General features: G+C 54.0%; 51 protein-coding genes, 1 tRNA gene, 1 pseudogene and 1 riboswitch (1 of these 54 running past the window's edge). Of the genes and pseudogenes, 13 read left to right on the forward strand and 40 right to left on the reverse strand.

Going from position 1 to position 41,359, the window contains the following annotated elements; all coding sequences use genetic code 11:
- The 19 genes from rpsE to rpsJ form a co-directional block, all read right to left on the reverse strand.
- A protein-coding gene (gene rpsE / locus ABWQ15_RS02540) for a 30S ribosomal protein S5 (protein WP_353907253.1) crosses the window boundary here: on the reverse strand, window positions 1-445 show its 5' portion. The gene continues 56 nt to the left of window position 1, outside the view; 445 of the gene's 501 nt are visible here — the first part of the coding sequence; the start codon lies at window positions 443-445; its stop codon lies beyond the left edge, outside the window.
- A gap of 18 nt (window positions 446-463) precedes the next feature.
- On the reverse strand, window positions 464-823 hold the full coding sequence (gene rplR, locus ABWQ15_RS02545) for a 50S ribosomal protein L18 (RefSeq protein ID WP_353907254.1): 360 nt from the start codon (window positions 821-823) through the stop codon (window positions 464-466).
- A 14-nt stretch (window positions 824-837) separates the two neighbouring features.
- Entirely contained in the window at window positions 838-1,383 is a 546-nt protein-coding gene (gene rplF / locus ABWQ15_RS02550) for a 50S ribosomal protein L6 (RefSeq protein WP_353907255.1), read from the reverse strand.
- A gap of 15 nt (window positions 1,384-1,398) precedes the next feature.
- Window positions 1,399-1,797, reverse strand: a complete 399-nt coding sequence (gene rpsH / locus ABWQ15_RS02555) for a 30S ribosomal protein S8 (RefSeq protein WP_353907256.1) — start codon at window positions 1,795-1,797, stop codon at window positions 1,399-1,401.
- A gap of 168 nt (window positions 1,798-1,965) precedes the next feature.
- Window positions 1,966-2,151, reverse strand: coding sequence for a type Z 30S ribosomal protein S14 (locus tag ABWQ15_RS02560; RefSeq protein WP_014116870.1), 186 nt, complete (start codon window positions 2,149-2,151; stop codon window positions 1,966-1,968).
- 15 nt (window positions 2,152-2,166) lie between these two features.
- Window positions 2,167-2,706 carry a 50S ribosomal protein L5 gene (rplE, locus tag ABWQ15_RS02565; protein ID WP_353907257.1) on the reverse strand — a complete coding sequence of 180 codons (540 nt, stop codon included), beginning with the start codon at window positions 2,704-2,706 and terminating at the stop codon, window positions 2,167-2,169.
- A gap of 19 nt (window positions 2,707-2,725) precedes the next feature.
- Window positions 2,726-3,037 carry a 50S ribosomal protein L24 gene (gene rplX / locus ABWQ15_RS02570; protein WP_353907258.1) on the reverse strand — a complete coding sequence of 104 codons (312 nt, stop codon included), beginning with the start codon at window positions 3,035-3,037 and terminating at the stop codon, window positions 2,726-2,728.
- Between the two features lie 14 nt (window positions 3,038-3,051).
- On the reverse strand, window positions 3,052-3,420 hold the full coding sequence (gene rplN / locus ABWQ15_RS02575) for a 50S ribosomal protein L14 (protein ID WP_040663505.1): 369 nt from the start codon (window positions 3,418-3,420) through the stop codon (window positions 3,052-3,054).
- 14 nt (window positions 3,421-3,434) lie between these two features.
- Window positions 3,435-3,692, reverse strand: coding sequence for a 30S ribosomal protein S17 (gene rpsQ / locus ABWQ15_RS02580; RefSeq protein ID WP_041615533.1), 258 nt, complete (start codon window positions 3,690-3,692; stop codon window positions 3,435-3,437).
- Window positions 3,693-3,715: 23 nt separating this feature from the next.
- Complete coding sequence (gene rpmC, locus ABWQ15_RS02585; RefSeq protein ID WP_353907259.1) at window positions 3,716-3,916, reverse strand: 50S ribosomal protein L29; 201 nt, start codon at window positions 3,914-3,916, stop codon at window positions 3,716-3,718.
- Between the two features lies 1 nt (window position 3,917).
- A complete protein-coding gene (gene rplP, locus ABWQ15_RS02590; RefSeq protein ID WP_353907260.1) occupies window positions 3,918-4,355 on the reverse strand; it encodes a 50S ribosomal protein L16 in 438 nt (145 codons plus the stop codon).
- Complete coding sequence (gene rpsC, locus ABWQ15_RS02595) at window positions 4,355-5,410, reverse strand: 30S ribosomal protein S3 (protein WP_353907261.1); 1,056 nt, start codon at window positions 5,408-5,410, stop codon at window positions 4,355-4,357. The genes rplP and rpsC overlap by 1 nt, the downstream gene beginning before the upstream one ends.
- Before the next feature lie 18 nt (window positions 5,411-5,428).
- Window positions 5,429-5,773 carry a 50S ribosomal protein L22 gene (rplV, locus tag ABWQ15_RS02600; RefSeq protein WP_353907262.1) on the reverse strand — a complete coding sequence of 115 codons (345 nt, stop codon included), beginning with the start codon at window positions 5,771-5,773 and terminating at the stop codon, window positions 5,429-5,431.
- An 18-nt stretch (window positions 5,774-5,791) separates the two neighbouring features.
- Window positions 5,792-6,055: a 30S ribosomal protein S19 gene (rpsS, locus tag ABWQ15_RS02605; RefSeq protein WP_353907263.1), complete on the reverse strand. Its 264-nt coding sequence runs from the start codon at window positions 6,053-6,055 to the stop codon at window positions 5,792-5,794.
- 15 nt (window positions 6,056-6,070) lie between these two features.
- On the reverse strand, window positions 6,071-6,904 hold the full coding sequence (gene rplB, locus ABWQ15_RS02610) for a 50S ribosomal protein L2 (RefSeq protein WP_353907264.1): 834 nt from the start codon (window positions 6,902-6,904) through the stop codon (window positions 6,071-6,073).
- A gap of 35 nt (window positions 6,905-6,939) precedes the next feature.
- Window positions 6,940-7,236 carry a 50S ribosomal protein L23 gene (gene rplW, locus ABWQ15_RS02615; RefSeq protein ID WP_353907265.1) on the reverse strand — a complete coding sequence of 99 codons (297 nt, stop codon included), beginning with the start codon at window positions 7,234-7,236 and terminating at the stop codon, window positions 6,940-6,942.
- Window positions 7,236-7,859, reverse strand: a complete 624-nt coding sequence (gene rplD, locus ABWQ15_RS02620; protein ID WP_353907266.1) for a 50S ribosomal protein L4 — start codon at window positions 7,857-7,859, stop codon at window positions 7,236-7,238. The genes rplW and rplD overlap by 1 nt, the downstream gene beginning before the upstream one ends.
- 18 nt (window positions 7,860-7,877) lie before the next feature.
- Complete coding sequence (gene rplC / locus ABWQ15_RS02625; RefSeq protein ID WP_353907267.1) at window positions 7,878-8,597, reverse strand: 50S ribosomal protein L3; 720 nt, start codon at window positions 8,595-8,597, stop codon at window positions 7,878-7,880.
- A gap of 133 nt (window positions 8,598-8,730) precedes the next feature.
- Window positions 8,731-9,042, reverse strand: coding sequence for a 30S ribosomal protein S10 (rpsJ, locus tag ABWQ15_RS02630; protein ID WP_353907268.1), 312 nt, complete (start codon window positions 9,040-9,042; stop codon window positions 8,731-8,733).
- A 607-nt stretch (window positions 9,043-9,649) separates the two neighbouring features.
- Here rpsJ and ABWQ15_RS02635 point away from each other — a divergent pair.
- Complete coding sequence (locus ABWQ15_RS02635) at window positions 9,650-11,266, forward strand: putative manganese-dependent inorganic diphosphatase (protein ID WP_353907269.1); 1,617 nt, start codon at window positions 9,650-9,652, stop codon at window positions 11,264-11,266.
- A gap of 137 nt (window positions 11,267-11,403) precedes the next feature.
- Here ABWQ15_RS02635 and pgsA read toward each other — a convergent pair whose 3' ends face one another.
- From pgsA to ABWQ15_RS02680, 9 genes are all read right to left on the reverse strand, one after another.
- Window positions 11,404-11,925, reverse strand: a complete 522-nt coding sequence (gene pgsA, locus ABWQ15_RS02640) for a CDP-diacylglycerol--glycerol-3-phosphate 3-phosphatidyltransferase (protein ID WP_353907270.1) — start codon at window positions 11,923-11,925, stop codon at window positions 11,404-11,406.
- Window positions 11,926-11,931: 6 nt separating this feature from the next.
- Entirely contained in the window at window positions 11,932-13,248 is a 1,317-nt protein-coding gene (rimO, locus tag ABWQ15_RS02645) for a 30S ribosomal protein S12 methylthiotransferase RimO (protein WP_353907271.1), read from the reverse strand.
- 49 nt (window positions 13,249-13,297) lie between these two features.
- Window positions 13,298-13,930 (reverse strand): regulatory protein RecX, encoded by a 633-nt coding sequence (locus ABWQ15_RS02650; protein WP_353907272.1) that lies wholly within the window; start codon window positions 13,928-13,930, stop codon window positions 13,298-13,300.
- Window positions 13,920-15,041, reverse strand: coding sequence for a recombinase RecA (gene recA / locus ABWQ15_RS02655; protein WP_353907273.1), 1,122 nt, complete (start codon window positions 15,039-15,041; stop codon window positions 13,920-13,922). The genes ABWQ15_RS02650 and recA overlap by 11 nt, the downstream gene beginning before the upstream one ends.
- Window positions 15,042-15,159: 118 nt before the next feature.
- On the reverse strand, window positions 15,160-16,026 hold the full coding sequence (gene prmC, locus ABWQ15_RS02660; protein WP_353907274.1) for a peptide chain release factor N(5)-glutamine methyltransferase: 867 nt from the start codon (window positions 16,024-16,026) through the stop codon (window positions 15,160-15,162).
- A gap of 28 nt (window positions 16,027-16,054) precedes the next feature.
- Window positions 16,055-17,020, reverse strand: a complete 966-nt coding sequence (locus ABWQ15_RS02665) for a DUF1385 domain-containing protein (protein WP_353907275.1) — start codon at window positions 17,018-17,020, stop codon at window positions 16,055-16,057.
- 150 nt (window positions 17,021-17,170) lie between these two features.
- Complete coding sequence (locus ABWQ15_RS02670; RefSeq protein WP_353907276.1) at window positions 17,171-18,616, reverse strand: sensor histidine kinase; 1,446 nt, start codon at window positions 18,614-18,616, stop codon at window positions 17,171-17,173.
- A gap of 42 nt (window positions 18,617-18,658) precedes the next feature.
- Window positions 18,659-19,345, reverse strand: a complete 687-nt coding sequence (locus ABWQ15_RS02675; protein WP_353907277.1) for a response regulator transcription factor — start codon at window positions 19,343-19,345, stop codon at window positions 18,659-18,661.
- A gap of 26 nt (window positions 19,346-19,371) precedes the next feature.
- A complete protein-coding gene (locus ABWQ15_RS02680) occupies window positions 19,372-20,721 on the reverse strand; it encodes an FG-GAP repeat domain-containing protein (RefSeq protein WP_353907278.1) in 1,350 nt (449 codons plus the stop codon).
- Between the two features lie 321 nt (window positions 20,722-21,042).
- On the opposite strand from ABWQ15_RS02680, the gene ABWQ15_RS02685 reads away from it, so the two are divergent.
- Both ABWQ15_RS02685 and ABWQ15_RS02690 read left to right on the forward strand, forming a co-directional pair.
- Window positions 21,043-21,118: transfer RNA gene (locus ABWQ15_RS02685), tRNA-Ala, on the forward strand.
- 576 nt (window positions 21,119-21,694) lie between these two features.
- The gene (locus tag ABWQ15_RS02690; protein WP_353907279.1) at window positions 21,695-22,198 is read left to right on the forward strand and encodes a methyltransferase family protein; all 504 of its coding nucleotides are present in this window, start codon (window positions 21,695-21,697) and stop codon (window positions 22,196-22,198) included.
- A gap of 60 nt (window positions 22,199-22,258) precedes the next feature.
- Here ABWQ15_RS02690 and ABWQ15_RS02695 read toward each other — a convergent pair whose 3' ends face one another.
- Complete coding sequence (locus ABWQ15_RS02695) at window positions 22,259-22,630, reverse strand: metal-dependent transcriptional regulator (RefSeq protein WP_353907280.1); 372 nt, start codon at window positions 22,628-22,630, stop codon at window positions 22,259-22,261.
- Between the two features lie 199 nt (window positions 22,631-22,829).
- Between ABWQ15_RS02695 and ABWQ15_RS02700 the strand changes: the two genes are divergently transcribed.
- The 7 genes and pseudogenes from ABWQ15_RS02700 to ABWQ15_RS02730 form a co-directional block, all read left to right on the forward strand.
- A complete protein-coding gene (locus ABWQ15_RS02700; RefSeq protein WP_353907281.1) occupies window positions 22,830-23,042 on the forward strand; it encodes a FeoA family protein in 213 nt (70 codons plus the stop codon).
- Between the two features lie 48 nt (window positions 23,043-23,090).
- A complete protein-coding gene (locus ABWQ15_RS02705; protein ID WP_353907282.1) occupies window positions 23,091-23,312 on the forward strand; it encodes a FeoA family protein in 222 nt (73 codons plus the stop codon).
- 64 nt (window positions 23,313-23,376) lie between these two features.
- Window positions 23,377-25,542: a ferrous iron transport protein B gene (gene feoB, locus ABWQ15_RS02710; RefSeq protein ID WP_353907283.1), complete on the forward strand. Its 2,166-nt coding sequence runs from the start codon at window positions 23,377-23,379 to the stop codon at window positions 25,540-25,542.
- Between the two features lie 148 nt (window positions 25,543-25,690).
- Window positions 25,691-25,864, forward strand: coding sequence for a FeoB-associated Cys-rich membrane protein (locus ABWQ15_RS02715; protein ID WP_353907284.1), 174 nt, complete (start codon window positions 25,691-25,693; stop codon window positions 25,862-25,864).
- Between the two features lie 60 nt (window positions 25,865-25,924).
- Window positions 25,925-26,314 (forward strand): hypothetical protein, encoded by a 390-nt coding sequence (locus ABWQ15_RS02720; RefSeq protein WP_353907285.1) that lies wholly within the window; start codon window positions 25,925-25,927, stop codon window positions 26,312-26,314.
- 46 nt (window positions 26,315-26,360) lie between these two features.
- The gene (locus tag ABWQ15_RS02725; protein ID WP_353907286.1) at window positions 26,361-26,975 is read left to right on the forward strand and encodes an HD-GYP domain-containing protein; all 615 of its coding nucleotides are present in this window, start codon (window positions 26,361-26,363) and stop codon (window positions 26,973-26,975) included.
- A gap of 28 nt (window positions 26,976-27,003) precedes the next feature.
- Window positions 27,004-27,652: pseudogene (locus tag ABWQ15_RS02730) on the forward strand (putative type IV secretion/conjugal transfer ATPase); the annotation flags it as partial.
- Window positions 27,653-27,747: 95 nt separating this feature from the next.
- On the opposite strand, the gene ABWQ15_RS02735 reads toward ABWQ15_RS02730, so the two are convergent.
- The 4 genes from ABWQ15_RS02735 to crcB (ABWQ15_RS02750) all read right to left on the reverse strand — a co-directional run bounded on the left by ABWQ15_RS02735 (window position 27,748) and on the right by crcB (ABWQ15_RS02750) (window position 30,532).
- Complete coding sequence (locus ABWQ15_RS02735) at window positions 27,748-28,338, reverse strand: hypothetical protein (RefSeq protein ID WP_353907287.1); 591 nt, start codon at window positions 28,336-28,338, stop codon at window positions 27,748-27,750.
- Window positions 28,328-28,810 (reverse strand): RNA polymerase sigma factor, encoded by a 483-nt coding sequence (locus ABWQ15_RS02740; RefSeq protein WP_353907288.1) that lies wholly within the window; start codon window positions 28,808-28,810, stop codon window positions 28,328-28,330. Before ABWQ15_RS02740 ends, ABWQ15_RS02735 begins: the two co-directional genes overlap by 11 nt.
- Window positions 28,811-29,725: 915 nt before the next feature.
- Window positions 29,726-30,091 carry a fluoride efflux transporter CrcB gene (crcB, locus tag ABWQ15_RS02745; protein ID WP_353907289.1) on the reverse strand — a complete coding sequence of 122 codons (366 nt, stop codon included), beginning with the start codon at window positions 30,089-30,091 and terminating at the stop codon, window positions 29,726-29,728.
- The gene (crcB, locus tag ABWQ15_RS02750) at window positions 30,092-30,532 is read right to left on the reverse strand and encodes a fluoride efflux transporter CrcB (protein ID WP_353907290.1); all 441 of its coding nucleotides are present in this window, start codon (window positions 30,530-30,532) and stop codon (window positions 30,092-30,094) included.
- Window positions 30,533-30,595: 63 nt separating this feature from the next.
- Window positions 30,596-30,667: riboswitch (Fluoride riboswitch) on the reverse strand.
- A gap of 252 nt (window positions 30,668-30,919) precedes the next feature.
- On the opposite strand from crcB (ABWQ15_RS02750), the gene ABWQ15_RS02755 reads away from it, so the two are divergent.
- Entirely contained in the window at window positions 30,920-32,131 is a 1,212-nt protein-coding gene (locus ABWQ15_RS02755; RefSeq protein ID WP_353907291.1) for a murein hydrolase activator EnvC family protein, read from the forward strand.
- A 158-nt stretch (window positions 32,132-32,289) separates the two neighbouring features.
- Here the strand turns inward: ABWQ15_RS02755 and ABWQ15_RS02760 are convergent, their stop codons facing one another.
- From ABWQ15_RS02760 to ABWQ15_RS02790, 7 genes are all read right to left on the reverse strand, one after another.
- Window positions 32,290-32,988 carry a gamma-glutamyl-gamma-aminobutyrate hydrolase family protein gene (locus ABWQ15_RS02760; RefSeq protein ID WP_353907292.1) on the reverse strand — a complete coding sequence of 233 codons (699 nt, stop codon included), beginning with the start codon at window positions 32,986-32,988 and terminating at the stop codon, window positions 32,290-32,292.
- 43 nt (window positions 32,989-33,031) lie between these two features.
- Window positions 33,032-33,658: a cytidylate kinase-like family protein gene (locus ABWQ15_RS02765; protein ID WP_353907293.1), complete on the reverse strand. Its 627-nt coding sequence runs from the start codon at window positions 33,656-33,658 to the stop codon at window positions 33,032-33,034.
- 12 nt (window positions 33,659-33,670) lie between these two features.
- Window positions 33,671-34,375, reverse strand: coding sequence for an ABC transporter ATP-binding protein (locus ABWQ15_RS02770; protein ID WP_353907294.1), 705 nt, complete (start codon window positions 34,373-34,375; stop codon window positions 33,671-33,673).
- A gap of 12 nt (window positions 34,376-34,387) precedes the next feature.
- Window positions 34,388-35,161 (reverse strand): ABC transporter ATP-binding protein, encoded by a 774-nt coding sequence (locus ABWQ15_RS02775; protein WP_353907295.1) that lies wholly within the window; start codon window positions 35,159-35,161, stop codon window positions 34,388-34,390.
- The gene (locus ABWQ15_RS02780; protein ID WP_353907296.1) at window positions 35,154-36,305 is read right to left on the reverse strand and encodes a branched-chain amino acid ABC transporter permease; all 1,152 of its coding nucleotides are present in this window, start codon (window positions 36,303-36,305) and stop codon (window positions 35,154-35,156) included. The genes ABWQ15_RS02775 and ABWQ15_RS02780 overlap by 8 nt, the downstream gene beginning before the upstream one ends.
- Window positions 36,302-37,198: a branched-chain amino acid ABC transporter permease gene (locus ABWQ15_RS02785; protein ID WP_353907297.1), complete on the reverse strand. Its 897-nt coding sequence runs from the start codon at window positions 37,196-37,198 to the stop codon at window positions 36,302-36,304. Before ABWQ15_RS02785 ends, ABWQ15_RS02780 begins: the two co-directional genes overlap by 4 nt.
- Window positions 37,199-37,306: 108 nt before the next feature.
- Window positions 37,307-38,539 (reverse strand): ABC transporter substrate-binding protein, encoded by a 1,233-nt coding sequence (locus ABWQ15_RS02790; RefSeq protein ID WP_353907298.1) that lies wholly within the window; start codon window positions 38,537-38,539, stop codon window positions 37,307-37,309.
- A 546-nt stretch (window positions 38,540-39,085) separates the two neighbouring features.
- Between ABWQ15_RS02790 and ABWQ15_RS02795 the strand changes: the two genes are divergently transcribed.
- Together ABWQ15_RS02795 and ABWQ15_RS02800 are read left to right on the forward strand one after the other, a co-directional pair.
- The gene (locus ABWQ15_RS02795; RefSeq protein ID WP_353907299.1) at window positions 39,086-40,564 is read left to right on the forward strand and encodes an Lsa family ABC-F type ribosomal protection protein; all 1,479 of its coding nucleotides are present in this window, start codon (window positions 39,086-39,088) and stop codon (window positions 40,562-40,564) included.
- Window positions 40,565-40,694: 130 nt separating this feature from the next.
- Window positions 40,695-41,156 carry a GNAT family N-acetyltransferase gene (locus ABWQ15_RS02800; protein ID WP_353907300.1) on the forward strand — a complete coding sequence of 154 codons (462 nt, stop codon included), beginning with the start codon at window positions 40,695-40,697 and terminating at the stop codon, window positions 41,154-41,156.
- The last annotated feature ends 203 nt before the right edge of the window (window positions 41,157-41,359 follow it).

Below are 41,359 nucleotides of genomic sequence, written 5' to 3' on the forward strand. Positions count from 1 at the left end.
CGCGCATGGACTTCAGACCCTCGAAAGTGGCGGCAACCACATTATTGGCATTGTTAGAGCGCAGGCACTTGGTACGGATGTCCTTGATTCCGGCCGCCTCGACGACGGCACGGACAGCGCCGCCGGCAATCACGCCGGTACCGGGAGCAGCGGGCTTCATCAGCACGCGGCCCGCGCCGGCTTCGCCGATCACCTCGTGAGGGATCGTGGAACCGGACAGAGTCACAGTAATCATGTTTTTCTTCGCGGACTCCAGGCCCTTACGAATGGCCTCGGGAACTTCGGCGGCCTTACCCAGGCCATAGCCGACTTTGCCCTTCTGATCGCCCACGACGACCAAAGCAGAGAACTTCATCACACGGCCGCCCTTAACGGTTTTGGAAACTCGGTTGAGGGCAACAACCTTCTCGGCATACTCGCTGGGCTCTCTTTCAAATCTAGGCATGTTGTTTACCTCCTCCGATCAAAACTTCAGGCCGCCCTCGCGGGCGCCGTCGGCCAGTGCCTGAACACGGCCGTGGTACAGATAACCGCCGCGGTCAAAGACCACGTTTTCAATTTCCTTCGCCTTGGCGCGCTCAGCAAGGAGCTTACCCACGGCGGAGGCGGCAGCGATATTGCCGCCGTAACCGGCGATCTCTTTATCCAGGGAAGAAGCGGCGACCAAGGTCTCGCCCTTCACATCGTCGATAATCTGGGCATAGATATTGGCCTCGCTACGGAACACGTTCAGACGGGGAGCAGCGGCAGTGCCGGAGATCTTGGAACGCACTCTCTTGTGGCGCTTCATGCGCTGGGCATTGGTATTCGGCTTTTTAATCATTTCGGCACACCTCCTTACTTCTTGGCACCGGTCTTACCGACCTTGCGGCGGATGACCTCGTCAGCATACTTGATACCCTTGCCCTTATAGGGCTCGGGAGGACGCTTCTCGCGGACCTCTGCAGCAAACTGACCCACAGCCTGCTTGTCGCAGCCACGAATAATGATTTTATTGGGAGCGGGAACATCAATTGTGATGCCCTCGATCTCGGAAACGATCACCTGATGGGAAAAACCAAGGTTCATGACCAGGTTTTTGCCCTCCTTGACGACACGGTAACCCACGCCGTTGACCTCAAGCTCCTTGGCGAACTCATGGGTCACGCCCTCCACCATATTGTGGAGCAGGGTGCGGGTCAGACCATGCAGAGACTTGTGCAGCTTATCCTCGGAGGGACGGTCCACGGTGATCGTGTTGCCGTCCTGCTTAATGATCATTTCGGGACGCAGAGCCCGGGTAAGCATACCCTTGGGACCCTTGACGGTGACCACATTACCTTCGGCCACGTTGACGTTAACGTCGGCGGGAACGGTAATGGGCATTCTGCCGATTCTAGACATGATTCAATACCCTCCTTACCATACGAACGCCAGGACTTCGCCGCCGACATGGGCTTCGCGGGCCTTCTTGTCGGTCATGACGCCCCTAGACGTGGAAATGATCGCGATACCCAAGCCGCGGAGCACGCGGGGCAGCTCTTCGGCGCCCACATAGACGCGCAGTCCGGGCTTGCTGACACGGCGAAGACCAGTTATGACCTTCTCCTTGCCGGCGTTGTACTTCAGGGTGATGTGAAGCACACCCTGAAGGCCGTCTTCCACCATCTGGAAGTTCTTAATGTAACCCTCATCCAGCAGAATCTGAGCAATGCTCTTTTTCATGTTGGAGGCGGGGACATCAACGGTGTCGTGCTTTGCACTGTTGGCGTTGCGGATGCGGGTCAGCATATCCGCAACCGGATCTGTGATATGCATGGATAAATCCTCCTATTTTAGAGTTACGGTCCTTGACCGTTCAAGCAGCGAGGTATCACTATGAATGGAGCATTCCGCTATGGCGTGGTGCCCAATTCACAGTGACCTTTCGCCATCCTTTAACTAGGGCGCTTCCGCCCGAAGTTACAAAGTCTTGCCGGGGCAGTCTTAGAAAGACGCCTTCCGAACGCCGGGAATCTCGCCCTTATAAGCCAGCTCACGGAAGCAGATACGGCAGACGCCGTAGTCCCGGAGATATGCATGGGGGCGACCGCAGATCTTGCAGCGGTTGTACTTCCGGGAAGAGAACTTCGCGGGAGCCTGCTGCTTCAAAATCATGGACTTCTTAGCCATTCTTCTCTTCCTTTCTTACTTGGCGAAGGGAGCGCCGACCTGCTCCAGCAGGGCGCGGGCTTCCTCGTCGGTCCGTGCGGTAGTGCAGATGACCACATCCATACCGCGGATCTTGTCGATCTTGTCATACTCGATCTCAGGGAAGATCAGCTGTTCCTTGACACCCAAGGCATAGTTGCCGCGCCCGTCAAAGGAGTTGGGGTTGATGCCCTGAAAATCACGGACACGGGGTAAAGCCACGTTAAACAGGCGGTCCAGGAACTCCCACATCTTTGCGCCGCGGAGGGTTACCTTTGCACCGATGGGCATTTCCTCACGGAGCTTGAAGTTTGCGATGGACTTGCGGGCCTTGGTGATAATGGGCTTCTGGCCGGTAATCTTGGCCATGTCGCCCACCACGTTTTCCAGAACCTTGGAATTCTCACGAGCCTCGCCGCAACCCACATTCACAACAACCTTGTCGATTTTGGGGATCTGCATGACGCTCTTGTAGCTAAACTGCTTCATGAGCGCGGGAGCGACTTCGGCGGTGTACTTTTCCTTCAGTCTTGCCATACTCGTCTACTCCCCTTTCTCACAGCGCGGCGCCGCAGTGCTTGCACACGCGGACGCTCTTGCCGTTTTCGATCTTGTGGGCAACGCGAGTGCCCTTGTTGCACTTGGGGCACACCACCTGCACCTTGCTGGAGGCGATTGCCGCCTCACGCTTGACGATGCCGCCGGTCTCGCCCTGCTTGCGAGGCTTGACGTGGCAGGTCACCATGTTAATGCCTTCCACAACGACCTTGCTGGTCTTGGGCACACTGCCCATGACCTTACCCTGCTTGCCCCGGTCCTTGCCGGAGAGAACGACCACGGTGTCGCCCTTTTTGACATTCATAGACATATCAGGCGTCCTCCTCAAATCACTTCGGGAGCCAGGGACAGGATCTTCATATAATCCTTGTCGCGCAGCTCGCGTGCAACCGGCCCAAAGATACGGGTTCCTCTGGGATTCTGGTCGTCCTTGATGAGGACGGCGGCGTTGTCGTCGAAGCGGACATAGGTACCGTCGTTACGGCGGACGCCCTTGGCGCTGCGGACGATGACGGCCTTGACCACTTCACCCTTCTTCACGGTACCACCGGGCTGGGCCTTGCGGACAGACGCCACAATGACGTCGCCGATATTGCCGAACTTACGGGTGGAGCCGCCTAGAACACGGATGCACTTGATCTCCTTGGCGCCGGTATTATCGGCAACCTTCAAATAACTTTCCTGTTGGATCATAACTCGGCACCTCCTTACTTCGCTTTTTCAATAATTTCGACCACGCGCCAACGCTTGTCCTTGCTGAGGGGGCGGGTCTCCATTACCTTCACTTTATCGCCAATGCCGCAGGCGTTTTCCTCGTCGTGGGCCTTCAGCTTGTAGGTGCGGCCGACAATCTTCTTATACAGAGGATGGGCCACGCGGTCCTCAATCGCCACAACCACGGTCTTGTCCATCTTATCGGACACGACCTTGCCGATTCTGGTCTTCCGGGAGGAAGTTCTCACCATTTCACTCATGTTCACTTACCTCCTTACTGTTTCTCGGAAGCCTGAAGCTCCCGCAACACGGTCTTGACTCGGGCAATGTCATGCTTGGTCTCCTGGATCTTCAGGGGATTGTCAAGCTGATTGGTGGCGTGCTGCATACGCAGGAAAAATAGATCCTTTTTCAATCCGGTCAGCTTCTCGTTGAGCTGCGCGGCATTCATCTTGCGAACTTCACTTGCCTTCATCTTACTCACCTGCTTCCTGAGCCTCCGAAGCAGCCTCGCGGACGGCCAGCTTCGTCTTGATGGGCAGCTTGTGGCTGGCCAGACGCAGGGCCTCACGGGCGGTCTCTTCGGGAACACCGGCGATCTCAAACATGATACGGCCGGGCTTCACAACTGCAACCCAAAACTCGGGGGAACCTTTACCGGAACCCATACGGGTATCGGCGGGCTTCTTGGTTACGGGCTTGTCGGGGAAGATCTTGATCCAGACTTGACCGCCGCGCTTGGTATAGCGAGTCATGGCGATACGGGCTGCTTCGATCTGGTTGCTGGTGATCCAGCCGGGCTCCAGAGCCTCGAGGCCGAACTCACCGTATGTGACCGTGTTTCCGCGGCTGGCCTTACCGGTCATGCGGCCACGATGCACACGGCGATACTTAACTCTCTTGGGCAGAAGCATTATTCAGCTCCTCCTTCCTTCTTGGGTTCAGCGGGAGCCGCGGGGGCAGCCGCCGGACGAGGGGTGGTATTGGTACGGTTGAAGCCGCCCTGCGGCGCACGGTTGAAGCCGCCCTGGCCTGCGGGGCCGCGATTGAAGCCGCCGCTCTGGCCTGCGGGACCGCGGTTGAATCCGCCGCTCTGGCCCGCGGGGCCGCGATTGAAGCCGCCGCTCTGGCCTGCGGGGCCGCGGTTGAATCCACCGCCGCTCTGGCCTGCGGGGCCGCGATTGAAGCCGCCGCTCTGGCCGCCGCCCTGACCGCCGCGGTTAAAACCGCCGGGACGACGGTCGCCGCCATGGAAGTCGCCATCCCGACGGGGACGACGCTCACGACGCTCCTGATAGGGCTTCGTGGTATCCATCGTGCGGGGAGTGGTACGCAGGGTCTGCGCAAGGACCTCTCCCTTATACACCCAAACCTTCACGCCGATGCGGCCAAAGGTGGTGGCAGCCTCCGCAAAACCATAGTCAATGTCGGCGCGGATGGTCTGCAGGGGGATGGTACCCTCGTGATAATGCTCAACGCCGGCAATTTCGCGGCCGCCCAGACGCCCGGAGCAGCAGCACTTGATGCCCTTGGCGCCGGCGCGCATAGCGCGGGCCATGGCATTCTTCATGGCACGGCGGTGGGAGATACGCTTCTCCAACTGCTGGGCAATGTTCTCGGCCACCAGCTGTGCGTCCATGTCGGGAGTACGGACCTCGACGATGTTCAGCTTTACTTTCTTGCCGATCATCTTCTCAACGGTCAGACGATACTGCTCGATCTGCTCGCCGCCTTTGCCGATGACCACACCCGGACGGGCGCAGTGCAGGAAAATGGTGACCACATCACTGCTGCGCTCGATCTCGATCTTGGGAATCCCTGCGCCGTACAGGATCTTCTTCAAATACTTGCGGATCTTCTGATCCTCGACGATCAGATCGCCGACCTTCTCATCACTGGCATACCAACGGGAATCCCAGTCTTTGATGACGCCCACGCGCATGCCGTGGGGATTAACCTTCTGTCCCATAAAACTGCTTCCTCCCTCTTATGCCTTTTCCGCCACGGCCAGCGTGACGTGTGAGCTTCTTTTATTGATGCGGAACGAGCGGCCCTGCGCCCGGGGCATCATCCGCTTCAGGATGGGGCCGGGTGTTGCAAAAACCTCGCTGACGTACAGCTTGCTGGGGTCCATGGCGAAGTTATTCTCCGCATTGGCGGCAGCGCTCTTGAGAAGCTTCACAAGAGGCTCAGAGGCCGCCTTGGGGGTCTGCATCAGAATTGCCATGGCGGTGCCCACGTCCTTGCCGCGGATCAGATCGCAGACGATCTGAATCTTACGGGGAGCGATGCGGACATAGCGCAGATATGCTTTGGCTTCTTTGTTTTCCATATTTCGCATCCTCCTTTATCAGTCTTTCTTGGCGTGGCCGCGGAAGGTCCGGGTGGGAGCGAACTCACCCAGCTTGTGGCCGACCATATCCTCCTGGACATAGACGGGTACATGCTTCCGGCCGTCATGGACGGCAATGGTGTGGCCAACGAACGCAGGGAAGATGGTGGAGCTGCGGCTCCAGGTCTTCAGTACCTGCTTTTCGTTCTTCTTGTTCATTTCCTCGACCCGCTTGAGAAGCTCCGGGGCAACATACGGGCCTTTTTTGACAGATCTGCTCATATTCTACTTGCCTCCTTACTTCTCATTCCGACGCTTGACGATAAACTTGCTGGTCGGATTCTTGCCCTTGCGGGTCTTGTAACCCATGGCGGGCTTGCCCCAAGGCGTCACCGGGCCGGGACGGCCGACAGGCGCGCGGCCCTCGCCGCCACCGTGGGGGTGGTCGTTGGGGTTCATGACAGAGCCGCGGACCGTGGGACGCCAACCCATGTGGCGCTTGCGGCCGGCCTTGCCGATGTTGATGTTCTCGTGCTCGATGTTGCCCACCTGACCGATCGTGACAAGGCAGTTGGTCCGTACGATCCGGACTTCTCCGGAGGGCATACGGATCTGAGCGTCGCCGCCCTCCTTGGCCATCAGCTGAGCGGCAGTTCCGGCGGAGCGCACCAACTGGGCGCCGTTGCCGGGATGGAGCTCGATGTTGTGGATGATGGTGCCCACGGGCACCTTTTCAATGGGCAGCGCATTGCCCGGCAGAATATCGGCGTCAGGGCCGGTCATGATCTTATGGCCGGCCTTCATGCCCACCGGAGCCAGAATGTAGCGCTTCTCGCCGTCCTCATACTGGATCAGGGCGATGTTGGCGCTGCGGTTGGGGTCGTACTCCAGACGCAGAACGGTGGCAGTTCCCTGCTTGTCGCGCTTGAAGTCGATGATGCGGTACTTGCGCTTATTTCCGCCGCCGCGGTGGCGGACAGTAATGTGGCCGTAGCTGTTGCGGCCGGAGGACTTCTTCAGAGACTCGATGAGGCTGGGCTCAGGCTTGGCTTTCTTATCAATGCCGTCGAAACCGGAGACCGTCATCTGTCTTCTGGAAGGCGTCGTCGGCTTATAAGATTTAATAGACATCGCTTAACACTCCTTCAGTTTAATCAGTTCCGGTCTTAGACCATACCCTCGAAGAATTCGATGGCCTTGGATTCGTCACTCAGCTGGACATAGGCTTTTTTCCAGGTCTTAGTCATGCCGGGGCGGCCTGCACCCTGACGCTTCTCCTTGCCGGGAACGGTCAGCGTGTTGACGCTCTTGACCTTGACGCCGAAGATCTGCTCAACAGCCTTCTTGATCTCGACCTTGCCCGCGTCTTTGGCGACTTCGAAAACATACTTCTTGTCGGAGGCACTGGACATGGCGCGCTCGGTGATAATCGGGCGAATGATGATGTCGTAACTGGTAGCCATTATGCGAACACCTCCTCGATTTTGGTGAGCGCGGTCTGGTCAATGACCAGCTTTTTGGCATTTAAAATGTCATAGACGCTCAAGATAGTGGCGGTGGTAGTGGAGACACCGGGAATATTCCGGGCACTCTTGACAACGACGTCATCCTTCTCAGGGATGACTACCATGGCCTTGCCGTCAGCCTTGACGGCGTCCAGGAACTTGCGGAAGTCGGCGGTCTTGATGGCATCCATCTTAATAGAGTCCACCACGATAATCTCGCCGTCCGCAGCCTTGGCAGACAAAACAGACTTGAGCGCCAGGCGCTTGATCTTCTTGTTCATGACGTAGCTGTAATCCCGGGGCTTCGGGGCAAACACAATGCCGCCGTGCGTCCACTGGGGAGAACGAGTGGAACCCTGACGGGCGTGGCCGGTGCCCTTCTGACGCCAGGGCTTTCTGCCGCCGCCGGAAACTTCGGCGCGGGTCAGGGCGCTCTGGGTACCCTGCCGGCAGTTGGCGAGGTGGTTCTTCACGGCCTCGTGTACAACGGCCTCATTCGGCTCGACGCCGAAGACGGCATCGCTCAGAGTAACTTCGCCGACTTTCGCGCCGGACATATTCAAAACTTCAACATTAGGCATATTCTAAGCACCCCTTTCTTACTTTTTTCTTGCGGAAGCCTTCTGCGGGTTGCGGCCGGAAGCCTTCTGCGGGTTGTTGCTGATGCCGGTCTCCAAGTTCTTGGCGCGGTGAGTCTTCACAGTGGTCTTCACAGTGACAAGGCTGCCCTTGGGGCCGGGAACGGCACCGCAGACCACCAACATATTCAGTTCGGGGTCCACCTTCACGACGCTCAGGTTCTGCACGGTCACCTGATCCACGCCCATGTGACCGGCGCCGATCTTGCCCTTGAAGATTCTGGAGGGATCGGAAGAAGAGCCCATGGAGCCCGCGTGACGGTGAACAGGGCCGCCGCCGTGGGTGGTGGGGGTACGCTGGGCGCCCCAGCGCTTGATAACGCCGGCGTAGCCGTGGCCCTTGCTGGTGCCAGTCACGTCTACAAAGTCGCCGGTCTTAAAGGTGTCGGCCTTGACAAGGTCGCCCACGTTCAACTCGGCGGCGTTCTCCAGCTTGAACTCCCGCAGGTGCTTCTTAGGAGTGACGCCCGCTTTGGTCAAATGGCCCATCTCGGGCTTGTTGAGCTTCCGCTCGGGCACGTCTTCAAAGCCCATCTGGACAGACTCGTAACCGTCCTTCTCAGCGGTCTTCTTCATCGTGACGACGCAGGGGCCGGCTTCGATCACAGTAACGGGAATCACGTGACCGTTTTCATCAAAGATCTGGCTCATGCCGACCTTTTTGCCGATGATTGCTTTCATGTATGTTCCTCCTTAAAGGTTATTGGTCGACTTAGATACGGCTCAGGCCGCATTGCTCTGCCGACGTGACCCGTCCGCCCCGCAAGTTGGCAGACATTGGGTGAGCAACGAAATTAAATACGGAAGAGACGCCTTACAGTTTGATCTCAATCTCAACGCCCGCGGGCAGCTCCAGCGCCATCAGTGCTTCCACCGTCTTGGGAGTGGAGTGGGTGATGTCGATGAGGCGCTTGTGGGTGCGGCGCTCAAACTGCTCGCGGCTGTCCTTGTACTTGTGGACGGCGCGCAGAATGGTGATGATCTCTTTCCGGGTAGGCAGAGGAATGGGGCCGGAAACCTCGGCGCCAGTGCGCTTGGCGGTCTCGACGATCTTCTCTGCGCTCTGGTCGATGACCTGGTGGTCATAGGCCTTCAGACGAATGCGAATCATTTGCTTTTGTGCCATAACTGTTTCCTCCTGAATTTCGTACATAGTTTTTTGTGTGACATTCCGAAAACTGTGTACGGCGGGAAGTTTTTCTGTACGCTTATCCGTGCGTATCATTCTGACTCATGAAAAATACCGGCGCAATACGGCCGGTATCCAAACATGGCGCAGTGATCTACGCAACGTGCAGATTCCTTCTCAGCCGCCCGATCATCGGACATACTCCCCGGAAGTTACCGAAGTTACCCTCGCAATCTCCCGGTTCATCGCAGTTGCGCGTTTTCAGACATAGTTCGCCTTATGCGCGCTTATCTATATTACAAAATATTCGGCCCAATGTCAAGGGGAATTTTATATTTTTGCTTTTTTATTTCCGCTTTCTTGCGGATTGATCTGCCCAAGGTTTCAGCGCATAGGCATTATAATAAATGTATACCCCTTTTCTCTTTCAGCATACCCACAGCAAGGTCCGTTCAGTTTTTCAGTTTTTTACGTCGCTTGCAAAAATTTTTTATTAAATATTACGTGTTGTTTTCCTTGTAACGTTCAGGGGGATATAGTACAATAATTCTATTATGAATTGAGGTGGGCCAACCCGCCCGCAAAGTGAAAGGAACATATTTGCATGGACACCATTTATGTTACTGGGCACCGCAATCCCGACACGGATTCCATTGTCTCCGCCATGGCCTATGCCGCCCTGCGGAATTCTTTGGGGAACCGGGAGTACACGGCGGCGTGTCTGGGTCGGGTAAACGACGAAACGCAGGCCGTTTTGGACCGTTTCCACTTTACCGCCCCCATGCTGCTCAAGAACGTGCGGACCCAGGTATGCGACTTGAAATATGACACCCCTCCCCTGTTGAACTCCGGCGTCACCATCAGCCGGGCGTGGCACGTCATTCATCAGGACACCAATATCTCCGCCATCCCCGTCACCAACGAGGATGGGACTCTGTTCGGAATGCTCTCCGCAGGAGACATCGCGGCCTATGACATGTCCTCCGTCCGCAATCCCCAGATCAGCAACATTCCGCTGTACAACCTACTCTCCGTCATTGAGGGAAAGGTCCTCAATAAAGCCGGAGAGCAGGTTGACAGTGTCTCCGGTGAGGTGACCATCGCTCTGCCCGCCTCTTGCAAAAATCTGTTGTTTGATAACAAAAACAGCATTGTGATCTGCGGCGATCAGCCGGATATGATCCGCTACGCGCTGGAGCTGGGCGTCCAGTGCCTGATTGTCTGCCAGTCGGAGGTCAGCGAGGAGCTGCGGGCACTGAAGACAGAAACCTGCCTGATCACCACGCCCTTTGATGCTTATCGCACGGTTCGCTTGATCTGCCACTCGCTGCCGGTCAGCCGCATCTGCAAAACGGCCGATCTGGTTTCCTTCCACCTGGAGGATTATATCGACGACGTACGGGAAACCGTTTTGAAGAGCCGTTTCCGCTGCTATCCCATTTTAGACGAAAACGAGCAGGTAGTGGGCACTCTGTCCCGCTTTCACCTGCTGCGTCCAACGCGCAAACGGCTGGTTCTGGTGGATCACAACGAGATGTCCCAGGCCGTCCGGGGGCTGGAGCAGGCGGACATTCTGGAGATCATCGACCACCACCGTCTGGCCGACATCCAGACCGGCAATCCTATCTACGTCCGCAACGAGCCTGTGGGCAGCACCACCACGATCGTGGCCGGCATGTATCAGGACCGAGGCCTGATGCCCTCGGAAAAGATGGCGGGGATGATGGCCGCGGCAATTTTGTCCGACACCGTCATGTTCAAGTCCCCCACCTGCACCCAACGGGACATTGACATGGCAAACCGCATGGCCCGCATTGCCAAAATTTCTCTCGATGAACTGGGACACATGATCTTCTCCGTCTCCAACGGTGAAAACCACTCGGCGGAGGAGCTGCTGATGACGGATTTCAAGGAATTCCATATCGCCGGACACGATCTGGGTATCTCCCAAATCACCTGTACGGACTCCGTGCACATGCTTGCCCGGAAAGACGAACTGGTTCAAGCCCTGCACCAGCTGCGTACCGACAAGCACTACGATCTGGTGGCCCTGATGCTGACCGATGTGCTGCAGGAGGGCAGCCGCCTGTTTTTCGCGGGCGACGAGCAGACTATCCAGCAGGCGTTTAACTGCAAAACGGAGAATGGCAGCGTTTTTCTCCCCCATGTCATGTCGCGGAAAAAGCAGGTCATTCCGGCGCTGTCTGCCCTATGGGGTTAATTTCTCCGGTGCCACAGTTTTTAAATTTTATTTTCCCGGGAAATAGAACGTCGGTTCTTTAAAGCGGGACTGGCATAGAGCCGAAACAAAAGGCCCCGGACTCTTTCGACGGCGTCGAAAGAGTCCGGGGCCTTTTCTCACATGGACTGAAACACGTCCTTGTTTTTCATGAAATACTCCACGCCGGAGTATAAAGTGGTCAGTACGATCACCCACACGCAAACGGCGTTCACCACCGCCGGGATGGGCAAGAACATCAGCACCACACAGACCATGGTGGAAGCGGTCTTTACCTTACCGGACCACCCGGCAGCGATGACCCGCCCCGCGTCGGACGCCAGCATCCTCAACCCGCTGACGGCAAACTCCCGGCATATGACGATCAGCAGTGCCCATGCGGGCATCAGCCCGATTTCCACAAACCAGAGCATAGCTGCGGTGACCAGCATCTTGTCCGCCAGAGGGTCCGCAAACTTTCCGAAGTCCGTAACCAGATTTCTGGCCCGGGCAATCTTTCCGTCCAGCAGATCGGTCAGGCTGGCAAGAATGAAAATGACCAGCGCCACGTAATTCGCACCGGGAAAGTCCCAGTACAGCACAACCATAAACACGGAAATCAGCAAAATACGCAGGACCGTCAGCTTATTGGGCAAATTCACGGGGTCTCACTCCTTTTCTCCGGTCAGCTCGCCGTCCATGGTTCCCGTGAGACGGATGTTGATAAATGTCCCCGGCTGGACCTGATCCGCCTGAAACCAGATGCGCCCGTCGATGTCGGGGGACTCTGAAAAGCTGCGTCCGTAGTAAAGCTGGGTCTGAGAATCAAAGCCCTCGCACAGCACTTCCCGAACCGTACCCAGAACAGATTCGTTATACCCGTCGATCACATCGGACTGCACATCCACCAAAAGTTCCGCCCTACGCCGGGTCTCCTCCGCGTCCACGTGATCCATTTTTGCGGCCAGAGTCCCATCCTCCGGAGAAAACGGAAACACGCCCGCCCGCTCAATTTTCGTCTCCCGCAGGAACTCGCACAGCTCCTCAAAAGCCGCGCTGTCCTCCAGCGGCAGGCCCGCAATGATGCTGGTGCGCAGCACCAGGCTGGGAATCCTCTCTCGCAGCTTTCCCAGCAGTTCCGTAAGCTCCGCCTTGGTATCCCGGCGATTCATGGCCTTTAGGATCTCGTCGTTGCAGTGCTGGATGGGAAGATCAATATACTTTAAAATCTTCGGCTCCGCCGCGATGGTGTCAATCAGCTCCTCGGTGATTTCGTCGGGATAGAGATAGTGAAGTCGGATCCAGTGGAAGTCCAGCTTGCACAGCTCCCGTAGGAGGTGGGCCAGCTCGTGCTTCCCCGTCAGGTCTGTTCCATATCGGGTGATATCCTGCGCAATGACGATCAGTTCCTTTACGCCCCGGTCCGCAAGACTCCGGGCTTCTTCCAACAGATGTTCCAGGGGGCGGCTGCGGTACTTGCCCCGCAGGGAGGGAATCACGCAGTAGGCGCAGTGATTATCGCAGCCCTCCGCAATGCGCAGGTACGCATACCAAGGCGGCGTGGACAAAATCCGGTTCCCCTCCTGCTCTGCCGTGTGGATACTGCCGAAGCGGCAGGGCCGCTCTCCTGCCATCACCGCGTCCACGGCAGTGGCAACATCGGTATAGCTGCCGGTTCCCAGAATGCCGTCCACTTCGGGCAGTTCGTCCAGCACATCCTCCTGATACCGCTGGGCCATGCAGCCGGTCACGAGGATTTTTTTTAGTCTTCCCTCTTTTTTCAGCTCAGACATCTGCAAAATATGGTCAATTGCCTCTTCGCAGGCGGAGGCCAAAAAGCCGCAGGTGTTCACAACCGCCACATCCGCTCCGTCCGGATCGGCGGCAACGGTGTGTCCCGCCGCCGTCACGGTGGACATCATCTGTTCGCAGTTCACCTGATTTTTCGCGCAGCCAAGAGAGATAAACGCAACACTGTAACTCAAAATACTTCCTCCAATGCTCGGATTTTGATTCTTTGGGGCCGTGCTGTTTTCAAAGGCGGCCTCCATCCTCTTCTGAAAAATCCGCCCACTTTGCAAGCCCCGCCTTTACGTCGCTCCAGCCAAAGCCCCGGCGAGCCAAAGCGTCGGCGGCGCGCCTGCGCTCCCGTTCGTCCGGCGGGCCCTTGCGGAAACGGTCCCGAAGATATGCTCCGATCAGCTCCGCCGGGTTCGGGGCGGCGTCCATAGCCTCCTCCCACAGGTCCCGGTGGATGCCATGCCTGTAGAGTTCGTCCCGATAGCGGCCGGGGCCATACCCCAGATTTGCGCAGTGCCGTACCAGCAGCGCGGCATACTCCGCGTCGTTCAGTGCGCCGATGGCCTCCAGCCACTCGGCGGCGTACCGCGCCTCCGTCTGAGAGGCTCCCTTTTCCGTCAATTTCTGCTCCAAATCCCGGCGGGACATGGCCCGCCGCCCGATCAGCGCCGCGGCCTTGGCCTTTGTGTCAGAGCCGGAGGCCGCGCTTTTCAGGCACTCCAGAGTCTGGCTGTTCAATTCGTCCCCGGCCCGGAGGCCAAAGTCCAGCAGCTCCTGCTCCGTGACTTTCAGAAAAGACCCATCCTCCAAAAACACCAGGATGCGGCCGCAAACATGCTTTGACCGCTCCAGACGGTCAATTTTCATCGTTGAAATCGTCGGCGTCCACATCTACCGCCCGACCCGCGGCCTTGGCGGCAACGCGGGACTGGCCGGTCAGCAGCTTGTCGAAATTCTTGCGGATATCCCCGTCCAGCTGCTCCGCCACTTCCGGATTGTCCCGCAAATAGTTTTTTGCGGCGTCCCGGCCCTGGCCGATCCGGGTCTCACCCATGGAAAACCAGGACCCGGACTTCTGCACCAGGTCCAGTTTCACGCCCAGATCGACCAGTTCGCCGTAGCGCGAGATACCCTCGCCGTACATGATGTCGAATTCGGCCTCCCGGAACGGGGGAGCCATTTTATTTTTCACCACTTTGGCGCGGGTGCGGTTTCCGATGATCTCCGTGCCGTTTTTAAGACCCTCGATCCGGCGTACGTCGATACGGATAGAAGCATAAAACTTCAGGGCGCGGCCGCCGGTGGTGACCTCGGGGTTTCCGTATACGACGCCCACCTTTTCCCGCAGCTGGTTGATGAAAATGACGATGCAGTTGGTCTTTCCGATGGCGCCGGTGAGCTTTCGCAGGGCCTGGCTCATCAGCCGCGCCTGAAGGCCCACATAGCTGTCGCCCATGTCGCCCTCGATCTCCGCCCGGGGCACCAGGGCGGCCACGCTGTCCACCACCACCACGTCGATGGCGCCGGATCGCACCAGCGCCTCGGTGATTTCCAAAGCCTGCTCACCGGTGTCCGGCTGAGAAATCAGCATATTGTCAATGTCCACGCCCAGCGCCCTGGCATAAGAGGGGTCCAGCGCGTGCTCCGCGTCCACAAAGGCCGCCTCACCGCCTTTTTTCTGGGCCTGAGCCACTATATGGAGGGCCAGAGTTGTCTTGCCTGAGGACTCCGGTCCGTAGATTTCAATGACGCGGCCCTTGGGAATGCCCCCGATCCCCAACGCCAGATCCAGCGACAGCGACCCGGTGGGGATGGTGTCGATCTCCAGATTGGCCCGGTCCCCCAAACGCATGATGGACCCCTTTCCATAGGCTTTTTCAATCTGGGAAATGGCGGTCTTGATGGCCTGCTCCTTATCCGACGCCGGCTCCGCTTTCTTGTCCGGCAGCGAGGACGCTGCCGCTTTATCTTTTGCCATGCTTTCTTCCTCCTTGTTTTTCAGGCAGTTCCCTTATATCTTCTTGGGTTCGGATAAAACTCCAAAAATCAGGTGTGGGCCAGTCTTTTCCAATCTCCGCCGCTTGTCCGAGCACGGCTCAAACCGCCGAACACAGCGTTCCAAACACGACGCGTGGAATGCCCCGGGTATCCTTCACCACCTGAATATCCCCGAAACCTGCGGCGCGCATAATCCGCAAAACGCTGTCCGCCTGACCGATGCCCACCTCAAAATACAGCCGTCCACCGAGTGACAGCGCCTGGCGCCATTTCTCCACAATATCGCGGTAGAAATCCAGCCCGTCCTCCCCGCCGTCCAACGCCAGATGGGGCTCATAGTCCCGCACCGCCGGGTCCAGCGTACCGATGTCTCCTGCGGGTATGTAGGGGGGGTTAGACACGATGCACCCAAACTCCCCCAGCGCAGGCGAGGGCTTTTGGCGCGCGTCGATCTGCATGGAGACCACCCGGCCGGAAAGGCCGGTACGCCGTACATTCTGGCGGCATATCTTCAGTGCCGCCTCACTCACCTCACCCAGTATCACTCGGGCCTGCTGTACCCGGCTGGCAAGCGCCAGCCCCACGCAGCCGCTCCCGGCGCACAGGTCCAGCACCCGGCACTCTCCCAGTGTCCGACAAAAATCAATGGCCTCAGACGCCAGTACCTCCGTGTCTGTGCGGGGAATCAGAACGTCGGCGGAGATGTCCAGCGGCAGTCCGAAAAATTCCCACTCGCCGATCAGGTATGCCACCGGTTCTCCCGCAAGCCGCCGCTTCAGCAGATCGCGAGCTCGCTGCTCCAGTTCCGGCGAGGCGTACAGCGCCCCGTCCCGGACCAGTTCCTCCCGACTCTTTCCGGTGGCAAAGCACGTAAGCTCCCGGGCCTCCAACGTCGCCATCTCCACCCCCGCGGCCTTTAATCCCGCCCGGATGTCCAAATATAAATTGTTATAGGTCGTGGTCACGCCTCTTCACCCTTTTCAAAAGCTGCTATTACCATGCGTCCTGTCCCTTTTTGTCGGGCAGGACCAGCTCCAATGAGCGAATGGCGCACTCGATCATGGAGTCGTCCGGCTCGTTGGTGGTGAAATTCTGCATCCACATGCCCGGGGCGGTCAACATATGGGCAAGGCCGGAGTTACTGCGTCCCACCCACCGGTTGAACTCATAGGTGATGCCCACCACCAGGGGCAGCAGCAGCAGATGCACCAGCGTCCGCAGCCACACGTTGGTGATCGGCCAGATGCCAAACACCGCGGAGGACACCAGAATGGACACGAAAATCACCACGAACAGAAAGCTCGTGCCGCAGCGGGGATGATGCCGGGGCTGGATCCGTACGTTCTCCACCGTCAGCGGAAGGCCTGCTTCATAGCAGAAGATGGTCTTATGCTCCGCGCCGTGATACTGAAACACCCGGTAGATGTCCTTCATTTTGGAGCAGGCGATCAGGTAGATCATAAAGATGGCGATCTTCAAAACGCCCTCCACCACGTTGCGCCCCCACAAGGGGAACCCGGGTAAAAAGTGCAGGATACCTCCGGTGATAAACGTGGGCAACACCAAGAAGAGCAGCACCGACATGCCCACGCCCAGCGTGGTGGCCACCGCCACCAGAGCCCCCTCCAACTTTTTGCTGGAAAGATGCTTTTCCAGCCACAGGTCGAATTTGGACGGCTTGGCCGTCTCGTCCTCCGGGTAAAAATCCGCGGAGTACATCAGGGCCTTTACGCCCTTTATCATGGAGTCCAGGAAATTCACAGTGCCCCGCACAAGCGGCCAGCCCAGAGCCGGGTGCCGCTCCTTGACGAGGTGGAGTTCCTCCGTCTTTTCCACCAGATTCCCGTCCTTGTCCCGTACGACGATGGCCTGCTTTTCCGGTCCGCGCATCAAGATCCCCTCAATCAGCGCCTGTCCGCCGATGCTGGTACGGAAGGCGCGGGAGTTGTTTTCTGCCATGTGTGTTCCTTTCTATTGCTCAGTTTAGCACAGAATATACTGATATGCAACATTTGTTCTACTTTAATTTGGCTGCCCACGTTTTTCCCGCACAGCACAAACGCCCGCGCGCCGGCCGCCCAGGGACGGCGCGGCGCGAAGGCGGTTTTTTCAATTTCCCATGGGCAGACGGATGGTGACCACCGTTCCGCCGCCATCGGCGTTGGCAATTGCAAATTTGCCGTTGTGCAGCGTGACGATTTCATCGCACACAGCAAGACCGATACCGCTTCCCCGGGCCTTGGAGGAGCCCTTGTAAAATTTCTGTTTTATGAAGGGCAGCTCCGCTTCCGGAATACCGGGGCCAAAGTCCCGCACCCGGACCACCTCATATTCGTTCTCCACGGTAACAGAAGCAGCAATCCGCTTGCCGGAGCCGCCGTGCTTAGCCGCGTTGTCCAGCACATTACAAAACACCTGCTTCAGCCTCTCCGGGTCCGCAGAGATGGGAGGCATTTCCTCGTCGGCGGTTTCGTATTCCAGTTCGATTCCCTCCTGACGGAACAGTTCCCGATAGGTGAAGATGGCGTCCTCAAACTCGCTTTGAAGATCTACGTCCGATTCCACCCGCAGGGTAAAGCGCCCGTCCTCCATCTTGGAAAACTCCAGCAGCTCCTCCACCATGGTGCTCAGCCGCCGGGCCTCCCGCAGGATAATGCGGATGCCCTTTCTCATCTGCTCCGGGTCGCCGGAGGGGTCCGCCAAAATTGTTTCGCCCCAGCCGTTGATGGCGGTGAGGGGCGTGCGAAGTTCGTGAGAGACAGAGGAGATGAATTCGGTCTTCATCTTTTCGTTCTGGCCGATTTTCAAAGACATATCGTTGATATTATCCACCAAGCCCGCCAGCTCGTCGGTATACCGGTTCTCGATCTGGATTCCGTAGCCTCCGGCGGAAATCCGTTTCACCGCGTTGGACACAACCGCCACCGGCTCCACAACCCGGTTGATAAACAGCAGATTGGATATCATCACCATGGCCATGCAGGCCACCGCAATCAAGAACACCGCCAACACCGCCAGCATCACTTGCCGGTTCACGGCCCGCAGCGCCGTCACCAGCCGCATAACGCCCACCACCCGGTCATTAAACATCAGTGGGTAGGCAACAGAGAGGATACTCTCCCCTGTGGCGGGGTCCTTTCCCTGAAACACGGCCTTTTTTCCCGAGGAGACCGCGTCCTCGATATCGGAAGTCCGGGGAGAGGTTCCCACGGTAAGTCCATAGCTGGACGCCTGAATGCGGCCGCTGGGGCTGATAAACTGCAGCTCAATGCGGTCCTTGTCATCAAAGGAATCCGTGTAGTACACCGCCATCTGATAATACTCGGTGTAGCTGTTCATAAAGTAGCTGTTGAAGGAGTCCGCGGCGTCCTGGACCCGAATCTCCATCCCCCGCTGCATTCCGCTGTAGTAATAGCTGGCAACGCCGGCGGAAAACAGCGTCACGACCAGCACCAGCAGGACAAATACCGGCATAATGGTATTGATGATCCATCTCTGGCGCAGTCCGCTGATGTGCAGATATTTTTTTTGCTTGTCACTGCCCGTCTTCGGCATTGCTCTCCGTCCTCTTTTTCGTGTTTTACCGGTGTCTCGCTTTTAAAGACCCCACTTGTACCCGTATCCCCAAACCGTCGTGATAAACGCCGGATTTGTCACATCGTCTTCAATTTTCAAGCGAAGACGCCGGATATTCACATCCACGATCTTCAGCTCCGCGAAATAATCCCGGCCCCAGACCGTATCCAGGATTTCCTCCCGGCTCAAAGCCTTCCCGGGGTTCTCCATGAACATCTTCACAATGGAATACTCCACCTGAGTCAGCTTTATCCGCTGCCCGTTTTTCTCCAGTGTCCGATTGCGGGTATTCAGCAGAAAAGGCGGCTGGTTCAGTTCCCCCGCAGGGGTTGGCTCCTCGCCTCCCGCCCGGCGGAACAGCGCGTCCACCCGGGCGGTCAGCTCCGCCGGAGAGAACGGCTTTGTCACATAGTCGTCCGCCCCGGTCATCAGGCCCGTCACCTTATCCATCTCCTGAGTCCGGGCAGTCAGCATGATAATGCCGATCTTCGTATTGGTGGCCCGAATCCGGCGGCAGACCTCAAAACCATCAATACCCGGCAGCATGATGTCCAGCAGCGCCACCGTGGTATCCGGGTTTTCCCGCAGCCGCTCCAGCGCTTCCTCGCCAGTCTCCGCTTCAATGGCGTCGTATCCCGCCCGGCGCAGATTGATGACAATAAAACTGCGGATACTGGACTCGTCCTCCAGCACCAGAACTTTTTTCATGAATGCCTCCGTCCCTTCTCAGTGGTTTAGTTGTCGCCTGCCAACCACTCCGCCGTGATCAGGCCGAAAGCGGCGCGCAGTTGGTCCTCCGTCATGCCGGACAGCCATGAGTTGTTGGAATCCAGCAGTTCCGCAGAGTAAATTGTCTCAGCCCGGCGGCTGAGAATGAACCGTCCGCCCCGGACAGCCTTGATCTCTCGGCTGTCGCCAGTGATGGCACTGATTTTCAGAAACTCCCGAAGCTCGGTTCCGTCGCGGTAAGAAAAGGTCACCGTGGACTCCTCTGCGTCGGGCTCCCGCTGCACCAGCACCTGATCCCGCCAGCTCTCCGGAAGCACCAGATACCAGCCATCTTCCACATCGTGGTAGGTGGACTCCACCCGTGTGGGCTTACCCGTGGCATCATAGCCCCGCCACTCGATGCGGTAATAATTCTGGGTTTCGTTTGACCCCGCCAGCAGAACCGGCACCGGCACCTCTGTGGACTTGTCGCCGTTAATGTCCGTGGGATACAGCGACAAAAACCGGGCCACCTCCGTGGATGTGCCGGTTATGCTGGACAGTACGATATTACTCAGTCCCCCATCCCGCGCCACCAAAATGTCTGTAACCTCCGTGGAGGAATCCACCACGCCCACTACGAATAGCGCCGGTGTTCCGTCCTGAATGGCACCGGTCACAACCCGTCCAAGATTGCTCAGTTCCGCCATGGTAACGGATATCTTGGACGAGGATTCCAGCGCAATGGTCCCATCCTGCCAGGTGTACATCTCCGCAATACCCATTCCCTCGGTGTCGGCGTGGAAGGTCACCAGTTCGTTGTGGCCGTCGCCGTCCAGATCGGTCAAAGCGTATTTGACGTAGGTAGTGCGTAGCAGCTCTTCCGGCTGGCCGTTTCGCAGGGTATAAATGGACAGCGCCTGCATCTCGGAGGCAGTCTTCCACCCCACCACCAGCTCTATGTGTCCATCGCCGTCCAAATCGCTGTATACAATACTGAAAATTGCGCTGCCGCTTCCTTCAATCACCGCAGACTGCTGATACCTGCCGCTTTTTGCACTGAAAATATAGATTTTCAGTGGCTTTTCCTCAGAGGGCTTGCGCATAAACGCCAGAGCTTCCTCCTGTCCGTCTCCGTCCAGATCCACCAGCTGCACCGGCTGGATATTGGAGCCAGATGACGGCGCGGCATATTCGGCTCCATCTTCGATCAGAGCGTTGATGCTGGTCTCAAGATCCTGATATTCACCGGGAAGGCTCGGCAGACAGTAAAGATCCTCCACCGTCCCCAGTCTTAATCCGGCACAGCCGCTCAAAAAGAGGCAGAGTGCTGACAAGAGGGTCAGCGCGGCTGTCCGCCCAATCTTCTTTTTCAACGCGTCCTCTTTCCTTTCGCTGTCCCGGACGGACGCCGGGACTTCTTATTCCAATCTTTGAAGTATACCATAACTTTTTTGGGTTTGGTAGTATTTTTGTGTTTTCTTACACAATTTACCTGCTGTTCATGTTCTGCCAAGTCGTCGGTGGCGTTTTGGAAGAGTTTTCTCAAAATTGCACTTTACATTTTTAAAAATCATGTTATAATATCATTTGTCTCTAAAGCCCAGTATATTTCTTGCTATGCTGAACTTTTTAGTCGGAGGCTGCGGTTTGGCCGCACTTGCAAAGCAAATTTTATTGATCCAGTTCTACAATATGGGGGCGTAGCTCAGCTGGGAGAGCGTACGGTTCGCATCCGTAAGGTCGAGAGTTCGATCCTCTTCGTCTCCACCACGAAAGCCGCAAAATCATAAGATTTTGCGGCTTTTTTATAACTTTTTTGAGGATTTTGAGGGCCTGCGAACCTTCCTTTTCCACGCTTTTTCGTAAAATTGACCCCGCCCGGTTCGCATCCTATTTTCCCATGTGAAAAAGAGGGCAAGAATTGACTTAAGAGCCACCCGTAAAATGCTGAGGCAAAATAGCCCCAAAGCCTTAGAAGTTGCGAACCATACCCTGCGCTCGGTTCGCATCTAAATTTGCGGAAAGTATTACAACATCAAGAAAAATCGAGCTTCTTCCCAGAAGTATAATAGGATGCTCAGGGCCAACATTCTACAAAGAATGTTGGCCCTTTTATTTTATCAAAATGCAATTAAGGAGTGAACGGAATAAAACAGAATGATTCAAAAAATAGGACTGACTTTTTTACGGAGATCGGCATCGCCCTGCGACGAAACGGCTTTGATGCGCCGCCGCCCACAGATGGCCTTATGCCCGTTTTTCTGGACGGACTTCCCCTCTGCCGAATCACAGACAATGGCGCCGTCAGATACCGTGAATCAGACCTTGGCAAGAAATGGATTAAACATGCGTCAGACACCAGCTGGAAGAGAACATCTGCCTTTTATGGGCGTAGGCCCGCTCTATGTCGGTCTCATCCTCGCGCTGACCGCAGCCGCGATCATTCTCGCAAAGACGGGCTCGCTGCCCACTGCAAATGCCGGAGCCTTTCGCCTGCCGCTGGCTATAGTCGGGGTACTTATCATCCTTGCGGGCACAGGACTGTGGGCCGCGGCCTTTTTCGGGGCAAAGATCGACCGGGGCATCGCGGAAAATTGCCTCGTCACCGGGGGAGTTTATGCCCATGCTCGCAATCCGATCTACTCGGCGTTTCTATTTCTCTGCTCCGGCGCGCTGCTTATTGCGGGAAATCTGTGGCTGCTTGTGCTCCCCGTTGCCTACTGGCTGTTCCTGACGCTCCTGATGAAGGCCACCGAGGAAAAATGGCTGCTCCGGCAGTATGGGCAGGTCTACCGTGACTATTGCCGAAGGGTGCCGCGCTGTATTCCGAGGCTGAAAAAACACCGCTGACGAAAAAACAGTCCATGACAAAAGCCATGGCCTGTTTGAAGCGCTATCTTGCGCGCTAGATTATTCAAAGCCGCGTTTCGCGTGGCGGCAGATGGCGTCGAAGGTCTTTTCACTCAGGTCGTGCTCCACCTTGCAGGCGTCCTCTCTGGCAGTCTTTTCATCGACGCCGAGAGCTATGAAGAATTCGGTCAGCAGCTTATGACGCTCATACATACGACTCGCAATTTCCATACCGGAATCAGTCAGCGTGATGAGTCCTTCTTTGTCCATCGTGATATATCCGTTTTCCCGCAGGCGCTTCGTTGTATAGGAGACGCTGGGCTTGGTCACGCCCAGTTGCTCCGCCACATCGATGGAACGGATAAAACCGTGTTTTTCCTTCATCATGAGCATCGCTTCCAAATAATCCTCGGCTGCTTTCTGTATCTTCATGGCAAGCTGCACCAACTTTCCTGGCAAATTAAGTACAGGTTAACACACTCTAACCAAAAACGCAAGGTTTTCCGCTGAGGGGTTGACAAGTTCGGTTAGAGGCGTTAAACTATTAATGGTTAGAGAGATTTAACCATTTTGTTTTGGGTTTTAGTTATCATAGACTAACTAGCAGTGAACGTATATGGAGGGAGGAATCATGATGCCGCTTACACTGGCAAACGCAGGCGAAGAGAACATGATCCGCAAGGTCGGAGGAAATCCAGAGACGAAAAAGCATCTGGAGGATATGGGGTTCGTCGCCGGGGGAAATGTGACGGTGGTTTCCACCATCGGAGGAAATCTGATCGTCAACGTCAAGGAGTCCCGCGTGGCCATCAGCCGCGAAATGGCCGGTAAAATCATGATCTGATTTCCGTCCGGGAAACAGATGATCGAAATAATGAAGGAGGAGCAGTGAATGAAAACGCTGAAGCAGGCAAAGATTGGCGAGACCGTCCGGGTCGTGAAGCTTCACGGCGAAGGCGCGCTCAAGCGCCGCATTATGGATATGGGCATCACGAAGGGCGTGGACGTCTATATCCGTAAGGTGGCGCCCCTGGGCGATCCGGTGGAGGTGACCGTACGGAGCTACGAACTCTCGATTCGTAAAACCGAGGCGGAAAGCATTGAAGTCGAGTGATGGAGGCAGCTCCATTTTTTAAGCGCATCCAATTAGATAACTCTAACTAAAAAGGAGAGGAATCATGGGTAAGGAAATTAAAATTGCCCTTGCGGGAAACCCCAACAGCGGCAAGACGACACTATTCAACGCGCTGACCGGTTCCAACCAGTATGTGGGCAACTGGCCGGGCGTCACGGTAGAGAAAAAGGAAGGCAAACTCAAAAAGCATGACGATGTGATTATTGAGGACCTTCCCGGTATTTATTCGCTATCGCCTTACACGCTGGAGGAAGTCGTTTCAAGAAACTATCTCGTCACGGAGCGGCCCCACGCGGTGCTGAACATCGTGGACGGAACAAACCTGGAGCGGAATCTGTACCTGACCACTCAGCTCACCGAGCTGGGCATTCCGGTGGTGATCGCCATAAATATGATGGACATCGTCCGCAAAAACGGCGATCAGATCAATATTCAGGAGCTCAGCCGAGAGCTTGGCTGCAAAATTATTGAGATCTCCGCCTTAAAAGGCGACGGCATCCAGGAGGCAGCGGAAGCGGCAGTCGCGGCGGCAAAGTCCGCCAAGACCATCCCGATGCACACCTTCTCCGGCCCGGTGGAACACACTATTGCCCACATTGAGGAGGCCGAACTGCACGGCGTTTCCGCCGAGCAGCAGCGTTGGTACGCAATCAAAATTTTCGAGCGTGATGAAAAAGTTCTGGCACAGCTGAACATTCCGAAAGAAACGCTGGATCATATTGAGCAGGACATCAAAGCGGCTGAGCAGGAGCTGGATGACGACGCGGAAAGCATCATCACGAACGAGCGGTATGTCTACATAGCCACCCTTCTGAAGGGCTGCTACAAAAAGAAAAACGCCGGCAGGATGTCCCCCTCCGATAAAATTGACCGGGTGGTGACAAACCGCTGGCTGGCGCTGCCTATCTTTGCATTGATCATGTTTCTTGTCTACTATATTTCGGTAACGACGCTGGGCACCGTCGTTACCGACTGGACCAACGACACCCTGTTCGGCGCCTGGATTCAGCCCGCTGTCGGTACCTGGCTCACCAACATCGGTGCCGCCGACTGGATCAACTCCCTGGTGGTGGACGGCATCCTCGGCGGCCTGGCGGCTCCCATCGGCTTCGCGCCCCAGATGGCCATTGTGTTTCTGTTTCTCTCCATTCTGGAGGACTGTGGCTACATGGCGCGGGTGGCCTTCATCATGGACCGCATCTTCCGCCGCTTCGGCCTCTCCGGCAAGAGCTTCATTCCGTTTCTCATCTCCTCTGGCTGCGGCGTTCCGGGTATCATGGCGTCCCGTACCATTGAAAACGAAAAAGACCGCCGTATGACCATGATCACCACCACCTGCATTCCCTGCGGTGCGAAGCTCCCGGTAATCGCGCTGATCGCAGGCTTTCTGATGGGCGGCGCGTGGTGGATGGCTCCGCTGATGTACTTTTCGGGTATCGCCGTGGTCATCATCTCCTGCATCATCCTCAAGAAAATGAGACTCTTCTCCGGCGAGCCGGCTCCCTTTGTCATGGAGCTGCCACAGTACCACTTCCCGTCCGTCAAGGGCGTGCTGCTCCATGTGTGGGAGCGCGTGTGGGCGTTCCTGAAAAAAGCCGGTACGATCCTGTTCCTCTGCTGCGTGGTCATGTGGTTCCTCGGCAGCTTCGGCATTCAGGACGGCGTGTTTGGGCTTGTTGACACAGAATCCAGTTTCCTGGCCGTCATCGGCGGGGCCATTGCCTGGATCTTTGCGCCTCTCGGCTTCGGCACCTGGCAGGCGGTTGCTTCTTCTCTCTCCGGTTTTGTCGCCAAGGAGGGCATCGTCTCCACAATGGGCGTGCTGAGCGGTCTCGGCGATGTAGAGGAATACGCCGTTTCCATGCACGCACAGTTCGCGGCTTTCTTCCCCACCAGCATCGCCGCAATCTCGTTTCTCTACTTCAACCTGTTTGATTCCCCCTGCCTTGCGGCGATCTCCACCATGTCCCGTGAGATGGGCTCCCGAAAGTTCTTCTGGTTTGCCATCCTGTTCCAGAATATTACTGCTTACTGCATTGCCCTGATGGTCTACCAGATCGGCGGGCTGCTGACCGGAGAGGTTGCGTTCAGCGCGGCCACGGTGGTTGCGTTTGCGGTATTGGCCGGCGTGCTCTATTTGCTGTTCCGCCGCGACCCGAATCAGCATCCGGAGAGGCTGTCCGAGCGGCAGGCAGCCTATACAAGGTGACGACAAACCTGACACTGGGCGCAGCCGACATCACCATTTTGGCGGCTCTGGCGGTTCTGTTCATCCTTGGCGTCAAAATTGCCATCGGCTTCTTTACGGATAAAAAATAAGGATGACCGCATACGTCATTCCAAAGGAGGGGTTTCCTATGTTGGCTTGGATTACAGCGAATCTTGCTACCATTCTGGTGTGCTTGGTTTTGCTGGTGATCGCGGCGCTGGTCATTGCATATCTAATTCGAAACAAGAAAAGAGGCAAGACCTCCTGTGGCTGCGACTGCTCGGGCTGCTCTCTGCGCGGCTCCTGCCATCGGGAGCGCTGATTCAAAGGGAGACGCACAGGCACATCTGTGCGTCTCCCATATTTTGATCGGAGGAAAGAGATGACGAACCGAAATCCGGCTCTGACCGCCGCCAACATACGGTATCTGCTGGTCATCCGGGAATTGGATACGAAAAAAAGAGGCGCGCGCTGCATCGACGTGGCGAAAGCTTTGGGTGTTACCAAACCCAGCGTCACCACCATGATCGTCACACTGCGCAGCTTTGGACTGGTGACGAAGGAAAAATACGGTGCGGTACATTTGACGGAACTGGGCCGAGAAAAAGCCGAGTGCTATGTTTCCTGTCTCGAGTTTCTTCTCTCCCAATTTGAAAATGCTCTGGGGCCGTCCGGAGCCAATTACCGAAACGCCGCCTGTACCGTGCTTACTGAGTTGCCGGAGGAGAATCTGCGGGAACTTTATCGGCGGCTCGGCTCACAAGAGCAGTGATTCAGCGGATGCTGCAAAAAATACGGCGGATTGGAGGAGAAATACGATGAGCACGAATGTCAGACAATTGCTTCTTTACCATGACCTGATCGCTGGCATTGTAACGGCGATGGAGGCGCGGGACGCCTACACCGCCAACCACTCCATGCGTGTGGCGGAAATGGCGGTGGCGCTGTGCGAATTCTTGAATCTCCCCGAAGAGGAGACCACTTTATATCATATCTCCGCTCATCTGCACGACGTGGGCAAAATCGGCATTGAGGATTCCATACTGCGAAAAAGCATGCCTCTCACAGCTTCGGAATGGGAGCAAATGAAATCCCATCCGGTAATCGGCTATAACATTCTGAGCCGGATCGACAGCTTTGAGGAGATTGCAAAAATCGTCCGCGCACATCATGAGCGCTGGGATGGGCACGGCTATCCGGACGGACTCTCCGGCGAGTGCATTCCCTTTGGCGCGAGAATCATTGCCGTGGCGGACTCCATCGATGCGATGCTGAGTACTCGGCCCTACCGGACAGAAATTACCGCAGACTGCTGCCAGGAAGAGATTCGCAGGAACATCTGCAAAATGTATGATGCGCGCATCGCGCGCTCTGCGCTTAACAACTGGGATAAGCTGCTGCAAAGGCGAAGCGCCGCCTACTCCGCATGGTGACAGATTCTGATGGATGGATACTATAACAATTGATGTGATCGAACTGATTTTTGGAAAGCTGTATGAAAAATAGGGCATCAGCGATCGAACCGACTTCTCAAAGCTGACGCTGGAGGACTATCCCATCCTCTCCGATCTCTATGAGCTGATCGAGGCGGAATATAAAACCATCCAGCCGCTTCGTGGTGTTCGACGTAAAGGGACTTCTGCAGGCCAGTAAAAATGTGAAGAACGCCCTGCTGTTCAACGTGCTGTCCTTTATGTCGGACAAGCTGCTGACCGAGGGCAACACCGCCGCCAGCATCGACGAGTTGTACCTGTTCCTGACGAACCTGACCGCAATTGAGTATATCCGAAACTTCATGAAACGTGTCCGTAAAAAGGAATCCAGCATCATCCTTGCCAGCCAGAACCTCGAGTATTTTGCCATTCCCGGCATCGCCGAGTTGACAAAGCCCCTGTTCAGTATCCCGACCCACGCCTTCCTATTCAACGCCGGCAACATCGATAAGAAGTTTTATATGGATACGCTCCAGCTCGAAGAATCCGAGTACAATCTCATCCGCTTTCCCCAGCGGGGCGTCTTCCTCTACAAATGCGGCAACGAGCGGTACAACCTTGTGGTTCATGCCCCGGCGTATAAGGAAAAACTGTTCGGCAAGGCTGGAGGCCGATAATAAGCAGGGGCAGAACCGATAGACTCAGTTCTGCCCCTGCTTTAGGGGCTGATGATGCGAAGCTGATTCGGCTCAGAGCCATACGATACATGCCATCAATTAAACGTAGATGGGCTCAAATATTTATTAGGACTGGTGGCATAACCGTTTTGATACTTTACGGTCATGTACAGAGTTTTCTCACTGTTCACAAGTTTAACATAGCAGACATCGTTCTCAAACTTATCGGTAATATCAATCTTCTGGTCAAACCAGTAAACCCAAACCGAGCCGTCATCTTCATATTCCACGTCTGGGGCAGTCAGTTCCTCCATCAAGTCTTCATCCGAGACAGGAGCTTCGGTTCCGTCCGGTGCGATTGCAACGCCGCCACCGCCTTGATGCTTCACATTTCCCTGTTCGTCAGTGTAGTCCATACTATAATTTCCGTCACCATCAAACTGAATAGTCGCTTCGGTTTGATCGCCGTGAATCCAAAGCTGGATAGTGCGCTGGATGCCTCCTACATCCGCGGCATATGCAGCTGTAGCGCTGCCCACAATCATCACACAGGCGGCAACAGCGGCAACCATTGCTTTGAACTTATGATGTTTCATTGTTCTTTCCATTTTTTCTACCTCCAAAGAAAAATCGTCAGAGGCATGAATCGCAGAAAATGCCTGCTTATATTTTTCCTTATTCGTCATCTTCCCATACCTCCTTTAATGTGTTGTGAAGCGACAATCTCCCACGCGACAATCTGACTTTCACATTGCTTGGCGTTACCTTCAAAATATCCGCGATTTCATTTACAGAATAATCCTCATAATAAAATAAATGAATCACGATACGATACTTCTCCGAGAGCTTCATCACGGCCTCAAATATTTCAGAGGACTCCTTCGACTCGAAGGTCAATGTTTCTATGTAGTCCTCCAACGGCAGCGAATTGCGTCGGAAAAAAGTATTGTTTTTGTTTTTTGCCTTGTTAATCGCCACTCGGATAAGCCATGCACGTATGTGTTGCTCCGATTCAAAATCTTTTTTCTGTGACAGATACTGAATGAAGGTATCCTGAACAACATCTTCAGCATCCTGTGCATTTTTACACACATTAAACGCTGCAGCATATAGATTGCTCCGATAATTCTCAATCAGTATCTCTACTGATGATTTCATAAGCATGCTCCTTAAATCGTTTGAAAAGCCTTTCACCAATAATACAAATGAAACTAATGAAAGGTTACAAAGCATCCTGCAATCCTAAAAAAATTATGTGATAGACAGAAAAGTGCTGATTCTCTATATGAGTCCAATACTTTTAAACAGCAATGCTATGTTCGGGTCGCAGGCTATCGCTCTACTGCAAAATACAGATAATCCTCGCTTCGCACTATCAGTAAAATGCCTGTCTTTATGTTCCCACTATAGTATACAAATCGAATCATACCAATCAGAAAGAGGATGTCCACTGCCGTTTTCTAATCTCTGTATTTCGGTGAGGATAACCCAACAGCCGTTGGTACAGGAAAATTCGTGGACTGCTTTGCTCAATATGAGGAACGCACTGACACATGCCAGCCTTTCCCTTTTCTAAAACAAATCATATAGAGTGAGCACTATGGAACAGAATAATTTAAAAGAAGACGCCAGCTTTCAACAATTATCGAAGAAGATTATTATGTTGCCAGTAGTACGTATAGGGTTCTGACTACCGCAAAAATATATAACTCCACTGGAACCAAACCATTGGAAAGTGAACCTTTCAGTTCTCAGGAACGGACGTATTCATATGTTCTGAAAAATATGATAATCTAGCTGAATGCGAAGGAGAAGCATCCGGCAAGCCCGTCCTAGAGCTTGTGTAAACCTCCGTTGCGGTGTAAAATGGAAGCACCGCTAAACCAATTGGACTATCGACAAAAAGGTTGTCCGAGCCTTTTCACCAGGCTAAACGTTGTAATATTCACATTTTTATATGTTTTAAGCTGAAATTTGAAATGATTATTTTTTGGTCATTGAATTAGTATGCCACCATAAATTAAAAAGGAAATCTCACTGGATCCCGATGGCGTAAACGGCACATATCATTTCTTAAAGCCGAGCGATTGTTCTTCCAATCGCGTACCCGCATACATATCCGATGATTCCGAGCAGAAGCGTACTAAGAATGTAGATAAAAGCATTCAGTTTGTCTCTTTCTTGAAATAGATGAAAGCCCTCATACATGAAGGTGGAGAAAGTTGTGAACGCGCCGCAAAAGCCGTCGCCGAACAGCAGGTAACCGCTATTTCCCATATCAACGCCCGTCAGAATACCGAGGAGCAGCGCACCTGAGATATTGATTAGAAACGTTCCGATTGGAAATAAAGTATTGGATTTTTGTGAAAGTACCTTGCCGAGCTGAAACCTGCATATGCCGCCAAATACCCCACCGACGCCTACTAAAGCAAGATCCACTTAATCCACATCACTTTCTTTTTCTGTGAGTTTATCTAGCTTTTCCCGCTCCCTCGTCACCATGGAACCTATTTTGCGGGCAAGTACGACTCCAAAGTACGCAGACGCGAGGCCGAGCATGACACTTACCGTCATATAAGAAATTGCCGAGAGGTAGCAGCCATCCTGCAATAACCCAACGGTTTCCTTGCACAGTGTGGAAAAGGTGGTGAATGCCCCCAGCAATCCCGTAGTCAGTCCGAGTCTGACATCGGAGTCAAAGGCCCATACTTCGTAAGCAATCGTTGAGATAAAAGCGATCATGAGTGCGCCAAGGACATTGATTAACAGTGTATTGAGCGGAACGTTTCCGTGATAATTGCAAATTTGAATGCCTTTCGCCAGGTATCGCAGCGCAGCCCCCGCGAAGCTGCCGCATCCGATAAAAATATATTTGCGCATAAAATTGCGTCCTCGCTACCAATATTTTTATATTGAACCAAAAAAAGAAGCTGACAGCTCCTGCCTTAAGCAGAAGTCATCAGCTTAACAGCGGTTTCGGCATAGCCGAGGGAGAACTTCTTTCCCATCTGAATGATTATATCATAACCATAACGATCTTTCAATGTAAACTCCACAAGGCCGATAGCTCAAAGAAAGAATGCCACCGGTCCCACAGATCTGCTACGGAACTGTACAGACTTTCCCAGGAAAACAGTGCCCTTCGACAGCTGAATTTAATGGTTGACATCTGTGTGCTTCACTTCTACAATCATTTTAAAAGACGATTCCCATTTGTACAACTCATTTAAATGGCAAATATTCTGCCGCAATCTTTCGGAGGAAATCATGCAAAAGCCGTTCAAGAAAAAAACACCTAACCGTTTTTTATGGATAGCGTTATTGCTAATATGTATATCTACAATCGTTTTGCCCAATTTACAGCCGACCGCAAAGGCAATTTCCCAGTCTGATATTGATGCTCTCCAGGCGGATGCCAACAAGTTGGCGGCTAAGAAGAAAGGCCTACAGTCGAAGCTGAGCGCTCTTTCCAATGATAAGTCCAAGGTATTGGAGAAAAAAGAACTGCTGGATGAACAGATTTCGGTTCTTTCCGATCAGGTCTCGAATGTGGAAGATCAGATTGCGGATTTTGACCATTTGATTTCGCAAACACAGGCACAACTGGATGAGGCTAAAGAAAAAGAAGCGGCGCAGTATCAGCTGTTTTGCAAGCGTGTCCGCGCCATGGAGGAATGCGGGACGGTCAGCTACTGGTCCGTCCTGTTCAAGGCGGACAACTTTACCGATTTGCTCTCCAGAATAGACTTCGTGAATGAGATCATGGAGTCGGACCAGCGCGTAATCGATGACTTGAAGAAACTTCAGGATGAAATCTCGGCAAAGCAAAATGATTTAAAGGATCAAAAGGCAGAATCAGAATCGGCCAAGGCGGATCTGGTAGCCAAGAAATCGGAACTGAACACCCAGCAGAATGCCACGGTTTCTCTCATGAAACAGATTGAGGAGAACGAAGCGGATTACAAGAGCACTTTGAGTGAGATTGCCAAAGAAGAAGACGCAACCAATGATAAAATTGCCCAGATGGCTAAGGAACTGGCAAAACAGAGCAGTGCCAAAGGCACGTACGGCGGATACATATGGCCGGAAGCCGTCAGCAAGCGGATCTCATCGCCTTTCGGCAAACGCACATCCCCCGGCGGTATTGGCAGTACGAATCATAAAGGTGTAGATATCTGCGGCGTGGGGTATACGACACAGGTACTGGCCGCTAAGGCGGGTACGGTGATTGTCTCTCAGTACAGCAGTTCTTACGGAAACTATGTGGTGATTAACCATAATGGCGGTAATGCAACCCTATACGCACATTTGAGTTCCCGCAAAGTGAACGTGGGAGATACGGTAGCGCAGGGGCAGGTGCTCGGCATTACCGGCTGTACGGGGCATTCCACCGGCCCACACCTTCATTTTGGCATCACGGAAGACGGTGAATGGGTAGACCCACTAAAGTATCTGGCAAATTATATGAAGAATTGGTAGACGGCAATGCCATCGAGGACCTGTTACATCCCCTGGAGCCGACGGGAAATAACCGATCGTGATTTTGCGGCCACCAGTCGATTTATTATAAAATCAGCCTCCGCCTCGGAAGATTTCCGAGCGGAGGCTGATTTTTTGGCCGATTTCCGGGCAATTTCTTAACCGCAGCTGCGGACAAAAGCGCGGAAAAGGGATAGTCCAAAGGGGTCGTTGCGGTAGCTGAACTCCGGATGCCATTGGACTGCCCACAGAAATTTTTTCTTTGGGCAGTATGCAGCCTCCACCAGGCCGTCCGGAGACCACGCCATGGGCGTGAGATCAGGCGCCACTTCCCGCACCGCCTGATGGTGGTAGCTGTTGACACCAAGCTCCTGCTTGTCAAGCAGCTGCAAGAGCGGACCGTCCAAACGAACCGTGTGGCAGACTTGGTCGTATGGTGGGGTCATATGGTGGTCAATGGGACCAGGGTGCTCCATAGGCAGGTCCTGATAGAGCGTACCGCCCAGCAGAACATTGATCAGCTGGATACCGCGGCAGATGCCAAAAACCGGCTTATCCTCCGCGAAAGCACGGTGAAACAAGTGTTCCTCCAGACGGTCTCGGGCCGGACAAAGCGTGCCGCATTGAGCCAGCGGTTTCTGGCCGTAAAGCTCTGGATTTACGTCGTGGCCGCCGGTGAACAGCAGACCGTCGCACAGTTCGTAAAGCAAATCAAGATCGCCTTCGTCGGCGTTCAGCGGCAGCATCACCGGCAGACCGCCGGCGGCGCAAATCCCTTCAAAATATCCGGGCAGCATCCACAAACTTTGCTTTTCATCATCCCAGATCGGGATTACTCCGATAATCGGTTTTTCCATATTTACAACCTTTCCTCTGCTAAATCCCAACATAGCAGCGGCATCATTTTACAAACAGCGGCAGCGCTTTAACAATCAGATCCACACAGCCGTCCTCGCCCAAAACCGCAGAGTCGAGGCTCAGGTCGTACCCAGCTGCATCCCGCCATTCTTCGCCGGTATAGTAGTGATAATACGCGGCACGGCGTTTGTCCTCTTCCCGGATATGCCGGAGAATCTCTCGATTGGACCAGGCCAGAGAGTAGTCGGCCACGCGGGCGCTTCGATTTTCCAACGGTGCGTGAATAAATACACGCAGGACGTTTCGTTTTTGGGCAAGCAGATGGTTGCCGCAGCGACCCAGAATAATACAGCTCTGCTCACTGTCCGCCAGCTCCTTGATAATCTTGGCCTGAAAGTTAAATAGATTTTGGGTGGAAGTAAAATCGTCGCTGTCCGGCGGCAACAACTCGCCGGAGTATACCTTTTCGGCCGCAGCCAGCATTTGAATCCGGCCGACGCGTTCATCCGCCGCGCCGAACAGTTGCTCATGGATGCCGCTGATCTCAGAGGCCAGACGCAGCAGATCGCGGTCGTAATAGGCAATGTTCAGTTTCTCCGACAGCTTTTTCACGATATTGTGGCCACCGCTGCCCGTCTCCCGGGCGACGGTAATGATATAAGGCTTCATATTACGCCCCCCTTATGCGCCCAAATAAGCTTTGCGGACGCGGTCGTCCGCGGACAGAGCAGCCGCATTGCCCTCCATGGCGATGGTGCCGGTTTCCAGTACATAGGCGCGGTCGGCCACAGACAGTGCCATCTTGGCGTTTTGCTCTACCAGCAAAATCGTAATGCCGCTTTTGTGGAGCTCCTGAATGATGGCAAAAATTTCTTTGACCAGCAGAGGGGAAAGCCCCATGGACGGTTCGTCCATCAGCAAAATTTTTGGATTTGTCATCAAGGCCCGACCGGTGGCCAGCATCTGCTGTTCACCGCCCGAGAGCGTGCCCGCATACTGCTTCCAGCGCTCTTTTAAACGAGGAAAATGTTGATAGACACTCTCAAGATTTTCGTTGATCTTTTTGGAATCCCGGACAATGTAGGCGCCCATGCGCAAATTTTCCTCCACGGTCATGCGGGCAAATACATGGCGCCCTTCCGGAACGTGGGCAAGGCCCATGCCGATAATCGAGTTTGCGGGTACTTTCTGAAGGTTTTTACCGTCCATCAGTATCTCGCCGGACGTGGCGTGCAGCAGACCGGAAATTGTATGCAGCGTAGTCGTCTTGCCCGCACCGTTGGCGCCGATCAGGGATACCAGCTCGCCATCGCCCACGGCAAGTGTGATTCCCTTTATGGCGTGAATCGCCCCATAAAAGACATTCACATCCTTGATTTCAAGCATCTCTCTCCCCCCTCACTCGCCCAGATAGGCCGCGATGACCTTTGGATTTCGCGCAATCTCCTCCGGCAGCCCGGCGGCAATGGTCTGGCCATAATCAATGACCTGGATCCGTTCACAAATGTTCATCACCAGAGACATATCGTGCTCGATCAGCAAAATGGCAATGCCGAAGCGGTCCCGGATCGTGTTGATACACTCCAACAGCTCGGCGGTCTCCGTCGGGTTCATGCCGGCAGCAGGTTCGTCCAGCAGCAGCACCTTCATATTTGTGGCCAGCGCCCGGGCTATCTCCAGCTTGCGCTGCTGCCCGTAAGGCAGGTTTGCCGACAAAAGCTCCGCCTTGTCCTCCATGTGGAAGATTGTCAGAAGTTCCAACGCTTTTTCGGTCATTTCCCGCTCTGCCTTCCAGAATTTCGGCGTGCGGAAAGTGGCGTCCAGCATGTTGTATTTGACGTCCTTGGTGAATGCGGCCTTCACGTTGTCAATAACGCTCATTTCTTTAAAAAGGCGAATGTTCTGAAACGTGCGGGCCACACCTGCCTCCACGAATTGATGGGTTTTACGCCCGTTCAAGGGCACGCCGTTGAGAATGACGGTACCTTCCGTTGGAACGTACACGCCGGTGAGCATGTTGAAGACGGTGGTCTTCCCTGCTCCGTTCGGACCGATCAGGCCCATTAATTCGCCCTGATAGATCTGAATGTTAAAGTCCTGCACGGCTTTAAGGCCGCCAAACGTAATGCCCAGCTTCCTTGTCTCCAAAACCGGGGTTTTCGTCTCAGGCATGAGTTTCGCCCCCCTTCCGCTCCGCTCTTTCCCGTGCTTTTCTTGTGTGGTGCAGCTTGACATCCCGGCTCAGATTGATGAGGGAGAATTCATAGGTGCCGAAAATGCCTTTGGGCCGGAACATGATGACTATGATCAAAATAACGGCGTAGACCAGCATGGGATACGCGAATACGCTCTGAACCGCCGCCGGCAGCAGAGCAACCCATGTGCCGTTTTTGATCTGGTAGTTGACCAGAAACATGATGACCGCAGCAGCCGCGGAGCCGGTCAGGGAGCCCATGCCGCCCAAAACCACCATAACCACCACAAAGGTGGAGTTTAGAATACCGCCGTTGGCAAAAGCAAAGGACGAGGTGGACAGTGTTGCGTTGGCGCAGGCATACAGCGCACCGGCCACGCCGGCGAAGAACGCCGAGTAGGCAAAGGTAAACACCTTGTAGAATGACGTGTTGATGCCGGAGGCGGAGGCGGCAATCTCGTCGTCCCGAATAGCCTTGATGGCCCGCCCATACTTAGAACGAATGAACATAAACATCATGGTAAGGCAGATTAGTGTCACCAGCAGGGCAAACCACAAAAATGTCACCTTGGAGGAGGTGCCGAAGCCCAGGCCGTTTTTGTAGAGGGACGCGGAAGCAGAGCCGTCAGCCAGTCCGTCCTGCCCGCAAAAAGGCAAATTGTTGATGATGTTGATAATAATCATGCCAAAGCCCAGCGTGATGATGGCTAAATAATCGCCCTTCAGCCGCAGCGCCGGAATGCCCACCAGCAGTCCCACCAGTGCCGCCAGGAAACCGGCAAGCAGAATACAGCCGAATAAAATCAGAATAAAAACTGGGCTGGACTTGTCATCATATAGACCGGCCCGCTCGCAGGCTAGGCTCAAAAGCGCGGCGGTGTAAGCGCCGATGGCCATAAAACCGCAGTGCCCCAGGGACAGCTGTCCCAGAAAGCCCAGCACCAGATTCAGCGAGGCGGCCAAAATAATGAGGTAGCAGCACTGCCACAGGCAGGGGGCCAGAATCAGCTTGAAGCCGCCGCTTTTTCCCATGACATTTTGAAGCGCCAAAAAGGCGATGAAAGCGACTGCCAAAACGGCAGTGTTGAGGAGATATCCTTTTGCGGTTGTACTCCTTTTCATACCTTCTCACCTACATTCTTTCCGAGAATTCCAGCGGGTTTGAGAATGAGGACGACAATCAGAATCAGGAACACAAACGTATCCGCCATACTGGAAGAGACATAGCTGGTGGTAAAAGACTCCACAAGTCCGATGACAAGACCGCCCAGCATGGCTCCGGGAATAATCCCGATGCCGCCCAGCACAGCCGCGACGAACGCTTTCAAGCCCAACAGCGTGCCCATGGTGGTGTAGACCTTGGGATACTGAGCCATATACATAAGCGCCGCAATGGCGGAGAGGCCTGAGCCGATGGCAAAGGTCAGCACAATAGTCCGGTTGACGTTAATACCCATGAGGGTGGCGGCCTCCTTGTCTTCGGAGACACAGCGCATTGCGCGGCCCATTCGGGTCCTTTGTGTGAACTGGTACAGGATCACCATGACGGCGGCGCCAACGACAATGGTCAGAACCGTGGCCCACTCCATCGTAACGCCTGCAATGGAGATGCCTCCGGCGGAGAAAATCTGACTGGCGACCTTGGGGTTGGGGCCGATGGCCGGGATCGCCTGTGCCAGATTTTCAAGAAACAGGCTCATGGCAATGGCGGTAATCAAGGCCGTCATACCGGTGCCCTTTTTTCGGACGGGACGGTAGGCGATCAGCTCCGTGCCCATGCCCACCAGTGCACACACCGCGATGGCAAATATTACGGACAGCCATGCCGGAAGCCCCGCTGCCAGAATCAGAGGAATTGTGAAAATCATGGTGTAGCCGCCTACCATGATAAAATCTCCGTGAGCAAAGTTGATAAGTCGGATAATGCCGTATACCATGGTATAGCCCAACGCGATTAAGGCATAAATACTGCCGAGGCGCAGCCCGACAATCAGCGTCTGGATAAAAGTACTCACGTTTTGTTTCCCACCTTTCAAGCCATACGCGGCAGGGGAGGCTCGGCAGCTTACGCCACAGCGCCGCCCCTGCCGCGTTGCAGAGTCTTAAATCAGTTGCTTTTTAAATCAGGGCAACTCCTTAACCACGTCCACCAGCTTGGTTGTCACACTGGTGCCATCGGAGGTAAAGGAGATGATGGATGCGCCCTTGGTCGGCGTACCGGTATCATCCAACGAGAAGGAGCCGGTGACGCAGTCATAGACCGTGGAGGTATCGGCCAGGGCATCGCGGACGGCGGCAGGATCAGCCGAGCCCGCAGTCTCAATGGCCTGCTTATACATGTACACGGCGTCGTAAGCCAGAGCGGAGATGGCATTGGGCGTGGAGCCGAACTTATCCTGATAGGCCTTGACGAAGGACTGCACCTTTTCTGAGGTGTCGGCGGGGTCGTAGTGATTGGTCCAGTAGACGTTGTTGAAAGCGGTCAGATCGGCGCCTTTCACCACGTAGTCAGGTGTGCCGTCGTAACCGTCGGCACCCATGATAATGCCGTCATAACCGGCGGCACGGGCCTGGGTGACAATATACGGGCCGATGACGTCGTAGTAATAGGGTGCGTAGACAAAGTCCACACCGGATTTCACCATGGAGGAGAACTGGTTGGTATAATCCTGCACGTCCAGAGAGGCCGTGGATTCCACCGCGTCGATGGTCACGCCATATTTTTTACAAGCCGCTGCGAAGGAGTCGTACAGACCTTTGGAATAAGTATCCGCAGCGCAGTAGACGACGCCCACATGGGTATGGCCGGACTGACTTGCATAGGCTGCGGCGATGGCGCCCTGGAAACCGTCGGCATAGCAGGCGCGGAAGACATAGTCATCTTTCGTGGTGATGGAGTCGGCCGTGGAGGACGGCGTCAGAAGGCACACGCCTTCTTCGTCTGCGGCATCCGTGATGGCCGAGGTGCAGCCGGAGGTGACGGAGCCAACAATCAGGCCCACGCCCTGCGCAACCAGAGAATTGAAAGCGTTCAGGCACTCGGTAGGGTCAAACTGGTCATCCGCATTGATAACTTTTATCTGACTGCCGTTGATGCCGCCTGCGTCGTTGATCTGGCTGACCGCCAGATCAACCGCAGTGGTCACAGCCGTTCCATAAGTGGCCAGAGAACCGGTGTTGGGGGAAATCGTGCCAATGGTAATTGTACCGCCGGAAGAACCGGGCGCAGAGGCAGATGCGGAGCCGGACGCGGAGCCGGACGCAGCGGCGGAGCCAGAACCTCCAGAGCCGCAAGCAGTCAGGCTTAGCGCCATCGTACCGGCTAACAGGAAACTTGCAAGTTTCTTCTTTTCCATTTTCAAATCCTCCTTATAATTGCTGTTTTGGCAATCGCTTTCTTCCAAAACGAAAACGGGACGCAGACGATCTTCTCGTCTACGCCCCGTTGCGTTTTTATTATCATAGCGAATCAACGGTCGTCTGTCAATTTTGGAATGTCACGAAGAAAAGCCGAAAACTACATGAAATTTTGTAATATGCGCCAATCGGTAATTTCATGCAAGCCGCACGACAATGGGCTCCATTCCCACCGCAAACCTGGCCCACAAATTATTTATACAATCTTCCTTGTAACATTCGCCAAAGTGCAGTATAATATAAGAATAAAAAATGCAGATTGGAGTTGAAAAGATGAGAACAATTTCTTGCTGACAAGTTAGGTGCAACCATATTCCATTCGGTTATACCGTTTGTTTTGTTGCGCCTGTTTGCAAGAAAGCTCCCATTCTTTTCAACATTTTGCGGTGTGTTGCTATGCTTTTTATGCATTGGCATACCCTGTTTGATTGGTTGCGGGAATTCACTTTCTTGCAGCCAATTTTCTTATACAGGAGGGCAACGCAATGTCACAAATTAAAATTACAAATCTCACATTTAGTTATGAGGGCAGCTACGAGGATATTTTTGAAAATGTCAGCTTTCAAATCGACACGGACTGGAAACTGGGGTTCATCGGGAGAAACGGCAGAGGCAAAACCACCTTTTTAAATCTCTTGCTGGAACGATATCCTTTTCAGGGTACGATTACCCGTTCCGTTAATTTCAGTTACTTCCCATTTTCAATCAAGGACGCATCCATGCTCACACAGGACGTTATCGCTGAAATAGTTCCAGATCAACCGCAGTGGGAACTGGCACGTGAATTCGCCCTTTTGAAAGTTGATGATTGTGTTCTGTACCGCCCGTTTGATACGCTCTCGAACGGTGAACAGACAAAGGTGCTGTTGGCGGTGCTGTTTTGTAAGAAGAATAACTTTCTGCTGATAGACGAACCGACAAATCACCTTGACGCTCACGGAAGAGAACTTGTCTCCCAGTATCTTAACTGCAAGAAAGGCTTTATCCTTGTTTCTCATGACAGAAACTTCCTGGATGGTTGCGTTGATCATATCCTGTCGATCAATAAAGCAAATATTGAAGTAGTAAAGGGTAACTTTTCGTCATGGCTGGCAAATAAAGAGCTGCAGGACAGCTTTGAGCTTGCAGAAAATGATAAGCTGAAAAAGGAAGTAGGACGTTTGGAAAAGGCGGCAAAGGAGAAGGCCGTTTGGTCTGACAAGGTAGAAAAAACCAAATATGCGACGCGGAACTCCGGTCTGCGCCCGGATAGAGGCTATATCGGACATCAATCCGCAAAAATGATGAAACGCTCCAAGGGAATTGAAAACCGGAAGCTGTCCGCCGCCGCCCAAAAATCAAAGCTCTTGAAGAATATTGAACGTACAGAGACCCTGAAAATCAACCAATTGGCATTTTATAAAAGTGAGCTTGTTTCATTGAAGAACGTCGCTGTTTTTTACGGCGCTCATACTGTATGCCAAGATATATCCTTTGCTATTGAAGCTGGCGATCGAATCTGTCTTTCCGGTAATAACGGGAGCGGAAAATCAAGTGTTCTAAAGCTGATTTGTGGAGAAAGAATCCCTTATCGAGGTGACCTCAGCGTCGGCAGCGGCCTGAAAATATCCTACGTCTCTCAAAACGCTTCGTTCTTGAAAGGAAATCTATCCGATTTTGCACGGATGTCTGAACTGGATGAGAGCCTATTCAAGGCTATTTTGCATAAACTGGACGTTTCAAAAGAGCAGTTCAGTAAAGATATGTCTGATTTCAGCGGTGGCCAGAAAAAGAAAATTTTGATAGCAAAAAGTCTTTGTGAAAAAGCACATCTGTACATCTGGGATGAGCCTCTGAATTATATCGATGTTATTTCCCGTATGCAGATAGAAGAATTGCTGCTGGAATTCAGACCAACCATTTTATTCGTTGAACATGACAACCTTTTTTGTGAAAAAATAGCAACTAAGATCATTTGTTTGTAGCGCACTTGCCTCGAAGAATACAAGCGCATTTCTCTGCCGGTCAAATTTCAGTTTAGCGGGCAGCTTGCTCGGTTTGCCAGCCGCTGACACCACGTAAAAGGAAAATGATTCAACAATGAGAGGAGAGCAAATGATAGATAATCTTATATTAAGAAAAGCGATTGATCATGATATGCGAAATATTATCCAGTTAGAAGAAGACGTTTTTAATATTGAACAACAAATTCCTTCTGCACTCATCCCGCTTCCCGCCCAAAACCATCCAAAATGGTGGTGCGCTTTGCTGGACACATCGATTGTTGGAGCAGTCGCTGCATGGAATGACATGAACCAAGTGCATTGGGGCAGATTTGCAACAAAGCAAACTTATAGAGGACTGCATATCGGTCGAAAATTAGCTCAGTTTTCTGTGGAAGATTTATTTTCTGAAGGAATTCAAGAAATCCACATGGACGCAAGAGATATAACCGTAAAAATCATCTGTGGTATGGGCGGAAAAATAAGCGGAAAACCAACATTGTTTTATAATAGTAATGTAACGCCAGTTGTTCTACATAGAGAAGACTATTATAGTCAAAGAACGATCAGTTAAGTAGGCCAACCGTGTTGGGTCATCAACAGGAATTCTTCTATGCGTGATCATTTTTTGCTATTTCCAGCTTAATAACGTATTTTACATAGGATGACGTATAAGAGCATTTCTGAATGAAGTGTTTTCCTAATTTATGAAAAGAAGCAAATGGAGGGATATCATAGAAGTGCAGAGGGCAAACACCCAAAAAGTGATAGGATCAA

The sequence above is a fragment of the Oscillibacter sp. genome (genome assembly GCF_040505565.1).
Lineage (GTDB): Bacteria > Bacillota > Clostridia > Oscillospirales > Oscillospiraceae > Oscillibacter.

Excerpts from the sequence above, each read along its gene's own strand:
- rplR (WP_353907254.1), bottom strand. The coding sequence starts at position 823 with ATGATTAAAAAGCCGAATACCAATGCCCAGCGCATGAAGCGCCACAAG.
- rplF (WP_353907255.1), bottom strand. The coding sequence starts at position 1,383 with ATGTCTAGAATCGGCAGAATGCCCATTACCGTTCCCGCCGACGTTAAC.
- rpsH (WP_353907256.1), bottom strand. The coding sequence starts at position 1,797 with ATGCATATCACAGATCCGGTTGCGGATATGCTGACCCGCATCCGCAAC.
- ABWQ15_RS02560 (WP_014116870.1), bottom strand. The coding sequence starts at position 2,151 with ATGGCTAAGAAGTCCATGATTTTGAAGCAGCAGGCTCCCGCGAAGTTC.
- rplE (WP_353907257.1), bottom strand. The coding sequence starts at position 2,706 with ATGGCAAGACTGAAGGAAAAGTACACCGCCGAAGTCGCTCCCGCGCTC.
- rplX (WP_353907258.1), bottom strand. The coding sequence starts at position 3,037 with ATGTCTATGAATGTCAAAAAGGGCGACACCGTGGTCGTTCTCTCCGGC.
- rplN (WP_040663505.1), bottom strand. The coding sequence starts at position 3,420 with ATGATCCAACAGGAAAGTTATTTGAAGGTTGCCGATAATACCGGCGCC.
- rpsQ (WP_041615533.1), bottom strand. The coding sequence starts at position 3,692 with ATGGTGAGAACTTCCTCCCGGAAGACCAGAATCGGCAAGGTCGTGTCC.
- rpmC (WP_353907259.1), bottom strand. The coding sequence starts at position 3,916 with ATGAAGGCAAGTGAAGTTCGCAAGATGAATGCCGCGCAGCTCAACGAG.
- rplP (WP_353907260.1), bottom strand. The coding sequence starts at position 4,355 with ATGCTTCTGCCCAAGAGAGTTAAGTATCGCCGTGTGCATCGTGGCCGC.
- rpsC (WP_353907261.1), bottom strand. The coding sequence starts at position 5,410 with ATGGGACAGAAGGTTAATCCCCACGGCATGCGCGTGGGCGTCATCAAA.
- rplV (WP_353907262.1), bottom strand. The coding sequence starts at position 5,773 with ATGGAAAACAAAGAAGCCAAAGCATATCTGCGCTATGTCCGCATCGCT.
- rpsS (WP_353907263.1), bottom strand. The coding sequence starts at position 6,055 with ATGAGCAGATCTGTCAAAAAAGGCCCGTATGTTGCCCCGGAGCTTCTC.
- rplB (WP_353907264.1), bottom strand. The coding sequence starts at position 6,904 with ATGTCTATTAAATCTTATAAGCCGACGACGCCTTCCAGAAGACAGATG.
- rplW (WP_353907265.1), bottom strand. The coding sequence starts at position 7,236 with ATGGCTACCAGTTACGACATCATCATTCGCCCGATTATCACCGAGCGC.
- rplD (WP_353907266.1), bottom strand. The coding sequence starts at position 7,859 with ATGCCTAATGTTGAAGTTTTGAATATGTCCGGCGCGAAAGTCGGCGAA.
- rplC (WP_353907267.1), bottom strand. The coding sequence starts at position 8,597 with ATGAAAGCAATCATCGGCAAAAAGGTCGGCATGAGCCAGATCTTTGAT.
- rpsJ (WP_353907268.1), bottom strand. The coding sequence starts at position 9,042 with ATGGCACAAAAGCAAATGATTCGCATTCGTCTGAAGGCCTATGACCAC.
- ABWQ15_RS02635 (WP_353907269.1), top strand. The coding sequence starts at position 9,650 with ATGGACACCATTTATGTTACTGGGCACCGCAATCCCGACACGGATTCC.
- ABWQ15_RS02650 (WP_353907272.1), bottom strand. The coding sequence starts at position 13,930 with ATGAAAATTGACCGTCTGGAGCGGTCAAAGCATGTTTGCGGCCGCATC.
- recA (WP_353907273.1), bottom strand. The coding sequence starts at position 15,041 with ATGGCAAAAGATAAAGCGGCAGCGTCCTCGCTGCCGGACAAGAAAGCG.
- ABWQ15_RS02665 (WP_353907275.1), bottom strand. The coding sequence starts at position 17,020 with ATGGCAGAAAACAACTCCCGCGCCTTCCGTACCAGCATCGGCGGACAG.
- ABWQ15_RS02670 (WP_353907276.1), bottom strand. The coding sequence starts at position 18,616 with ATGCCGAAGACGGGCAGTGACAAGCAAAAAAAATATCTGCACATCAGC.
- ABWQ15_RS02675 (WP_353907277.1), bottom strand. The coding sequence starts at position 19,345 with ATGAAAAAAGTTCTGGTGCTGGAGGACGAGTCCAGTATCCGCAGTTTT.
- ABWQ15_RS02690 (WP_353907279.1), top strand. The coding sequence starts at position 21,695 with ATGCGTCAGACACCAGCTGGAAGAGAACATCTGCCTTTTATGGGCGTA.
- ABWQ15_RS02695 (WP_353907280.1), bottom strand. The coding sequence starts at position 22,630 with ATGAAGATACAGAAAGCAGCCGAGGATTATTTGGAAGCGATGCTCATG.
- ABWQ15_RS02700 (WP_353907281.1), top strand. The coding sequence starts at position 22,830 with ATGATGCCGCTTACACTGGCAAACGCAGGCGAAGAGAACATGATCCGC.
- ABWQ15_RS02705 (WP_353907282.1), top strand. The coding sequence starts at position 23,091 with ATGAAAACGCTGAAGCAGGCAAAGATTGGCGAGACCGTCCGGGTCGTG.
- feoB (WP_353907283.1), top strand. The coding sequence starts at position 23,377 with ATGGGTAAGGAAATTAAAATTGCCCTTGCGGGAAACCCCAACAGCGGC.
- ABWQ15_RS02715 (WP_353907284.1), top strand. The coding sequence starts at position 25,691 with ATGTTGGCTTGGATTACAGCGAATCTTGCTACCATTCTGGTGTGCTTG.
- ABWQ15_RS02720 (WP_353907285.1), top strand. The coding sequence starts at position 25,925 with ATGACGAACCGAAATCCGGCTCTGACCGCCGCCAACATACGGTATCTG.
- ABWQ15_RS02725 (WP_353907286.1), top strand. The coding sequence starts at position 26,361 with ATGAGCACGAATGTCAGACAATTGCTTCTTTACCATGACCTGATCGCT.
- ABWQ15_RS02735 (WP_353907287.1), bottom strand. The coding sequence starts at position 28,338 with ATGACGAATAAGGAAAAATATAAGCAGGCATTTTCTGCGATTCATGCC.
- ABWQ15_RS02740 (WP_353907288.1), bottom strand. The coding sequence starts at position 28,810 with ATGAAATCATCAGTAGAGATACTGATTGAGAATTATCGGAGCAATCTA.
- crcB (WP_353907290.1), bottom strand. The coding sequence starts at position 30,532 with ATGCGCAAATATATTTTTATCGGATGCGGCAGCTTCGCGGGGGCTGCG.
- ABWQ15_RS02755 (WP_353907291.1), top strand. The coding sequence starts at position 30,920 with ATGCAAAAGCCGTTCAAGAAAAAAACACCTAACCGTTTTTTATGGATA.
- ABWQ15_RS02760 (WP_353907292.1), bottom strand. The coding sequence starts at position 32,988 with ATGGAAAAACCGATTATCGGAGTAATCCCGATCTGGGATGATGAAAAG.
- ABWQ15_RS02765 (WP_353907293.1), bottom strand. The coding sequence starts at position 33,658 with ATGAAGCCTTATATCATTACCGTCGCCCGGGAGACGGGCAGCGGTGGC.
- ABWQ15_RS02770 (WP_353907294.1), bottom strand. The coding sequence starts at position 34,375 with ATGCTTGAAATCAAGGATGTGAATGTCTTTTATGGGGCGATTCACGCC.
- ABWQ15_RS02775 (WP_353907295.1), bottom strand. The coding sequence starts at position 35,161 with ATGCCTGAGACGAAAACCCCGGTTTTGGAGACAAGGAAGCTGGGCATT.
- ABWQ15_RS02780 (WP_353907296.1), bottom strand. The coding sequence starts at position 36,305 with ATGAAAAGGAGTACAACCGCAAAAGGATATCTCCTCAACACTGCCGTT.
- ABWQ15_RS02790 (WP_353907298.1), bottom strand. The coding sequence starts at position 38,539 with ATGGAAAAGAAGAAACTTGCAAGTTTCCTGTTAGCCGGTACGATGGCG.
- ABWQ15_RS02795 (WP_353907299.1), top strand. The coding sequence starts at position 39,086 with ATGTCACAAATTAAAATTACAAATCTCACATTTAGTTATGAGGGCAGC.
- ABWQ15_RS02800 (WP_353907300.1), top strand. The coding sequence starts at position 40,695 with ATGATAGATAATCTTATATTAAGAAAAGCGATTGATCATGATATGCGA.